At 50.7% G+C, this 57,671-nt stretch carries 46 protein-coding genes (2 of these 46 cut by a window edge); 34 read left to right on the plus strand and 12 right to left on the minus strand.

Going from position 1 to position 57,671, the window contains the following annotated elements; translation table 11 throughout:
* From DESTI_RS19170 to DESTI_RS19185, 4 genes are all read left to right on the plus strand, one after another.
* On the plus strand, positions 1-1,488 hold the 3' portion of the coding sequence (locus DESTI_RS19170) for an FAD-dependent oxidoreductase (protein WP_014811625.1). Its footprint begins 651 nt before the window's first position; the window shows 1,488 of its 2,139 coding nt (coding positions 652-2,139); its start codon lies off the left edge, out of view; it ends in the stop codon at positions 1,486-1,488.
* A gap of 134 nt (positions 1,489-1,622) precedes the next feature.
* Positions 1,623-2,783: a (Fe-S)-binding protein gene (locus DESTI_RS19175; RefSeq protein WP_014811626.1), complete on the plus strand. Its 1,161-nt coding sequence runs from the start codon at positions 1,623-1,625 to the stop codon at positions 2,781-2,783.
* Between the two features lie 719 nt (positions 2,784-3,502).
* On the plus strand, positions 3,503-3,955 hold the full coding sequence (locus DESTI_RS19180; RefSeq protein WP_014811627.1) for a hypothetical protein: 453 nt from the start codon (positions 3,503-3,505) through the stop codon (positions 3,953-3,955).
* Complete coding sequence (locus tag DESTI_RS19185; RefSeq protein WP_014811628.1) at positions 3,948-8,999, plus strand: pilus assembly protein; 5,052 nt, start codon at positions 3,948-3,950, stop codon at positions 8,997-8,999. The genes DESTI_RS19180 and DESTI_RS19185 overlap by 8 nt, the downstream gene beginning before the upstream one ends.
* A 259-nt stretch (positions 9,000-9,258) precedes the next feature.
* On the opposite strand, the gene speE is transcribed toward DESTI_RS19185, so the two are convergent.
* Together speE and DESTI_RS19195 are read right to left on the minus strand one after the other, a co-directional pair.
* Positions 9,259-10,107, minus strand: coding sequence for a polyamine aminopropyltransferase (gene speE, locus DESTI_RS19190; protein WP_014811629.1), 849 nt, complete (start codon positions 10,105-10,107; stop codon positions 9,259-9,261).
* A complete protein-coding gene (locus DESTI_RS19195) occupies positions 10,098-10,568 on the minus strand; it encodes a pyruvoyl-dependent arginine decarboxylase (RefSeq protein WP_014811630.1) in 471 nt (156 codons plus the stop codon). The genes speE and DESTI_RS19195 overlap by 10 nt, the downstream gene beginning before the upstream one ends.
* Before the next feature lie 356 nt (positions 10,569-10,924).
* On the opposite strand from DESTI_RS19195, the gene DESTI_RS30170 reads away from it, so the two are divergent.
* Complete coding sequence (locus DESTI_RS30170; protein ID WP_014811631.1) at positions 10,925-11,143, plus strand: hypothetical protein; 219 nt, start codon at positions 10,925-10,927, stop codon at positions 11,141-11,143.
* Between the two features lie 658 nt (positions 11,144-11,801).
* Here the strand turns inward: DESTI_RS30170 and DESTI_RS19205 are convergent.
* A complete protein-coding gene (locus tag DESTI_RS19205; protein WP_014811632.1) occupies positions 11,802-13,079 on the minus strand; it encodes a hypothetical protein in 1,278 nt (425 codons plus the stop codon).
* Positions 13,080-13,245: 166 nt separating this feature from the next.
* Between DESTI_RS19205 and DESTI_RS19210 the strand changes: the two genes are divergently transcribed.
* From DESTI_RS19210 to DESTI_RS19230, 5 genes are all read left to right on the plus strand, one after another.
* Complete coding sequence (locus DESTI_RS19210; RefSeq protein WP_014811633.1) at positions 13,246-14,439, plus strand: pyridoxal phosphate-dependent aminotransferase; 1,194 nt, start codon at positions 13,246-13,248, stop codon at positions 14,437-14,439.
* Positions 14,436-15,179, plus strand: a complete 744-nt coding sequence (locus DESTI_RS19215; RefSeq protein WP_014811634.1) for an RsmE family RNA methyltransferase — start codon at positions 14,436-14,438, stop codon at positions 15,177-15,179. The genes DESTI_RS19210 and DESTI_RS19215 overlap by 4 nt, the downstream gene beginning before the upstream one ends.
* Positions 15,180-15,371: 192 nt before the next feature.
* Positions 15,372-16,712, plus strand: coding sequence for a tetratricopeptide repeat protein (locus tag DESTI_RS19220; protein ID WP_014811635.1), 1,341 nt, complete (start codon positions 15,372-15,374; stop codon positions 16,710-16,712).
* A 205-nt stretch (positions 16,713-16,917) separates the two neighbouring features.
* Positions 16,918-19,107 (plus strand): serine/threonine protein kinase, encoded by a 2,190-nt coding sequence (locus DESTI_RS19225; RefSeq protein ID WP_014811636.1) that lies wholly within the window; start codon positions 16,918-16,920, stop codon positions 19,105-19,107.
* A 32-nt stretch (positions 19,108-19,139) separates the two neighbouring features.
* Positions 19,140-19,454, plus strand: coding sequence for a hypothetical protein (locus tag DESTI_RS19230; protein ID WP_157212209.1), 315 nt, complete (start codon positions 19,140-19,142; stop codon positions 19,452-19,454).
* 543 nt (positions 19,455-19,997) lie between these two features.
* Here the strand turns inward: DESTI_RS19230 and DESTI_RS19235 are convergent.
* Together DESTI_RS19235 and abc-f are read right to left on the minus strand one after the other, a co-directional pair.
* Complete coding sequence (locus DESTI_RS19235; protein WP_014811638.1) at positions 19,998-20,435, minus strand: hypothetical protein; 438 nt, start codon at positions 20,433-20,435, stop codon at positions 19,998-20,000.
* Between the two features lie 427 nt (positions 20,436-20,862).
* Positions 20,863-22,782, minus strand: a complete 1,920-nt coding sequence (gene abc-f / locus DESTI_RS19240; RefSeq protein WP_157212210.1) for a ribosomal protection-like ABC-F family protein — start codon at positions 22,780-22,782, stop codon at positions 20,863-20,865.
* Positions 22,783-23,027: 245 nt separating this feature from the next.
* Between abc-f and ttcA the strand changes: the two genes are divergently transcribed.
* From ttcA to DESTI_RS19270, 6 genes are all read left to right on the plus strand, one after another.
* Positions 23,028-23,801 carry a tRNA 2-thiocytidine(32) synthetase TtcA gene (gene ttcA / locus DESTI_RS19245; protein WP_041287342.1) on the plus strand — a complete coding sequence of 258 codons (774 nt, stop codon included), beginning with the start codon at positions 23,028-23,030 and terminating at the stop codon, positions 23,799-23,801.
* 370 nt (positions 23,802-24,171) lie between these two features.
* Positions 24,172-24,813, plus strand: coding sequence for a riboflavin synthase (locus DESTI_RS19250; RefSeq protein WP_014811641.1), 642 nt, complete (start codon positions 24,172-24,174; stop codon positions 24,811-24,813).
* 14 nt (positions 24,814-24,827) lie between these two features.
* The gene (locus DESTI_RS19255) at positions 24,828-26,039 is read left to right on the plus strand and encodes a bifunctional 3,4-dihydroxy-2-butanone-4-phosphate synthase/GTP cyclohydrolase II (RefSeq protein ID WP_014811642.1); all 1,212 of its coding nucleotides are present in this window, start codon (positions 24,828-24,830) and stop codon (positions 26,037-26,039) included.
* Positions 26,040-26,242: 203 nt separating this feature from the next.
* Positions 26,243-26,707, plus strand: a complete 465-nt coding sequence (gene ribH, locus DESTI_RS19260) for a 6,7-dimethyl-8-ribityllumazine synthase (RefSeq protein WP_014811643.1) — start codon at positions 26,243-26,245, stop codon at positions 26,705-26,707.
* Between the two features lie 27 nt (positions 26,708-26,734).
* On the plus strand, positions 26,735-27,229 hold the full coding sequence (gene nusB, locus DESTI_RS19265; protein ID WP_014811644.1) for a transcription antitermination factor NusB: 495 nt from the start codon (positions 26,735-26,737) through the stop codon (positions 27,227-27,229).
* Between the two features lie 57 nt (positions 27,230-27,286).
* The gene (locus DESTI_RS19270) at positions 27,287-28,843 is read left to right on the plus strand and encodes a hypothetical protein (protein ID WP_014811645.1); all 1,557 of its coding nucleotides are present in this window, start codon (positions 27,287-27,289) and stop codon (positions 28,841-28,843) included.
* A gap of 498 nt (positions 28,844-29,341) precedes the next feature.
* On the opposite strand, the gene mtaB is transcribed toward DESTI_RS19270, so the two are convergent.
* Positions 29,342-30,658: a tRNA (N(6)-L-threonylcarbamoyladenosine(37)-C(2))-methylthiotransferase MtaB gene (mtaB, locus tag DESTI_RS19275; RefSeq protein ID WP_014811646.1), complete on the minus strand. Its 1,317-nt coding sequence runs from the start codon at positions 30,656-30,658 to the stop codon at positions 29,342-29,344.
* Between the two features lie 89 nt (positions 30,659-30,747).
* Here mtaB and DESTI_RS19280 point away from each other — a divergent pair, with 89 nt between their 5' ends.
* The 6 genes from DESTI_RS19280 (at position 30,748) to DESTI_RS19305 (ending at position 38,349) form a co-directional block, all read left to right on the plus strand.
* On the plus strand, positions 30,748-31,251 hold the full coding sequence (locus DESTI_RS19280; RefSeq protein ID WP_014811647.1) for a hypothetical protein: 504 nt from the start codon (positions 30,748-30,750) through the stop codon (positions 31,249-31,251).
* Positions 31,252-31,264: 13 nt separating this feature from the next.
* Entirely contained in the window at positions 31,265-32,683 is a 1,419-nt protein-coding gene (gene selA, locus DESTI_RS19285) for an L-seryl-tRNA(Sec) selenium transferase (RefSeq protein WP_014811648.1), read from the plus strand.
* 716 nt (positions 32,684-33,399) lie between these two features.
* Positions 33,400-34,596, plus strand: a complete 1,197-nt coding sequence (locus tag DESTI_RS19290; protein ID WP_014811649.1) for an L-dopachrome tautomerase-related protein — start codon at positions 33,400-33,402, stop codon at positions 34,594-34,596.
* Positions 34,597-34,927: 331 nt separating this feature from the next.
* Positions 34,928-35,899 (plus strand): RluA family pseudouridine synthase, encoded by a 972-nt coding sequence (locus DESTI_RS19295; protein WP_014811651.1) that lies wholly within the window; start codon positions 34,928-34,930, stop codon positions 35,897-35,899.
* A 403-nt stretch (positions 35,900-36,302) separates the two neighbouring features.
* The gene (speB, locus tag DESTI_RS19300) at positions 36,303-37,157 is read left to right on the plus strand and encodes an agmatinase (protein WP_014811652.1); all 855 of its coding nucleotides are present in this window, start codon (positions 36,303-36,305) and stop codon (positions 37,155-37,157) included.
* A gap of 91 nt (positions 37,158-37,248) precedes the next feature.
* A complete protein-coding gene (locus DESTI_RS19305; protein ID WP_014811653.1) occupies positions 37,249-38,349 on the plus strand; it encodes a S1C family serine protease in 1,101 nt (366 codons plus the stop codon).
* 3 nt (positions 38,350-38,352) lie between these two features.
* Here the strand turns inward: DESTI_RS19305 and gmk are convergent, their stop codons facing one another.
* Positions 38,353-38,919: a guanylate kinase gene (gene gmk, locus DESTI_RS19310; protein WP_014811654.1), complete on the minus strand. Its 567-nt coding sequence runs from the start codon at positions 38,917-38,919 to the stop codon at positions 38,353-38,355.
* A gap of 196 nt (positions 38,920-39,115) precedes the next feature.
* On the opposite strand from gmk, the gene DESTI_RS19315 reads away from it, so the two are divergent.
* Together DESTI_RS19315 and DESTI_RS19320 are read left to right on the plus strand one after the other, a co-directional pair.
* Complete coding sequence (locus DESTI_RS19315) at positions 39,116-39,433, plus strand: hypothetical protein (protein ID WP_014811655.1); 318 nt, start codon at positions 39,116-39,118, stop codon at positions 39,431-39,433.
* Between the two features lie 157 nt (positions 39,434-39,590).
* Positions 39,591-40,358, plus strand: coding sequence for a 4Fe-4S binding protein (locus DESTI_RS19320; protein ID WP_014811656.1), 768 nt, complete (start codon positions 39,591-39,593; stop codon positions 40,356-40,358).
* Between the two features lie 539 nt (positions 40,359-40,897).
* On the opposite strand, the gene DESTI_RS19325 is transcribed toward DESTI_RS19320, so the two are convergent.
* Both DESTI_RS19325 and DESTI_RS19330 read right to left on the minus strand, forming a co-directional pair.
* Positions 40,898-41,080: a hypothetical protein gene (locus DESTI_RS19325; RefSeq protein WP_014811657.1), complete on the minus strand. Its 183-nt coding sequence runs from the start codon at positions 41,078-41,080 to the stop codon at positions 40,898-40,900.
* A gap of 249 nt (positions 41,081-41,329) precedes the next feature.
* Positions 41,330-42,943, minus strand: a complete 1,614-nt coding sequence (locus tag DESTI_RS19330) for an ArnT family glycosyltransferase (protein WP_157212211.1) — start codon at positions 42,941-42,943, stop codon at positions 41,330-41,332.
* Positions 42,944-43,485: 542 nt separating this feature from the next.
* Between DESTI_RS19330 and DESTI_RS19335 the strand changes: the two genes are divergently transcribed.
* The 7 genes from DESTI_RS19335 to DESTI_RS19370 all read left to right on the plus strand — a co-directional run bounded on the left by DESTI_RS19335 (position 43,486) and on the right by DESTI_RS19370 (position 51,030).
* Positions 43,486-43,683 (plus strand): hypothetical protein, encoded by a 198-nt coding sequence (locus DESTI_RS19335; RefSeq protein ID WP_014811659.1) that lies wholly within the window; start codon positions 43,486-43,488, stop codon positions 43,681-43,683.
* 138 nt (positions 43,684-43,821) lie between these two features.
* Positions 43,822-44,721 (plus strand): glycine cleavage system protein H, encoded by a 900-nt coding sequence (locus DESTI_RS19340; protein ID WP_014811660.1) that lies wholly within the window; start codon positions 43,822-43,824, stop codon positions 44,719-44,721.
* A 372-nt stretch (positions 44,722-45,093) separates the two neighbouring features.
* Complete coding sequence (locus tag DESTI_RS19345) at positions 45,094-46,416, plus strand: ATP-binding protein (RefSeq protein WP_014811661.1); 1,323 nt, start codon at positions 45,094-45,096, stop codon at positions 46,414-46,416.
* Positions 46,413-47,561, plus strand: coding sequence for a histidinol-phosphate transaminase (gene hisC / locus DESTI_RS19350; protein ID WP_014811662.1), 1,149 nt, complete (start codon positions 46,413-46,415; stop codon positions 47,559-47,561). The genes DESTI_RS19345 and hisC overlap by 4 nt, the downstream gene beginning before the upstream one ends.
* A 178-nt stretch (positions 47,562-47,739) precedes the next feature.
* The gene (locus DESTI_RS19360) at positions 47,740-48,069 is read left to right on the plus strand and encodes an STAS domain-containing protein (protein WP_014811664.1); all 330 of its coding nucleotides are present in this window, start codon (positions 47,740-47,742) and stop codon (positions 48,067-48,069) included.
* Between the two features lie 25 nt (positions 48,070-48,094).
* Positions 48,095-50,029, plus strand: coding sequence for a SpoIIE family protein phosphatase (locus DESTI_RS19365; RefSeq protein WP_014811665.1), 1,935 nt, complete (start codon positions 48,095-48,097; stop codon positions 50,027-50,029).
* Positions 50,030-50,490: 461 nt separating this feature from the next.
* Positions 50,491-51,030, plus strand: coding sequence for a (Fe-S)-binding protein (locus tag DESTI_RS19370; protein WP_014811666.1), 540 nt, complete (start codon positions 50,491-50,493; stop codon positions 51,028-51,030).
* Here the strand turns inward: DESTI_RS19370 and DESTI_RS19375 are convergent, their stop codons facing one another.
* On the minus strand, positions 51,031-52,542 hold the full coding sequence (locus DESTI_RS19375) for a serine/threonine-protein kinase (RefSeq protein WP_014811667.1): 1,512 nt from the start codon (positions 52,540-52,542) through the stop codon (positions 51,031-51,033). It lies immediately after the preceding gene.
* A 183-nt stretch (positions 52,543-52,725) separates the two neighbouring features.
* Between DESTI_RS19375 and DESTI_RS19380 the strand changes: the two genes are divergently transcribed.
* Complete coding sequence (locus DESTI_RS19380) at positions 52,726-52,914, plus strand: CooT family nickel-binding protein (protein WP_014811668.1); 189 nt, start codon at positions 52,726-52,728, stop codon at positions 52,912-52,914.
* Positions 52,915-53,036: 122 nt separating this feature from the next.
* Positions 53,037-53,552: an HNH endonuclease gene (locus DESTI_RS19385; RefSeq protein WP_014811669.1), complete on the plus strand. Its 516-nt coding sequence runs from the start codon at positions 53,037-53,039 to the stop codon at positions 53,550-53,552.
* A gap of 906 nt (positions 53,553-54,458) precedes the next feature.
* Here DESTI_RS19385 and DESTI_RS19390 read toward each other — a convergent pair.
* Positions 54,459-56,051 carry an ArnT family glycosyltransferase gene (locus DESTI_RS19390; RefSeq protein WP_014811670.1) on the minus strand — a complete coding sequence of 531 codons (1,593 nt, stop codon included), beginning with the start codon at positions 56,049-56,051 and terminating at the stop codon, positions 54,459-54,461.
* Positions 56,052-56,370: 319 nt separating this feature from the next.
* A complete protein-coding gene (locus DESTI_RS29150) occupies positions 56,371-57,138 on the minus strand; it encodes a class I SAM-dependent methyltransferase (RefSeq protein WP_014811671.1) in 768 nt (255 codons plus the stop codon).
* Between the two features lie 293 nt (positions 57,139-57,431).
* Between DESTI_RS29150 and DESTI_RS19400 the strand changes: the two genes are divergently transcribed.
* Positions 57,432-57,671: the 5' portion of a hypothetical protein gene (locus tag DESTI_RS19400; RefSeq protein WP_157212212.1), read on the plus strand. The gene runs 21 nt beyond the window's last position; only the first 240 of its 261 coding nucleotides appear in the window; it begins with the start codon at positions 57,432-57,434; its stop codon lies off the right edge, out of view.

Consider the following 57,671-nt stretch of genomic DNA (forward strand, 5'->3'; position numbering starts at 1 on the left):
AAGATCAGCGGCGCTCCCGGAATGTTCGACGTCACGCTGAGCAACGGCGCAGGCACTCAGAGAATCGGGTCAATCGTGCTGGCGGCAGGATGGAAGCCGTACGATCCTTCAAAGCTGGAGCACCTCGCATACGGCAAATTCCCGGATGTGATCACAAGCGTGCAGATGGAAGAAATGGCCAAGAACGGCAAGATCACCTGTCCGTCTGACGGTTCGGAGCCTTCGGTAGTAGCGTTTGTGCAGTGTGCCGGTTCACGCGACGAAAATCACCTTCCTTACTGCAGTGCAGTTTGCTGCAGGGTGTCACTCAAACAGGCGGAGTACGTAAAAGAGCAGAATGAAGAGAACAAAGTCATCGTTTTCTACAAAGATATGCGTACTCCCGAACAGCATGAAGAGTTCTATCGAAAGGTCCAGAAAGACGGTGTGGTATTTGTCAAGACCGACACCGCCAATATTGCCATAGCAGAAGGATCGGAACGGAAGCTCAGTATAGAAGCGACGGACGAGTTGCTGAACGAGCCTGTCATGATGGAGGCCGATCTTATCGTTTTGGCGACAGGAATGCAGCCTGCCGTATTGGACGATCCGATTCTCAATCTGGAATATCGCCAGGGTCCGGCATTACCGGATCTCAAATACGGTTTTCCGGATTCCCATTTTGTTTGCTTCCCCTATGAGACCCGCCGAACCGGCATTTATACCGCAGGCTGCGTAAGGCAGCCCATGACTGCCACCCGCTCTGCAAATGACGGCGCTGGTGCAGCTCTGAAAGCTATTCAGTGCGTAGAAATGGTGTCCCAGGGCAAAGCCGTGCATCCGAGAGCCGGGGATTTGTCCTATCCGGAGCTGTTCATTCAGCGATGTACCCAGTGCAAACGTTGCACTGAGGAATGCCCGTTCGGCATGTACAACGAAGACGTCAAAGGGACTCCTCTGCCGCATCCTACCCGATGCCGAAGATGCGGAATCTGCATGGGGTCATGTCCGGAACGCATTATCTCCTTCAACAACTACTCCGTGGATATGATCGGCTCCATGATCAAATCCATAAACGTGCCCGACGAGTACGACGAGAAACCCCGAGTGATAGGGCTCATTTGCGAGAACGACGCGTATCCTGCGCTGGACATGGTTGGAATCAACAAGCTTCAGTATCCGCCCTGGGTTCGCTTCATTCCGGTCAGGTGTCTGGGATCCGTGAACCTCGTATGGATCGCAGATGCGCTCTCGAAAGGAATTGACGGTATCGTCCTGTTCGGATGCCGATATGGTGATGATTACCAGTGCCATTTCATCCAGGGCAGTGAGCTTGCGAACACCAGAATGAGCAAAATCAAGGAAACCTTGGACCGGCTGGTGCTGGAATCCGATCGCATCAGGTTCGAGCAGATCGCCATTGATGATTACGGCAAGATACCGACTATTCTGGAAGAGTTCGCAGCCAAGCTGGAGGAACTTGGGCCGAATCCGTACAAAGGATTCTGAGCGGCAATTCGAGCGAGTAACCACGGCCGTTACGGCTTAAAAATACCGAGGCGGCGGGCTTTTGCCGGACAGAGGGAAATTAGATCCCCAGTTCCGGTCACCCCTCCGCCACGAGTTCCAATCAGGAAAACAGAATGGAAACACGAGTACCTTTTCTTGAAGTGAGCGATGCGATTGTGGCATCCGGAGCGGACACTCTGTACTGGTGCATGCAATGCGGTCTGTGCACCGGCACGTGTCCATATCGTCTTGTGCCGGGCGAGGCTTCGGAGCAGTTCAATATACGGTGGGTTCAGCGACTCGGACAGCTCGGTCTCGAAGGATTCGAATCCGAAAATTGTCTGTTCGCCTGTACCACCTGCAGGGCGTGCATGGATCGTTGCCCTCGTGGCGTTGACATTATCGGTAACGTGAGGGGCATGCGTGGTATGCTGGCCGAGGTCGGCACGATTCCGCCAAGCCTGAAGCCCATTGCAGGAAGCCTCCATTCTCAGGGGAATCCCTGGTCAGGCGATCGCGGCAAACGTATCGATTGGACGAAGGACATCGATGTCCCGACCTTTTCTGAAGGCACCGAGTATTTCCTGTCGGTATGTTGCACCTCCTGCTACGACATGCGCAGCCAGAAGATCGCCAAGTCGGTTGCCAAAGCGCTCACCGCTGCAGGGATAAGTTTCGGCATCATCGGGAACGAAGAGAGCTGCTGCGGAGAATCCATCCGTAAGATCGGCGATGAAGCGCTTTTCCAGAAGCTCGCACAGTCAAACATCGAGCTGTACAACAGCAAGGGCGTGAAGAAGATCATCGTTACTTCCCCGCATTGCCTGTACACGTTCAAGAACGAGTATCCCGAGCTTGGCGGAGAGTATGAAGTGTATCATTACACAGAAATACTTGCTCAGGCGCTTGCAGGCGGGAAGCTGAAGCTCCAGGGAGACGCAGCCGGAACCGTGGCCATGCACGATCCATGTTATCTTGGCCGTCACAGTGAAGTGTACGACCCGCCTAGGCAGTTGATCGAGGCGGTTCCCGGTGCAGAGCTGAAAGAGCTTTCCAGAAACAAGAAAGATAGCGTGTGCTGCGGCGGTGGGGGCGGCCGAGTGTGGATGGAAACCAAAGCGGGCGAACGGTTCGCGGAACTCCGTATTCAAGATGCGGTTGATTCAGGCGCGAACACTCTGGTGACCTCCTGCCCGTACTGCATCACCATGCTGGAAGATTCCTGTAATGTTATGGGCAAAACCGATCAGCTCCGCGTGATCGATCTTTCCGAACTCATAGCCGAAAAATTGTAAGTCTAATCTCTTATTGGATGCCGGGAAGTCTCTCGTTGCGGAGATTTCCCGGGTTACCATTAAAATTCTACCTTTTACGTTTGCTTCTAAACAATTTTTGTTCTTCGAATATTGTATTTAATTGGTCATACTGTACTTTTGTTCAATGTTAAAATGTGACGATCGCGCTCTCAATGCTTTGTTTCTCAATAAATGTAACCATTTACTGAAGAACCGATCAGAAAAATAGACCGGACCCGGAGCCAATTTTTTTTCTTGACATCGAATTGCACCTCACTTACTGTCCATTAAACGGTTCAGTATTGATGTCTCCCAGATTATGTCATGCGAGACATAAGCCCTTAATTGGCAATATATGCGGAGACATCTGCTGCCGGTTGTATGTGTTTGTGATTTGTTATGAGAGGCCGCCCTGGATGGGTTGCCTACCGATTCTCCTACATCAGTATTCGCGTCACGAATAAAGGGATAGTCGACCGATTTTCCCAGTAGGTCGAGTATTGCCATCAATTATGCGAGGACCGCTCTTCTGACAGCCATGCATAATTTTTGGTGCTACTTCGTGAACACATACTGTGTAGATTCAATTACGCGTTCTTAACCAAATCAAAGCTTGCTGCAATTGCCGGTGCTAGATGTAATTCGAACTGTACCAGTAACAACAATGTACTTACGTCTACAGTTCCATTCGTGCGGAGCAATCCGAGTGGAGTAAAAAAATGAACGGAATAAGGGCGCTGCAAAGCATCTCTTTTGCCCGGATCTGGGTTTTCGTTGTTCTTCTCCTTTGCGTAACTGCAAGCACGTTAACAGCAGCAACCCCGGACCGGAACAATACCCCGGACTCAGGCTACAATTCGACACAAACTCCGCAGGACTCAGCCGCAGCCTCGCTGCTCGAGGCCGCTCTGACGCTTCTGTTGAAGCACGGGTACTCTATCGAGGGCCCCGTCCAGGTGAGCAAGGTTGGACCTTCTTCCCTCACAATCTTCACAGGAAAAGCACAGAACGTGGAGATCCTTCTCGCCGAAAAAAGAGTGACAATCAAGAATTCCGAAAACAAAGACATGACTTTGAGCGAAATTAAACAATTTTCCAAAGTTTACATCTGCCGCAAAGGCGATGAAGTGGTCATTCTCGTGCTCCCGAACAAGGAGAGTAGAAATGCTTAAAGCGGCCTATCTTAGAGTGAAGCTCTTCCTGTCACTGGCGACAGCAGCATGCCTCATCATGGGAGGCGTTCAGAGCGATTCCTGGGCGAAGTATTCTTCCTGCAATGTCCCTCCGGTGGTTGGGGCTAATCCGAAGCCGAACGTCATGATTGTTATGGACTATTCCGGGAGTATGCAATTTCCCGCGTATTACGATGATGCGTACCAGAATAGTTATTATAGTAATGGTGTCGCAAACTGCTATTACGTCGACTCTGATGACGAACCTCGCGTTCTTAAGACATACGCTCCGTCGACGTCGTACTACGGACTCTTCGAATCGGATAAATATTACGTGTACGAGACCGATGCATCGGCAAGCACTGAATATTTTCGGTTGGCCAATCCTCAGCCGGTGAATCAATACGCTTTTTCTGCCGAATCCCAGGACGGTGGCTCAGGCACCATATGGTTCACAGCCGCCGGGCACAATTTTCAGGTGAACGATCTCGTCGCCTTTTACGACCTGACAAGTCACAAGAGTCTCAATGGGAATGCCTACACTGTGACCCAGGTCAGTGGTTCTCGCTTCAAAATTGCCCGACCCTGGAACGGCAAAGCTGATAAGGCAGTGGGATATGCAATCAAACGAATTTACGGGACATTGGCTCCAGGATCCACCACGGGCGTCAGCGGAAATATTCTCAATTTCGTGAACACTTCGCGAACCGATGCTGCACTCAAGGCGCTTATTGGCGGACGATCCGTATGCGACAATGACTATTGTTACTTGACGGGCCAGGGTGCACGGAGAAAATTCGGCGACACTGGAGATCTGAAGGCTGATTTTTACATAAGGCCGGCCGGAATAGTGAATACAAGCGGAGCCACGACCAATGCCGCGTATCCGGATAACTATAGTACCGGCACCTACTATAAAGATAGCGGCGATAACGACCGCGATCTCATAATGTCAATAACCGGCCAATACTCGGGATCGACGGCTGCGGGTAGCCGGTACGGGGACAGGTATTTTGAGGAATGGACATTCACGTTAACGAAGAAAACCAAAGTGATAATGAGTCTTGATGGATCGTGGCCGGGATATGATTATTTGTCCATATATTCGCAGCCTCTTTATAATAATGGAACCGGAGACACATACAGGGTTGCGTCGAATAGCGGCAATACGGCCAGGATATCCTCGACCCTGAACGCGGGCACCTATTACGTCCGTGCTTCGTACAATGACAATTCCACCAGTACCTCTTACAAGAAACCTTACACAATTAAATCCAACGTCCATTTGACTGCCTTTCAACTATCCGGATTCCAGCATCTTGGGGCGATGGGCAGCAAAATAGAAGCCATTCCATGGGCACGCGTGCGGGTGAGGCTGGAACCGGAAGGCACAATCAAAGACACCCGAAAAGGCGTTATTCAGCAGTCCTTTTCCCGGGTAAGGCTTGGATTCATGTACTACAAAGGAGTAAACGGTCACGAGGGAAAGATTCTTGTCGGGTGCGACAACGAGAGTATGGACAGACTGATCAAAGCACTCGAAGGAGTCGGGTCCGGTGACGGACTCGATTTCACCCAGGTTTATCCTTATTATGGGACGCCTACGGGAGAAGCAATGCGGGAAGCGTACGACTATTTCAGGCAGGCCAACTCGGGCGGGGAGAGCAATAGTACGTTCATTGCACCCAAAACCGCTAAGGACCCGTATTATGGAGCCGTTACAGGGTCCAATGCGATTCCGATACCCTGTAGGAAGAGTTTCGTTTTGCTCATCTCGGACGGTGAATGGAATGGATCGTTGGAACCGGTTTTCCCAACGAAACAGATGCATACTGAAGATCTTCGAACTGCTTCGGAATTCGCTGGTAAACAGAATGCCGATGTATATTCCGTGTTCGCCTTTTCGCAAAGTGTGCAGGGCTACAATTCGATGAAAACCATAGCCATGTTCGGCGGGTTCACCGACATTCCGAAAACAGCAGGATGCCCCACACCCGATCCCACGGCCGGTTATCCGTACCCGGTAACCTATGTATCAAATTACTTTGACAGTAAGACTGATTTACCGTGGCCCGTAGCGAACTGTAACCCTTCGGGAACATATAATGAATGTTACTGCAAGGAATGGGATACCGTTTGGGACAGAGATGAAGACGGTACCACAGAGCAGAAAGGATTGCCGGACAACTACTTTGAAGCGGACGACGGAAGAAAACTGGAAGAAGCTTTACTAAAGATCCTGGAAGGCGTTGCAGCAAGAACAGGGGCGGCAAGCGCAGTCGCCACCGTTTCGCAGGAAGTCCGTACCTCGGATATCATCGTACGCGGGGTTTTCGAAGCCGAAGATCCTCGAGAGGGTAGATCCGGATCCTATCTTTGGAAAGGACATCTCGAGGCATATTTTCCTTTCGCAGTTGACGACAAAGAGGTCTACGATTTTGAAATACCGGCAAACCAGGGAAAATTGTGTACCGAGATCAATTCGTTAAACTGCTGGGACGGCGGCCAGATACTTGCCTCCAATGTTCCGGTGGACTCCGCGGGCAGGAACATCTTCACGTGGGATCCTGTGGCAAAAAAACAAAAACTGTTTGACACCACAAACATCACGAAAGATGACCTCTACGGTGCTCAAAGCGGCAGCTATACGGATGCCCAAAGGCTGGCCCTGATTAACTGGGTAAGAGGGGAATCTCAGGACCTGCTACGAGATCGCGAAGGATGGAAACTGGGCGATATTGTGTATTCCACTCCCGTGATTGTAGGACCGCCTAGGCTCGGTGATGTTTCCCGGCGCGATCCGCACGTGAACAAATTTCTTCAGTACAGAGATAAACAATCAAAGCGGCCGAAAGTGGTCTACGTTGGTGGAAATGATGGAATGCTCCACGCGTTTCTCATGTCTACAACTGAGGATGGGCTCAACTGGAAGGTGAGAAGGAGTGAGGATGGGCAAATCGGAAAAGAGATTTGGGCCTACATTCCAAGCAATCTTCTGACCGAATTAAAAGAACTTGCAGCTCCGACCTACGGCTCCACAGGATGCAAACACAGAACCATGGTGGACCTCTCAGCGAGATCCTGGGAAGTGTACATGAAATCCGAGAAGTATTGCAGCGCCTCGGAAAAAGACGACAATGACCGGTGCTGGCGAACGGTAATCGTTGGCGGAGAGCGAGGCGGAGGCGATCTATACTTTGGTATAGATATCACCGATCCGTTTGATCCGCATGTGCTGTGGGAATATTCGATTCTTAAGAACCGTGTGGTTGTGGAGGCCGCAGCTTCGGGAACCGACCCAAATTGTGTCCAGCAATGTAGGAGTAATTGTCAAAACACGTGCCTTACCGAATATAACACCTGTTACGATGCTTGCCGGGACTGGGGTTGGTCCAAGAAGTACTGCCGCAATCTCTGTACTCCTGAGCAGACGACATGCCAGACCACGTGTGAAGCTGGATGTGATGCAAAATGTACACTCCCTCCAGGGGACTTCAAATGCTACGTGCCATTTCGTGACGCTTACGAGAGCATAAAACTGCTTCCCATGTCCTGGTCACAGCCCTATTTGGGACAAGTCAAAATTCCGCCTTCTGTAAAATTCTACGTGGGCGACCCAAATCCTGTCACTGGAGGTGGTCAACCTTCCAATTATGTCCAGTTCACCACCGGTACGGATAAGGATAACGACAAAAGAGCCGTAGTATTCATGGGTGGAGGAATTCACATTTTTGACAAGACATTTGCTACGGAGCCGACAACGATACCTGGACCCGGGACTCCCCCTACCCAGATTTCGATGGATCGTTTCAAACTCGCCCTCTTCTGGCCCTTCCTCCTCATGATGGACATTGAAACCGGCCAAAACCTGTTTGAGTATGTGTGGCCTGTAGTGCTGAACAAGAACATCAACAATTTCAACGTAAAGACTGCCGGATCAAATACGATTCCTTATGCAATGTCGGATCCCCTCTGCCTCGACATTTGGGATCAGGAAAATGACACTGTCGGAGATGACGGCTACATAGACCGAATATACGTCGGGGATATGAACGGTTACCTGTACGGAATAAAGTTTAATCTCGACGATCGTTTCCCGAATGCTACCACCACAAACTCGAATTTCGGGATGCAAGTGGAAATCTGGCCTACAAAGCCCATTTCGGGTGACGACCTGGGCACAGACGATTACCGATCCGGATTGCAGCCGATTACAGTATCACCGGTGGCAAGTATGGAACCAATTGACACGTCGACTATGCCGGCTCTCCGAGTAATCTTCGGAACCGGAAAGTACGACGATGTCATGGAAGCTGATTCCGACAAACAGGATACTGCGAGGATGACATTGTACAACTTGAGAGATCCTATTATAACAACAAGCGGAGGAGTGACGTACGGCCTTCCGGTCATTGATCCGACAAACTCTCATCAGGTGTACGATTCGACTCACACGACAAACTTCAGGGTGCAATTCATCCCGAGGTGCGGTTTGCCCAACAACATCGTCTCTTTCAACAACAACTGCAATTGGATGAAAAACGCAACAGATGCGGATTGCTGTCAGAGTTCGTGCAGTTCGCCGTGTTACAAGTGTATATACGATTTGAGACACCCATGCACAACTAGCATGAATAACTGTATTTTCCCGACCGACTCGGTCACCGATAAACCGGGAGAAAGAATCATCGGTAAACCGTTGCTTGCAGGCGGAACAGTGTTCTTTACAACATACACTCCGCCTCACGATGCGTGCGGGTTCACAGGTAAAGGTATACTCTACGCCTTCAACTATATGTGTGAGGCGATGGAGGGCAATCCGTTCGATACCCTGGATACGGTTGCCGTGCCCGGGCCGGGAGGTGTAGATAATCCCGCCGGCTATGTGGCGGGTGAGCCTGTTACCGGGGTTCCTAGTAGGCCGGTTCTCGATTCCAGAGGTGAGAACGTGATCGTGCAAATGAGTGACGGCACACTAAAGAGGTACAAAGTCGATCTCGGTGACAACAAGCCGCTCCAGTTCAGAGGTTGGCGCGCGAGGTAAGATCGGGCCTCTGCCCGGACCCTTCGTGGCTTCCTTTTGCCAGGGGAGTAATCTCAGGATGACTCCCCATTTTTTTGTCTCTATCTCAAGGACCAAGACAGCCGGCGTAGGAAGGGGTGACAAGCGAGAACCGCATCAGTCGAATGTTTTCGCGACAGATGCGTTTCACCTGCCCCCACTAATATCTTATTGAAGCGAGGGGCAAACGTCAGAATTGCCAGCAATCGCTCCAGTACAGCTTCGACAAGAATCCGATCCCCTAGAGAAGCTGGCGTACAAAATTCGGCAGTGCCAGAGCCGCGCGATGAACGTCCGCGTTATAGTATCGTAGATCTTTTGTCGAAACTCCCGTGTCACGAGGCAGGCTCGTCAAGATGTCTATGGATTCCGAACAGAATGTGAAGGACCACATTCCTCCCGGATATGAAGGAATCACAGTAAGATACGGATTAGCCTTGTCCTCTCCGAAAACGTTCCGCAATTTCTTCACGGACTCGGAAAATACGTCAGCCATGAAAAGGGGGCTTTCGGTCTGGAGCACCGCTGCACCCGTTTTTTTCAGGCTTCTCTTTATGTTCTCGTAGAAGGGAATCTCATACAGGGTAACCCCGGGGCCGACCGGATCGGTGGAGTCCACCAACACGAGGTCAAATTCCTCGTTGAAGCGGCTTATGAATGCCGCACCATCCTCATTGAGCACTTCCACACGCGGATCGTTCAATCCTGCTGATAACGCGGGGAAATACTCTTTGCACGAGGACACCACCAGAGGATCTATTTCACACAGAATGACTGATTCTACGGAAGGATATTTCACTATTTCGGTTACTGCTCCCGCGTCCCCTCCACCGATGATCACGACTTTTCGAGCATTGCCGATCAAGGACATCGCGGGATGAACCAGCATTTCATGATAGATGAACGTGTCCTTTTCCGTGACCATAAAGCAGCCGTTCAGAATGAGCACTCTGCCCATAATGTCGGTCTCGAAAATCTCGACCCGTTGGAATTCACTCGTCTTGTCGAACAGCTTTCGGGAGTAACGGACCGAGAATGCTGTCGCGTCATTGTAAGCTTCGGTAAACCAATTCTTTTCATTTAGGGACATAGCACCACCGCCGCGAAGACAGCACCCACGCGCTTGACTGTGTGAGTGGCCGATATGCTTTTGATCTCTCGAATTTTGAGACCGCGGATTACTTCCATTCCTTCACGGACCATTTCCCTGCAGGCCTCTTCACAAATCGTAGCATCACCGAATCGGGAGCATTCCATGATCAATCCTGCACTGGTCGGGTCCTCCGGTATGCCTACAGCAACAGACGCGGATATTACCGCTCCGGGTTCGTATGCTACCAGCTCGCCATATGCGAGGGGGACCATCGATCCTTGCAGCAACAGGTAGGGTTCGATTTCTTCCGCTGCAGGTGGAAGAATGCTGCTCAACTTGATCAGATTCGTATTGCCGACTTTGGCGTCGAGCAGAGCGGCATCAAATGCATTGAGTCCAGTGGTCGCATCTCCTGCGCCGGATGTTAGAAAGAAATGTCTGGGAAGCGGGCCGAACATTGAATAAACCTCCTGAAATAGAAACACGGGTATATATACTCATTGCCAGGCATTCTTGTACACATTCTCAAAACCCCATTGAGCAGACTACTGCCTGCATTCGAAATCATCATGGGGATAATCGGACATCACGCCGGACGCTTGTATACGCACCGCAGATCGGAATGGAATTCTGGAATTTAGATCCGGAGCATTCCCCCAGTCAACATTCCGGTGTACGGTGCGAACCGTGTAAGCGGAAGGTACAGGAAAAAAGTTGAGATCGCAATTCCTGACGTGTCAACCACAACTTTTTTTGGGGTGTAAGGCTTCAGTCTCGGGCGGTGGTTTGAGAGTATTTTGTCTGAGCAGGGAGGATGCCGTTGAGCGAAGCGAACCGCATCGTTGATGCCAGAGCGTTTGAATGTCTGTCATTGCGAGCGAAGCGAAACAATCCGCTGAAGGTGCAGGCAAGTATCAGGAGATTGTCCCACGAGACGCGGGATCGCTCCGCTTCTCGCGATGACATGTCTCCTAACGTCGCACCTCCGTGGGTAATTGAAGGAACACTTCACCAGCGCCAACCATTCAGTTAAGCATGGGGAGAGGTTTCTTCAGCCTCGAAGGGGCTGCCCAACAGTAGCCGTGGGTGCAAACCCACGGAAGCGGAACGGCATATCCTTTGTCTTCATGACCCTGAAAGGGTCCACCAATGACATTTGGGAATCATTGCCTGTTGGTCGACCCTTTCAGGGTCGTTGAACCATGCTTATGGACATCGCGCTGTCCACGGGTTGACGAAAGTGTCTCAAAATTCTCGAATGTAGAACAAATCGTGCCACTATTTCCCATCTGAGTAGGGGCAGGTCTCGTGCCTGCCCTCCCGCAATGACCGGCACGGAGGCCGATCACTACCGGGCACCCACGAGGGCGCCCCTGCAATCAGGCCGGGAAGATGATGAGAATTTCGTGCCACGATCTGGGATAAATTTCGACTTTTGAGACAGTTTCTGACACCCGTGGCTACTATTGGGCCGCCCTTCCAGGGCGCAGAATCCCTAGTGCCCGCTCGTAACTGAACGATTACTTTGGGGGTAAACCTTTAGTTATTCAGGGAAGACAGACTCTCTAGATTGTCATTGCAGGGAGTGGAGACACCGAACAAGTCTCCGAAGAGTAAAATGATAATAGGGCGCATTTCTTAGCCGGGCATGTCACCATGCTCAGGAAACGCAGCCATGTGTTTTGGGGGGACTATTTCCCGGACGCGTCTCTTTCGCACTGCTGGATGATTTCTCCCTTGATCTGTTCAAGTTCGTCTCGTATTGCCTCTCGGCTTCCGTGAATGAACATTTCTGCTTTTGCAAGGCGATCCTGCAAAACCTGAATCTTCGGGAGCATAAAGAACATTCCAAAACCAGCCAATCCTACCAAGAGAATGAGGTTGAAAATTTGAATGATCCATATCCAGACGGAGGTTCTCGCCTCGGCTCTTGGACCGGAAGAGCTGGTTCGCACAGGGGGAGGAGGTTCGGTCGACTCTCCACGGGTCTGAGTCGCTGTCGCCGGTCGACTGGTTTGTTCCACAGCGGATGAATCCACAGGAGCAGATGGTGTTTGTTGAGCAGCAGGGCGGAGGTCTGCAGCGATCTTGATGGGCACTTTGTTGACGTCTCGAACGCGGCCCCCCTGGTACACTTTAATGGTGATCTCTTTTCCATCGAGTCTCGCGTATTCGTTCGCTGTGGGTTCGGGAATCAGCACGATGAAGATGCCGGAATCCGCTGCCACATTGAACTTGTCCCAGTTTTCTCGCGGAATCTTCGTCTGTTCGGGTTTTCTGATAATCTGAAAATACAGGAGACCCTTTTCCGGAAGCTCAACGCCGAGAACCTGATCCAGACCCGAGCGGTTGTCTACATTAAGGATCTCGCCTTTCTTGAAATTATTCTCGTTGAATACGATGACACTCTTATCAATGTTAAGGGAAACATCCCTGCCTGTGCCCATATTCACGGTTCTGGACTTTTCAGCGACTGATTCGGAGGAAACGAGAGGCTGATCGTCAAGGCTCATCGAGAAAAAATCGCTCACCGGCTTGTCACCGAACAGGCTTCGAGTCGTCGTCTTATCAACGAGTTTAAAACCGGTAGATTTTATAATTGAATCCTGAAAGACCCGAGTCTCGGGATTATATAGAGGACCTGCAAAGCGGACCGGTTTGGTCGGTTGATTGTTGGAATCGATCCATTCCAGCTCGATAAGCCCCACGTTTCGAATGAGGTTCCTGTTATTGGGGTTGAGCGTAAGGCTAAACGATTTGAACCTCTCCTGGGGGTCCACTTTCTTGACAAGGACTTCCTTGTTCTTGATGGTCACCGTGACCTTCGGAACGAAATTTCCTTGAGCGTCACGCAGGCCGTATGTCTCCCCGGCGGCATACAGAGGAACCAAGAACAGACCGAAAACGGCGAGTATAATCACAAAATGGGTCTTGAGACCGTACAAATATCGGATGGGTTTTTCGCTCATTATCTCTGCAAAAAAGTGAAATCTGCCCGGAAAATAATGATTTTTCCTAGACTTGCGGTATTTTACCAGCGAAACACAGGAAAATCAATCAATAAGTTTGAAGCAACGCCAGTGTTTTAAATATAATGTGTCTCCATGCAAATCAAACCAGAGAGGGAGAGCCTCAATGAATCCGAATAACCGCCCGATTTCCGAAAGATCCGCAACCATACCGCCATTCCTTGTCATGGATGTTTTAGAACGGGCTATGGAGATGGATGGAAATATCATACATCTGGAAGTGGGAGAGCCCGATTTCGATACCCCGCCCAATATCATTGAAGCCGGAATTGCCGCACTGCGCGCCGGAAAAACACATTACACATCCAGCGTTGGAATTCCGCAGCTTCGTCAGGCAGTGGCTCATCATTACGGACGCACGTACAACGTTGAGGTCGACCCGGCAGATGTGATCGTAACGTCCGGGTCGTCGCCTGCGATATTTCTCGCACTTGCAGCGCTGCTCGATCCGGGATCCGAAATCATCCTTCCAGACCCTCACTATGCTTGTTATCCGAATTTCATCCGCTTTCTCGGAGGAGTCCCCGTCTTTGTTCCCGCTGCGCCGGAAGAGGGATTTCAGATGAAGCCGGAGGATGTTGCACGGGCAATCACGAACAAGACTCGGGCGATTCTCATCAATTCGCCCTCCAACCCGTGCGGAACTTTGATGAATCCCGACAGAATGAAGAAGCTCGCGGACCTGAACGTTCCGATACTCTCGGATGAGATTTATCACGGCCTCGTGTACGAGGACACGGAGCATTCCATACTGGAATTTACGAGGAACGCCTTTGTTGTCAACGGGTTCTCCAAATTGTACGCGATGACGGGCTGGCGTCTCGGGTACCTGATCGCCTTACCGGAGTACTTGCGGCCCATACAAAAGATGAGCCAAAACCTCTTCATAAGTGCTGCGGACTTTGTGCAATGGGCCGGAGTGGAAGCTCTGAACAATACTTCCGAGGAAATCGGAAAGATGAAAGAAATCTTCAATCAGCGAAGACTGGCCATGATTTCGCGCCTGAAAAGCATGGGATTCGACATAAAAGTGGACCCTACTGCGGCTTTTTACGTACTCGCAGATGCACGACGTTTTGCGGCAGACTCCTACACCTTCGCCTTTGAAATACTCGAGGATGCAGGAGTGGGAGTAGCTCCGGGAATAGACTTCGGCGAAAATGCAGAAGGATTCATCCGCTTCTCCTATACAAACTCATTGGAAAACATCCGGACAGGGCTGGACAGAATCGAGCTGTACCTGAAACAACGCTTCGGCCCCACAACACGGGAAAGAGTTCCCGCCGCAGGTCAACCGTGAAGATAATCAGAGTTTTTGTCTCTCCCAACGAGATTGGTGGATCAATCGTCTCTTTTTCCGAGAAGAATTCGAAGTACCTGAAAAACGTTCTCCGCATGAAAACGGGTGATGAGGTGAAGGTCTTTGACGGAACTCGGGAGTATGCGGTCAGATTGACGACACTCCATCGCAACTCCGTGAGCGGAATAATATGCGACACCCAGTGCGTCGAGTGCGATCGACCGGATATTACCCTCGCTTTCGGCTGCATCAGGCCCGGTCCTATGCAAGAAATTCTGAGGCACTGCACAGAGCTGGGAGTGTCACGTTTCGTTCCCCTCCTGACCGCCCATTGCAGCAGAAAACCTTCCGAGAAAAAAGAGCGGTGGGAATCGACCGTTTCAGGAGCTTCGGCTCAGTCCGGGAGAAGTACCGCGCCCGCTGTTACGGAACCGGTTCTTCTCAAAATATTTCTCGATTCATTGCAGGGGAACGACACGCGTCTTCTCCTGTCCACCAGTGCAGATGCCGCTCCATTCTGGAGCATTATGGATGACCCGCTGGAAAGGATTACCCTACTCACAGGACCCGAAGGTGGATTTCAACCGATGGAGGAGGATCTTGCCACACAAAAGGGCTTTCGCTCGGTGAGTTTGGGTAGTGGAATCCTCCGGGCGGAAACAGCGGCGATTGTTGCTGTTGGAGCTGTTGTGCTGAGACGCGAGTTCATGAGGAAGTCCTGCGGGCCGATCGTATCTTAATTCTCTTGAGAATTTAAATACATACATCCTGCTGATCTGTTGATTGACGCTGCCTCGCGATCATGGTAAATTTTCCCTTAGTTTTGATCCGGCCGATTCTCTCAAGAGAACGACTATAGCAAAGGTGGGAACACCCAGAGACTGTAGTCGAGCACGTACGGCCGAGCAGGAAGCTCATCATAGAGGTTGCGGATGGCGACAATCGACATGAACGACTTGAACTCAACGGAAGACTTGCCGTCTGAGGAACAAGAGAGCTTTCTTCCTGCTTTCCCTTGCCGGAAAGCGATACTCCACGCGCTCCCTGAAATGATTCCCACACCTGATCTCGGGAAAAAAGATTTTATATCATGGGTGGACTCTACCTTGGAGAACCCGGATGAAATCTGGGAGAACCAGGGATTGTTGGATAATCGTTTTTTTCATTATGTGAGCTACCTGGAAACACGAGGAACTGTCCCGGCTTTTGCCGTGGAAATCTGCACGGTGGAAGACCCTGAGACCACCGAGTTTTGCCTGCTTTTGAAACAATCGGATCTGAATGAGATTCGAAACGGCAAGAACGTCTACTGCATGGCCAAGGAATGGGAGCGGGAGAAATTTGTCCGGGAGATGAACGATCGCGCCCTTACCAAATATGACGAAGAGAGTCTGGATGAGGCTCGAGAGTTGATAGATACGGCAATTCGTTTAAGCGGAAACGGGAGCGCGTACCTGTTCAATAATCGCGGCCTTATTTCATGGAAAATGGGCAAGATAGCCCAAGCGAAGAAGGATTTTATCGAATCGATCAAACTCGATGAAGGCAACGGTGATCCGTACTTCAACATAGGTTTGATCTACTTTGACGAATCGGACTACCCGCGTGCCCTCTATTATTTGCTGAGAGCAGTGGAAATAAACCCGGTGGATAGCCAGTTTTTGACGGAATTGGCGCATCTGTACCTGGAAATGGGTCGTGAAGAAGAGGCAATGCGCCTGTTTCAGGAAGCCTTCAAAAGCAATCCCAGCGACCCGCAGGTGGATTTTCATCTCGGCTATTATTTTCTCTACAAGAAGCACGAGCCTCGATGCGCCGTGAAGCATTTTGACAATGGGCTGCAAAAAGATCCTCACGACCAGTTTGCACTTGCAGATCTGGCCGTGGCACACTGGATACTTGGGAATCATAAGAAATCGCTGAAAATTCATAAAATACTGTGCAAGCATAATAGACTGATGCCCTATGCAATGAGCCGCCTCGTCTATTTGAATATGGAAATGGGAGATTACGAGGCAGCGCTGAATTACTATCAGGAAGCCCTGAGCCAAAATGAGCCTTTTGAGCCGGAATGGTTGCATTACAACGCCGCGTTGGTGTATGCAAAGACAGGCCGCCCCAGGCAAGCTCTGGACACTTTAAATCTTGCAGTGCGAGCCGGAGGGGAAGCAGTGGTGGAAAGAGCCATGTCGGAAAAGGCGCTTCAGGATCTTAAGCGTATTCCGGATTTTAAGAAAATTATCCGGCTCACTTCCAAACGCAAGAACAGATAAGCTGTAGAGCGGCGACACCGGATTATTGACAGAGAGAGAGGCACTTAAAGGACTTGTCGATTCCTGTGACAGGCGGGGAATCCTTCATACAGTCTTTTATCGGATACCGATTTCCTGATGAGCCTCACCGCAATGTCAGGTTCTACGGAGAGTTACCGGTATCCGGCTGAGCCCCAACGAATAAAACACGAAGGACGCGCCAGCAATGGAGCGGGACTCACAGTCCCTTAGGGAAGATCTCTACCGGGTGATTCAGCACTATGCCGACTTGGCTGCACTTGCCAAGAAGGGTGAGATCAACCCTCTCGGCCAAATCGGAAAAATACTTAAAAATACAGCTCCTTATCTTCTCCTCGTCATAAAAGACTATCTTCCTCAGCTAGAACGCCACGAAATCACCTTCTATGAAATGCTGTTCCAGATAATAAGTGAGGCACAGCGATTTCCGGATCAACAGGTTCTTCTCGACAGTCGCAATGAAATCCAGAAAGCAGAACATGCGGGCCGCATTTTTCTGTACGCTGTAAAGTGGCTGGACGCGCAATCGAATCTGAGGCCCTCACTCCAAGACATCGATGTCATGGCTCAGAAGCTTCAAGGGCTGAACGACAAGTACAAGAAGCGGTATTGCTTCATCGACGAAGAAACGACGACGCTCATTCCCTGCTTTTTTCTACGAGAGGAGACCGAATCTCACGAGAACAGCCTCGGGCGCCTGGCCGATTTGGTACGTCGCGCCATTCTGGAACTGCATCATTTGATGATCGATCACGAACCGGAGCGAAAATCGTTTCTTTCCATTTTCCGGACTACCAATCATGCGCGCGAAGAAGCGGAAAACGATTTGGTGCAGCTTGCGTGGTTTCTCTTCCGTTGTGGTTTCCCTGTCAATCGCATAGCCACCGGTTACTATAAGGACGCCTTATCTAATTTCCTGAATGAAAGAATATTGATTCACCTTGCAAAGACTGCGAAAAGCCTGGATACCATCCAGGGAATTTCCAACCATTTGTGGCTCACATGCTTAATGGAATTTAGCACGTTCTTTGAAATTGCTAACGATTATGTTGATCTGAATGATGCCAAAGAAGTCAATAAGCATATTAAGATAATAAAAGGAAGGAATCGGCGTGGAGGAAACCTCCTGGAGAGAATAATCGAATTGCTCCAAATATACGCTGATCATCCCAATGGCAAGCTTCCTGCCAGCTTTCTCCTCTACCGCTATTACGCATCGTTCGGAGACTATCACGGGGATCGCAGATTAGACGACCGAACCCGTGCCCTCAAGGCAGTGGAATTGTACAAACCCCTGCTCGATCGTTCGGAAATCGAGAAAAAGGCTGCAGAAGGACTCCAGGAATCGGGTAAATGCTTCAGTTCCAAGACCCAGGACGAAATGGCAGGACTTTTCAAGTTGATTATGGATTCTCTCGAGAATCCTGCATCGATAAAAGGCAAGAAAGTCAAAGTCCTCGGTGACATATCCTCAGGTGCCATGGGTTCGGTGAGTGTCGGAATTTACCGAAATCAAATCGTAGCACTTAAGCGAGTTCGCTCACAGATCTCGTCCGCTCTGGGGGATCCGGAGGCACTCCTGGATTATGAATCCAAGATACATGCGCGGGTCCAATTGCCGGAACCGCATGCCTGCGTAGTCGATTATTACGGTCTTATCGAACAAGACAATGAAAAGATCATGGTAAACGGCTACCATCCGAACGACAATCTCACGCAACTCGTCGAAAGGAATTGGCTGGAAAAGTACAAGCCACCATTTAATGTGGAAAGCAAACTGAACCTTGCAGTCCTGGAAATCATCGTGAATCAGCTTTTGGATTGCCTGCGTTTTTTCAGACTCAAGGGGGTTGTCCATCGGGATCTGAAGACGGACAATATCTTGTACATGGTAGACGAAAATGAACGTCTGAATCGGATCAAAGTCATTGATTTCGGAGTGGCTTTGGCTATCGGACCGGGAGCAATAGAAGACCTGTTCAGAGGAAAAGTGGTTGGAACGTTTGCCTATATGGCCCCGGAGCAGGCAAAAGGCAAGAGCGTCTTTCAGTCCGATCTCTATAGTGTCGGCGCAATATTTACGGTGCTCCTAACAGGGAAACTTCCCATGGTGTTTCCCAAGACAAAGACCCGTCAGGATTTGGTGCGACAGATTCTTAGGATAGAAAAAGAGCCTCGCCCGAGACTCACCGAGTTAAATCCGTTCTTGAAGAAGAACACGACCTTGGAGCATATTGCCGCCACCGTGGAGAGCATGCTGGATCTCGATCCCATGAGAAGACCGAACCTTGAAGAAGTGCAAGAGGCATTCGACGGAGTCTTCCAGCACATAGGACAGGAAAAGCATACACTCAGCATTTATTATCATCGCGGATGATCTGCACTGTCTTCCGCGAAGTGAGCGCTCTCATGAAATTTGTACGAATATGCTGTCTCATGCTCCTACTAACGAGCGTTGTGGCGGGAACTGCTGAATTCTCGGAGGCTTCACCCGCGTGCTCGGATTTGATCGAAACCATTCGACAAGTGAATTATCGAAATCTCGGATTACAGTATCTTCTGGCGTACTACACGGAAATTGGGTCCTGCTCTATGCCGGATGGAGAAGCATACTGCTTCGAATGTGAGACCGATCTCATAAGAACTCAACTGCTCGTAATGAAACCATTCTTCGGAAATACCCTTTCCTGGACCGAAACTGCTTGCCCTTGCCCTACCCAATAGAAGAAATAAGACTAGGAAAAACACTTCCTTACGGACTTGCGGTCAAGAAAGTTCTTTCTGGAGCGGAAGCACTTCACCTGCCCTGGAGGTCAGTGCGGTAAGCATCTTGTACCATTTCGCAATTATGCGTATAAGATGGCGAAGGCTGAGGTGTTCTGAGCGGAGTGATTAGACGGCCTTGCGTCGTCCGGAGCGAAGGATACCTCAAGCCTGCCAGATTACAAAAACAAAAGCGAATCGGTATTGAATGCCAAACGGTATTATGCCCCTTGTGGGTGCCCGGTAACGACCGGCCTCCGTGCCGGTCATTCCGGGAACGGCAGGCAAGAGACCTGACCCTACAGTGGTTTCCGCAATGCCAGGACCGGGAATCTCAATTTATAGCGGAAGTTCCCTGCGATGAAGGCTGCTCTGATGGGGTCACGACAAGCGGGGCTCCATGTTTACATTCAACACGGATCAATTCGATTGAAGACAGTTGATCCAGTCCTTTCCTGTAGACTCCTCGGGATACGGCCAACAGCTTCAGGATCTTACCTCGATTTATCTCTCTTCACGGTTAATTATCGTATAAGCCTTGTTCAACTCTCTTTGCACCTTTTTCAAAGACTTATACAGTGCGTCCAAATCCTTTGATTCAGACGTTACTGCTTGAGCGAATTCCAAGCTGGTTTTCGCTAAACCAAAAGCAGCCCCATAAATCAATGGATAATTTGAACCTGCTTTTAAATGCTTAGCTTTTTCATACAGGTCATTGATTTCGGGTCCCCAATCTTTGAGCACATGAGACTTGGATTGCCTTGATGAGGGCTGAGGTTCAAGGCTTTCTATGACTGGGAGAATTGCGAGCTCTTGCTTAACCTTAGCATTCCAATCTCTTCGTCCCATAGGGATGAAAGAAAATAGCCCGGCGATTGAAAAACTGTCGCGGAATTCAAAAAATCGGAAAAATCGTGCTACTATGGCACGGTTTCGCGCCATCTGAATTCCCAGCTCATGTAGGATGAGATGAGCGAAGCGAGTCACATCGGTCGAGAAAGACCTCGACTGATGCGGTTCTCACTGGTCACAGCATCCTACGCTGGCTGTAGGGGCGGACCAGAGCGTCCGCCCCAATAAGGGCAGACGCATTGGTCTGCCCCTACCCGGATGGAGAATCGTGGCACGATTTCGTTGCTCCAAACAGTTTTGCGACAGGTTCTTGATCGCCGGGAAAGCCAATCAAACATATAGCGCAGTCCTGCGGGGACGATTGCCAGGTTGGTTGTCCTATAGGAATCAGTCGTTCCTCAGGGACTCAAAATCGCGATGAATGCTCGTCAACCGGCGATAAATCACCGGCCTATTATCAGACTGTTCCTCCGGAACAAAAAGGAATATCTTGCTGATGTTATTAAATAATCCATAGCTACCCGGCGAGGGTTTCTTTTTCGATTTCTTCGAGCTGCTGGTGCAGTTCTTCCCAGCGGGCCTCCAGACCTTTTATCTCTTTTGAAAGAGCAGGGTCTTCTTCCAAGAGGGGTCGGATCTTTTCTTTCTTTTCATAAATGGTCGGATCGGCAAGAAGCGTTTCTATTTCACGTTTTCGTGTTTCCTTTTTCTCCAGCGTCTTTTCTATGCGTTGAATCTCTTGTTTGATTGGAGCTTGCTTTCTGAACAGGGCGATTCTGGCCTGTGCGTCTCGCCTTCGCTTATCCTTTCGGGATTCCTTCTGGTCGGAATCCTCTTGCTGGATGGGATCCGGTGCAGGTTTCGGCGATTCCGGGATGAAATCCTCTTCTGCGGCCATGAGTTTTTTCTTGTATTGATAATCTTCATAGTTGCCGATGAAGTACTCGGCAGACCCCTTCTCTATTTCAAGTATTCCCGTACAAATCGCATTCATGAGTCGCCGATCGTGGGTGATCAGTATCAGCGTGCCATCGAACTTCGACAGCCCTTGTTCGAGAATTTCGCACGAAGAAATATCGAGGTGATTCGTAGGCTCGTCCATGAGCAACAGGTTCGGAGGAGAAAGCAGTATTCGGGTTAGCGCTAGTCGGCTTTTCTCCCCGCCCGAGAGCACTTTGACCTTCTTGTACACGTCATCGCCGGAAAACAGGAATGCTCCCAATAAATTCCTGACTTCCTGCTCGGTGATCCCCGGAGAGGCTGAATAGGCTTCTTCAAGAACAGTTCTCTCAGAAGTCAGTGCTTCGGACTGATGCTGCGCGAAATAACCAGGTTTGACATTGTGGCCGTATTTGACGATTCCGTCGTCATGAGAGATGACACCTGCAGCGATCTTCATGAGCGTAGATTTTCCTGCACCATTCGGGCCCACAAGGCCGATTCGATCGCCTCGTTCAATATTGATGCTGAACCCGTCGTAGACCGTCTTTTCTCCGTAGCGCTTTACCAGGTCGGATATCTCCAGGACCCTCCGGCCTGACGGAGGCGGCTGAGGAAAGGTGAACTTGAGGGTTCTTGCCTGGGCAGGGGGTTCAACGGTCTCGAGTTTTTCCAGCATTTTCACACGGCTCTGAACACGGCTTGCCGTGCGTGCCTTGACGCGATTCTGATCGATAAACTTTTGAATACGCTTTATCTTTTCCTGCTGATTTTTGTACGCGGCGACAATCACGTCTTCTTGCATAGCTCTGGTACGCTCGTACTGGTCATAATTGCCGGTATATACGGACACTTTGCCTCTATCGACTTCCACGATCCGCGTAACCAATCGGTTGAGAAATGCGCGGTCATGAGAAACCAGAACCAGGGCGCCTTTGAAATTACTGAGATATTCTTCCACCCAGAGAAGACTCTCTAAATCCAGGTGGTTGGTGGGCTCGTCGAGGAGCAGAATGTCCGGCTCTGAAAGCAGGATTTTCGCCAGAGCGACTCTCATTCTCCAACCGCCTGAAAATTCGCTCCACCGGCGGTTTACATCGGCCGGATCAAACCCCAATCCTGCCAAAACCTTATGTGCCCGGGCTTCCAGCGTATAACCTCCAAAGCTCTCGAAAGCATGCTGGAGCTTACCGTGCTCCTCAATAAGCGCATCTGCATTGCTGCTGTCTTCCGAAAGGCGGGACATCTGACGCTCGAGTTCCCTGAGGCGGTCGCGAATCTGCTTTACCTCATCGGAAACATTCATCACTTCCTGGAGAATCGGGCCGTCATTACCTTTTATAAGTTCCTGATGGAGGATTCCCATTCTGATACGTTTTTCTATGGAGACTTCGCCTTCATCCGGTAGAAGGGTGCCTTCCATCATGCCGAGAATTGTGGATTTTCCCGCACCATTGGGACCGACTATTCCCGTGCGATCGCCGCGATGAATGCTCAAGCTCACTTCCCGAAACAGGGGTTTGCCATGAAAAAATTTTGCTACATTGCTTAGGAAAATCAATACAGTAACTCCTGGAGCGCTAGGCTGTTTTTCCGACCGATTATAGCGCGTTCCGCTCTCCCTCCCAAGTCCCCCGAACTGCCATTGGTTTGTGGAAAAGACCGGAAAAGAGTATAATCCCTTCTTATGATTCAGTCTTGATGCAAAATCAAATCAACATAATACGCCTGGTTTGTTCAGGAATGATACCCAACGATCGGACCTTCAAAACATTAACGCGCCTGGTTGGAAAAGCAATAGGCGATTTCAACCTGATTGAAGATCAGGATCGAGTATTGGTGGCGCTCTCAGGGGGAAAGGATTCATGGTCCCTCCTGTACGCGTTGTCGCACTTGCAGCGCAAGGCACCTATCAAATACGAATTGGCAGCCATTACCATTCATCCCGGGCGGGATGCTTTCGACGTCACACGAATCCAAGAACAACTGGCTAGAAGCGGAATACTGTACAATGTGGTGCAAGGGCATATCATAGACATCGTCAACGAGAACCTGAGTGCGGGGACAAACCCGTGCTCGTTTTGTTCGCGGTTGCGACGCGGTATGCTTTACAGTTATGCGGCGAGAGAAGGCTGGAACAAGATCGCTCTGGGGCATCATCGTGATGATTTTGTCGAAACATTGTTACTCAATTTGTTCTTCAACGGCACGGTAAAAGGGATGAGCCCGAAGCTCCTCGCTGATGATTGCCAGAACACCGTGATACGACCCCTGGTATATGTGAAGGAAGATATGACCGGAGCATGCGCGGCTCGCCTGGGTGTTCCCATACTGGGGTGCTCCTGCACGTACCAGGGAATGAGCGGATCTCGCAGACACTGGGTCAAATCGCTGCTTCGTGAAATAGAAAAAGAAGTTCCAAGCGCCAAATCGAGCATGCTTTCGGCAATGGGGAGAGTACATCCACGGCATCTATTCCCGCTGCAAAAAAGCAATGAATGGCAGGAACTCGACTGATACCAATGTGCTTTCATAGAGGAAATATTGAGACACCTGTTATTTGCCGGTCTCGGCAAATCTCCTTCGCTACGAACAGCATCGCCTGACTTCGCTTCGGAGGCATGCCGGGACCGGATTTGCTCCCACCGGTGGCGGGATTACTTATTTGAACGCACATTGGCATGACCCGTCGTTCTGTTCACAGGATGCAATCTGAAATTGGAAATCATGTCTTTTGTACGAAATTTGGAACGGTACTGTCAGAAGTTGAGTTTTGAAACGATTTAGAGAACAGCACCCTCTGCCTCTTCCCTGGTGAGTCGCGAAAGTGTATGCTTGGAAGATTCGAATCGCCCCCATGGGCACTTTAGAGCAAGGCTTTGCCAGAATGTTTACCGGAATAATTGAAGCCATAGGAGAAGTGAAATCGATCGAACCGGGCCGAGGGTTTGTACGGATTCGTATATGCTCTAACCTCGATCTCTCCGATGTGAAAGAAGGGGATTCGATTTCCGTAAATGGCGCATGCCTCACTGCCACCAGGATCGAACCCGGTCGCAGCGAATTTTCTGCAGACGTTTCCCCCGAAACCTTGGGGGTGACTACGCTTTCTTCCCTCAAGTCCGGCGCAGTTGTGAACCTGGAAAAGGCTTTGCGTTTCGATTCTCGACTCGGAGGACACCTTGTCGCCGGCCATGTGGATTGCGTAGGAAGACTCGTGGAGAAAAAGGCTGCCGGTGAAGGATGGCTCCTGGGGTTCGAGGTAGATTCCGGAAGGTACCTGGTGCCGAAAGGCAGCGTTGCAGTGGACGGAGTGAGTTTGACCGTGAATCGGGTCCAGGACAGGCGATTCTGGGTCATGATCATTCCTCATACTTCGGGTCTCACAGGGTTGACCGACAAAAAGATCGGTGCTACCGTCAATATTGAATATGACCTTATCGGAAAATACATTGAAAAATTCATTTCAGCCCGAGGAGATTCCTCCGGCGTCAACGAGACTATACTCAAAGAACATGGTTTTATCTGAAGGAGGAGCCTTTCATGGGCGTGCTGGTCGGAACAGAAGAAGCAATTGAAGAGATAAAAAAAGGGCGGATGGTCATTCTCATCGATGATGAAGATCGTGAGAATGAGGGCGACCTCACGATGGCTGCGGAAAAAATTACCCCCGAAGCAGTCAATTTCATGACAAAATACGGGCGTGGTTTGCTTTGCCTTTCTATGACTCCTGACAAAATTGAATCTCTCGAATTACCGATGATGGTAAGTAACAATCAGTCCCGTTACGGAACGGCATTCACCATATCGATAGAAGCCACGAGAGGCGTCACAACCGGTATTTCCGCTCACGATCGTGCAGTCACTATCCTCAGCGCAGTGGACGAAGACGCCACCCCCAAAGATATTATCTCGCCGGGCCACATATTTCCTCTGAGAGCACGGCGGGGAGGCGTTCTTGTCCGAGCAGGGCAGACTGAAGGAAGCGTGGATTTGGCTCGATTGGCAGGATGCATTCCTGCAGGTGTGATCTGCGAGGTAATGAACGAGGACGGCACCATGGCACGTCTCCCTGACCTGATCACCATCGCGGAACACCACGGGATCAAGATCTGCACAATCAAGGATTTGATTCAGTATCGTATGCGCAATGAAAGGCTTGTTCGACGGGGCGCTGAGACAATTCTTCCCACCGAGGCCGGTGGCGACTTCCGCCTCATCGTGTACGAGAATGATGTTGACAAGCTCAACCACGTCGCATTGGTCAAAGGGGAAATCAATCCCGACGAAGCGGTCCTTGTGCGCGTGCATTCAGAATGCTTGACCGGCGATGTTTTCGGCTCAAGACGTTGTGATTGCGGTCCTCAGCTTGAGACTGCAATACGCATGGTGGAAGACGAGGGAAAAGGGGTCATCCTGTACATGCAGCAGGAAGGCCGAGGAATAGGGCTTCTCAACAAAATTAAGGCATATGCTCTTCAGGATCAGGGATGCGATACCGTGGAAGCCAACCTGAGGCTCGGATTCAAACCCGATCTCAGAGATTATGGCATTGGCGCTCAAATGCTTGCAGATCTAGGGGTCCGCAAAATGCGGCTCATGACCAACAACCCCACCAAAATAGTGGGGCTGGAAGGCTATGGTCTGGAAGTAGTAGAACAGGTTCCTATCTTTGTGGAACCGTGCTCTACGAATCTGCGGTACCTGAGAACCAAGAAAGAGAAAATGGGGCATCTTTACGAGCTGAAGCTCTAGTGCTCCGAGCATATATGTGTAACCCGGGAGAGAAGCAACGCTCTCCCGGCGAATTATCGTTCCTCCTTTTTCGGGAGTTCTGCTAAAGAAAATACGCCGCGTGAGGCTTGTCGGCAGCCCGGATCTCCCCTCCTGGAGAGGCTATTTCGGGCCCCCTTAAGTGATCATTGTCCTTGCCGGTTCGTTTTATGTACGGAGGTTTCATGAGCAAGACCCTGGAAGGCGGCTTTAATGCTGCCGGACTCAAGGCCGCCTTGGTGGCCAGCAGGTTTAACGATTTCATTGTATCCAGATTGATTTCCGGCGCCATGGATGCTCTGGTACGTCATGGAGCATCGGAAAACGATGTAACGATTGTTCGTGTACCCGGTGCTTTCGAGATTCCCCAGACCGTTTCCGCCGCCGTGCGATCCGGGAAGTACGATATGGTGATAGCATTGGGTGCGGTGATTCGCGGCTCAACGCCCCATTTTGATTACATAGCCGCGGAAGTCGCCAAGGGCGTTGCCCACATCTCTCTGGAAGCCGGAATCGCAGTGAGCTTCGGAGTGCTGACAACGGATACTCTCGAGCAGGCAATAGAAAGAGCCGGTTCGAAAGCGGGCAATAAGGGAGCGGAAGCTGCCATGTCTGCAATAGAAATGGCTAATCTTCTCAAACAAATATAATTGCGATCGGACTGACGTTCCTATCCAGTGCCTTCCAGACGTAAAACCAGAGAATTTGTGCTGCAAGTCTTATTCGCAGCGGATGCCAGAAACCAGGACCCCATAGAAGTCCTGGATTTCTTGGAGACCCATTTTTCATCTCACGAAGATGAAGAACTGAAGATGCATCGCGTTGCCAAGGAATTTGCCCGCGAACTGATCGGTGCGGTATCACGGGACAAAACCGTCATTGATGAACTGATCTCCAAGCTTTCTCACAATTGGAAGCTCTATCGAATCAACCGGGTGGACAGAAATATTCTGCGCATGGCGATTGCCGAGATGACAAATTTTCCTTTGATCCCCGGTCGCGTCATATTGAATGAAGCGATTGAAATCGGGAAGAAATTCGGCGCCGACAATTCTCCTGCATTCATCAACGGAATTCTCGATCGTATTCATATGCTTGAACCACGCCCCACATCTGCATCGGAATTGCAGAGATCTCTCACAGAGCTTGACCAAACTGAGTCAACAGATTAGAATCAGTATAATTAATAAGACTTGAATCTGACGGTCCGTTGCGGTACGAGAACAACGATGATCATAACACGAAAACTCGGCTTCTTATGCCCTGTTTCCCGAGCATTCCGGGCTTCAGACCATGGGTACTTCTGTTTTCTCGTCGTAATTCTCGTGCTGATGTTCGGTTGTTCCGTCGTTTTCGGAGCCCCTCCTCAAAAACCTCAACCTCAGCGGAACAATCAGGAAGAAGCAGTAGCTCCTCCGGGAACTATCGGGGATTCGGGTTATGTGGTGCCTATTCCGGAGATCAAGATGCGAAGCATCACCGGGGGGCCTCCTCGAAAGACTCCTCCTCCCGAGCTTCCGGCTGCTCCTGAATCGAGTGAACCGGCGCGTCGCGAAAAGCAGATCGAAGCCCCTGCTCCCGAGGGTCCGGTCGCTGTCCCTCCTGCCGAGAAATTAACACCGCCCAAGGAGCCTGTCACACGTGAGAAACCGGCAGAAACGGCTGCTCCTCCAAAACCGCAACCGCCTGTCGAGCAACAACGCGATCCTGTGCACATTCCTGAAAGCCCTCAATCGGCACCTGCCGGACCGGTTGAATCACCGTCAACGTCGCCGGAGACGACACGACTGCCTTTTGAACCTTCGGTTCGTCAACCTCGGGAGTCCGGCCCGGTAAAAATGCCTCGTGAGGTGCCACAGACCGAGCAACGTCAGGAAGAGAAGGAATTGGACGACGAGGCCCCGCCCATATCGACACCCCAGGCTCCTGAAGAAATCATGACAGCTCCGGCACCGAAGAAAGAGGTCTTGAAAAAGAGAACCGAACCTATTCAAGTCCCTGCACTCATGGAAAATAGGCCTGCAAAGAATCCTCTGACCACAATCCCCATTGAAAGAATGCGTGTCAAAGAAAGCGATACCGAAAGCGTCATTAGTCTGGATTCACGCAAAGAACCGGAAACTCTTCCCGATCCTGAGCCTGCCTCAACGGAGCCGGCTCACCCGGAACCCCCAACTACCAAACCGATAGAACAATTGCCGGTCAAACAGCCGGAACCTTCACCGATCAAGCAAACGGAACCACCGAAAGAAACCGTTCCCCCGTCACCAGCCGTTCAGCCCGAGGAGCAAAAGGAGATTGTTCCCACGGAGACACTCCCTCAACCTGAGGAGCCTGCCCCTGCTGTCGGCAAGGAGGAACCCATTCGTTCGCCTCTGGATTCAGATGCGGGCAATGGCCGGGAGGTAAGGGAATACCTGAAGAAGACAGCGCCGATTCTCGAGGAAGTCTCAATCCTTATGACGAGGGCTCCATCGTTGAGTCTTGCGGATTACGATCCTTCCGATCCCGGAGCCCCTCTGATTCCTCAAGAACTGCTCCTGAAAATGGACAGCATGAAAAGGGAGCTTCAAATACTTGATTCCAAGACATTTGCAATTATTCCCCCGCCACAGTACACCAAATTTCATGGGTTGATTCGTGAAGCAATCACTCGCACGCATCAGGCCTGTGATGCCGTATATGCCTACCTCAAGGAGAGTAATCCGGAGAATTTGCAGAAAATTCGAGATTCTCTGGGAAAAGCACGCGAACTCATCCAGCGCACACGCACGCCGGAGAATTGATCGCATTTATAACGGCCCTCGCAAGTTTTGGAACTATTGCCAGAATTCTAACGTTTGTCCCATGCTCCAACACAAGATACTAGTGGGGACCGGCGTCTCAGCGTCTCGAGACCGTCTCAAAAATCAAAATTTGTTCCAGATCGTGGCACGAATTTCTCATCATCTTCCCGGCCTGATTGTAGGAGCGCCCCTCGTGGGTGCCCGGTAGTGACCGGCCTCAGTGCCGGTCATTCCTGGAAGGGCAGGCACGAGACCTGCCCCTACGAGGATGGTGGATCGTGGCACGATATGTTGTGTATTCGAGAGTTTTGAGACAGTCTCTCCGTGCTGGCACATATTCAATATAATCAATGATATCGATAGAATGTGCCGGCACGGAGGCACGGCACCCACCAATATCTCTCATTTCAATCGGACACTAATTTTGGCGCGTAGAACGATTGCCAGAGCTGATGTCCGATTGAGGGTAGGAGTATTGGAGATTGCGGAGCATCCTGTTCATCCTCCGGAAACGACAGATCCTCGAACTTCAATGCCCGAGATTTCTTCGATCTTCACTCTTACAATCCCCTGGACAGCAGTACCGCTCACCTGCACGGGGATGTAATTGTCGGTTCGCATGATGAAATTACCGGTTTCCGCATCAGGAAGCGACTCAGCTACTGCAGGCCGAATAGTGCCGTCAAATCGCGCATAAAACGAGCATTTCAGATCGTTGGACAGGGAACGGAGTTCTTCGACTCTCCTCAGCGCCTCGGGTCCCGGGACACGGGGACGAAACTTGGCTGCAGGGGTGCTGGGCCGCGGTGAAAACGGAAATACATGGAGATACGAGGCACCGGATTGTTCAATGAGCGCCCTGGTCCTCGCGAAAGAAGCGTCATCTTCTCCGGGAAATCCCACCATCACGTCAAGCCCTATGCATGCGTCCGGAACACCTGCAGCAATATTTCGGAAAAGATCCAGCAGCAGCGCCGTCCGATAAGGCCGTCCCATGCGTTGCAGGATGTAATCGTCACCACTCTGTATGGGAATATGCAGGTGTTTGCATATTCTTGGATGCCGACTCATAAGCTCGAGCAATCGCGGAGTTATTTCCTGCGGTTCAAGAGAGCTCATTCTGAACCGGGTGTTCTGGCACTCGGACAGAAGATCTTCAAGCAACTGCTCTAAAGAGATTTGAGGAGTGAGATCACGGCCGTACAGCCCGAGATGTATGCCGGTGAGTACTATTTCCGCATACCCGGCCTCTTCCAGGGTAACTGCGCGTTCCTGTACCAGGAGCGGCTCCATGCTGCGGGAAGGCCCGCGTGCTGTCGGCACAATGCAATAGGTGCAATGCTGAGAACATCCGTCCTGGATTTTCAGGAAAGTCCTGGATCGGCCCCGGATGGCGGGCGACCCCAGGTCACCGAATGTGAGGCAATGTGCGGCTCCCTTTTTTACGATGGACGGTTCGGTGCCGACGATTGAATCCAGGTATTCGGAAAGATGGTCTTTTTCGTACGTTCCCAGCACGGTGGTTCTTGAACCGCGTGCCCCGGAAGCATTTACTTCTGCAAGACAACCCGTCACAACAAGGTGTGCAGTAGGAAATTCTTCAGCCAGGCGATTCACCGTGCGTCGCGATTTTCCTTCAGCTCTGGCTGTGACACAACACGTATTCACCAGGACCAGATCGGGCTCTTTCGCCTCGGAATCTACGCTGTATCCTTTTTGTTCCAGCAGAGCGGTCATAGCTGCCGCCTCGGCCTGGTTCACTTTGCACCCGAGCACGCGGACTATCGCTGTTTTATTTTTCCTGGAGTTTTCCATTTCTTCTGCGTTTTTGACATAGTAAATTATACATGCTATCAATCCGTTGAATAGCGGTCAATGGCTCTGATCGTAAGGAGGCGCTCCCCTTGAAATATCGCATATTCTTTGTTCTCTTATTGGCCGGCCTTCTGGGATGCTCTGCGGCAGCAGCTTTGGAAAGCCCGGCAGAAGAAAGTGCACTGCAGCATCCCGACCGTATCTTCGATATGAAAATACCGGAAGGATTCAGTTCGGAGGCTGTTGACGAGCCGGGAATCCTGAAATGGCGGAAAGATTCGGGCGAAATTTATCTTATTGTTGGTGATTTGTTTGGTGAATCCAGTGAGTCGCTTTTCAAAGTGCTCAAGACGGCCGCGGAGAAGAACAAATCTCTCAGCGAACACAAGGTACTGAAGATAAAAGGTGCTCGAGCTCTCATGTACAAGGAGACTATGCCCGAAGATAAATCACGCCTTACCTCATGGCACCTGATCGTGGTAACGAATAAGAAAATCGTTTACGTCGATTTCACTGCGCCCGCCGGAGAATTCAGCACATATGCCCCGGATTTCCAGGCAGCCATCAATTCATTCAAATTGAAAGCATCTTGATCCAGGTGGTCCCGTGGAAAATTCCTCTCGACACCATAAGCTGCGTCTCATTCCTTCGGTTGACAAGCTGCTCTCAGAGCCGCTGTTCGTTTTGCTTCAGAAAAAATATTCGGATGAGATGCTCAAACGTACAATCAGAATAGCGCTTGACAATCTCCGCAAGGAAGTACTTGCCGGTTCTGCCTCAGAAGAGGACTTCACTACAGAATCTCTTGCCCACAGGACTGAAGCCGTCCTGAACGCACGAATCGGCAGGCGCTTGACCACCGTAATCAATGCTACAGGAGTGGTGGTTCATACGAATCTCGGGAGATCGCCATTATCGCAGAGAGTGGCAGAAAGAATCGTGCAAGCTGCGGTTTCCTATTCGAATCTGGAGTACAACCTTGACCTTGGTCGACGCGGAGAGAGGAATTCGCACCTGCGTCAAATCATGCTTGAATTGACGGGAGCCGAATCCGTCCTTGCGGTAAACAATAATGCTGCGGCTGTATTGCTCGCATTGGACGCTCTCGCCAAAGGCCGCGAAGTAATCGTATCCCGCGGCGAATTGATCGAGATCGGCGGCTCCTTCAGAATTCCCGATGTGATGGCCAGATCCGGCGCAATTCTCAGAGAAGTGGGAACTACGAATCGCACGCATCCCAGGGATTACGAGGATGCTATCAATGAAAATACCGCTCTAATCCTGAAGGTACATACGAGCAACTACCGGATAGTGGGATTTACGAAAGAAGTTGAACTGGACGAGATGGTTGCAATAGGACGCGATCACGGTATCCCGTCCATGATAGATTTGGGTAGCGGTTGCCTGATGGACCTCTCTCCGTACGGTTTGACCGATGAACCCACTGTTCAGCAAATCCTTGCATCCGGTGTAGATGTTGTGAGCTTCTCAGGTGACAAACTTCTTGGAGGCCCCCAGGCCGGTATACTTGCCGGCCGATTTGAGTACATCGAGAAAATGCGTACAAACCCGCTCGCCCGTGCCTTGCGCATGGACAAGCTGACCCTCGCTGCTCTGGAAGCCACTCTCGAAGAATACGTCACTGCAGCAGGCCCTGCTGAGGGAATTCCTACTCTGGCCATGATCGCGAAGTCGCCTGAAGCGCTTCACCAGGCTGCCGAAGCGCTGGCACGGTCTCTTGCCGAGACTCTGGGACAGGAAGCTGTAATCAGCATAGAATCCGGTGTCGGTCGAGTGGGCGGAGGTGCTTTGCCTCTTGGCGATCTGCCCGGTCCCAGAGTGGCCATCCATCCCCGGGACATTTCCGCCGCGCGATTGGAAAAGGAGCTCAGGTCTGGAAAACCTCCCGTCATAGCACTAGTAAAGGAGGATTCTGTGCTGCTGGATCCTCGCACACTTCTCCATGACCAACACTTCCTGATTCCCGACCTCGTTCACGAGGCACTGAAGCGGGCAAGGCATTAGAAACCCGGTGCACTTTCAAAGCAGAAAGACTTGGGCAACCTCTTTGTAAATGGCTTTTTACCGTTAGCTCAATCCAAGTTGAATGTATTTTCTTGTCAACTGACACATGTGAGTTAGAAAGACAGCCGCTTGCGAGACTTCTGACTGTAACAATTGCCCAAAATTAATGTCCGATTAAGGATAGGAGTATTGGTGGGTGCCTGCATCCGTGCCGGCACATCTTCAAATATGATAAATGATACCAATCGAATGGACCGGCAGGGAGAAAGTGTCTCAAAAATTCAGAATTTATCCCAGATCGTGGCACGAAGTTTTCATGATCTTCACGGCCTGATTGTAGGGGCGCCCCTCGTGGGTGCCCGGTAGTGACCGGCCTCCGTGCCGGTCATTGCAGGAGGGCAGGCACGAGACCTGCCCCTACAAGGACGATGAATCGTGGCACGTTTTTTGTGTATTCGAGAATTTTGAGACAGTCTCGGGACGCCGGTCCCCACTGATATCTTGAATTTGAGCGTAAGGTAAGACGTCAGAATTTTTGACAATCAGTCTAAATCCTATCTGAACTGAAGAAATAGTCTGTATGCGAGAAGAAGTCTCCGCTTCTCATTCTTCGATTGCGAATCAGACTCGGCCACCGCTCTCAATCCTGGCTCTTGCACCACATCAATTTTCCGGGTTACACTTTGTAGAATAAAATTGTTAGGAGGGGAGCAGTCATGCCAACAAATTTTTTTGCGATATTCGTTCTCATGGCAATTATTTCTGTGTTCGCCTTATCAGTCTCAGCGCAATCTCAATCCATGCCAAAGGGTTGCAAAACGGAATTGAAAGATATCCCTGCCACGAAGACGGTTGGAAATCCCGAACCTGTGGCCTGCTTTTACGGACCCATGCCCACTGGGGTCACCGTTTCCCGTGAAGGCCGTATTTTCGTGAATTTTCCGCGATGGGGCGACGACGTTCGATTTACGGTTGCAGAGCTTAGAAACGGCCAGCCTATCCCGTTTCCCAACGAGGAGATCCACACACCGAACCGTGAAAAAGCGGCAGAAACCCTGCTTTCCGTCCAGAGCGTGGTTATCGATCCAAAGAATCGGTTGTGGATATTGGATACAGGACGAGTTGAATGGGCTCCTACCGTGGAACGCGGTGCAAAGCTCATTGGAGTAGATCTCCAGACAAACAAGATATTCAAAGCAATTATCTTTCCACCCACCGTGGCTTTGCCTCAAACCTATCTGAACGACGTCCGATTCGACCTGCGCAAAGGAGAAGAGGGAACCGCGTATATAACGGATTCATCCGGAGAGAATCCCGGAATCATCGTGGTAGATCTGAAAACCGGGAATAGCATGCGCAGGCTCACGAATCACGAATCGACCAAACCTCTGCCGGATTTCGTATCATTGGTGGAAGGAAGGCCTCTGATGGTTCGGCCTCCAAAGGGAACACCTCAGCCTATTCAAGTAGGAGCAGACGGCATAGCGATAAGCAGCGACGGTAAACGGCTCTACTATTGCCCTCTCTCAAGCTGGAGCCTTTACAGCGTAAGCACCGACGCTCTTGCGGAACCGAATCTGCCTGATCGGGAAGTGGAGAAAACGGTGAAGGACGAAGGTGCCAAGGTCGCGTCTGACGGCCTTGAATCCGATTCCGAAAACAACCTTTACGTCACCTCATACGATCACAATGCCATACTCCGGCGTAAACCGGACAATTCCTACGAGACCCTGGTGTTCGATCCGAGAATCCTCTGGCCCGACACCCTGTCCCTCGCTCATGACGGTTATCTCTATTTCACGGCCAATCAGCTCCATAGAATGCCGAGATTTCACGAAGGAAAAGACCTGCGGGAAAAACCATACATGCTTTTCAGAATCCGAGTTGACGCGAAGCCCGTTTTGCTGAAATAAAGATGTAATCGGGGAGACTTTTTGCAAATGGATTATGCCCTTGGCCCAGGTCCGAACTGAACGCATTGCCTTCATCAGCTGACAAATATGATCTGGCATTGCGAGCGCAGCCGCTGTAGGGGCAGATCTCGTGCCTGCCCTTCCCGGAATGACAGGCACGAAGGCCGATCTCCACCGGGCACCCACAAGGGGCGCCCCTACCAAGCTGCATTGGCCTTGATTCGCGACACAGGAACATCCGACTGCCTCCCAGCTTAAGTAAGAAAATAATCATCTGCAAAAAGGTTCTCCAAATCTTACTGCTTCGATAGCGAATCGCTATTGTGAAAATATGCCTGAATCCGTCAAACTGATTATTCCAACGGATGCCCCTTCGGACAGAGCCGATAAGGTCCTTGCTGTGTGTCTGAAGGGCACGCATTCGCGCTCGGCTCTGGCAAAATTGATCAGGCTTGGGCTGGTTCGCGTTCATGGCACTGCAGTCAAGCCATCGACCGTTCTGAACCCAGGGGACTGCGTCGAACTGCTAGCCGAAGAGATTTCCCCAAGTCCCGCGATATCCGGAATCCCGGATTTTTCGATTCTGTTCGAGGACTCCCATATTATCGTCGTGAACAAACCCCCCGGCCTGGTAGTTCATCCCGGAGCGGGACGACCCGGCAACACGCTCATGGATGCTCTCGTTGCGGACAGGCCGCAGATGCTGCAGGTGGGAGAGGAAGGTCGATGGGGAGTGGTGCACCGCCTGGATCGCGACACTTCTGGAGTGATGGTTTTGGCGAAGACGTCGCTGGCTCACGAGTCGCTTTCGGCTCAGTTCAGGGCTCATTCGGTGCACAGAATCTACCTGGCTCTCGTACGGGGTAATCCCGGGCAGGACAGCGGCAGAATAGAGGTAGCAATAGGAAGGCATCCCAAAGACCGAAAGAGAATCTCCACAGTGACAACAAAGGCTCGGCACGCCGCGACAAAGTGGCGGGTGCTCACACGTCTGGGGCCGCTGACTCTGCTGGAAGTAATGCCGGAAACCGGGAGAACGCATCAGATCAGGGTTCACCTTGCCTCGATAGGATTGCCGGTTGCCGGAGATCCTGTGTATGGCAAGATACGTAAGAAGGGCGGAATCGACGACCCGAAGCTCAAAGCTGCTCTTCGGACTCTTCACCGGCAGGCCCTCCATGCAGCGGTTCTGGGATTGAAGCATCCTGAGGACAAACAGTACGTGGAGTTCTCGTCGCCCCTGCCGGACGATATTCAAGCTATTCTGGATTTGCAGTTTTCCCATGAAGAATGTCCCGGATAGTCTTGGCATCAAATGCGAATGCAGAGTCAGGTCGGGAAGATGATGAGAAATACGTGCCAGGGTCTGAGATAGAACTCGATTTTTGAGACAGTCTCGGTTCATTTCATTCTCGATGCTCCTCTCAGCAACCTATTTGATTATAGGTCTCGCAAGACCGGATACTTATACAGATTCGCTTTTCTTTTCATAATCCGGGAGGCTGGAGTATCCTTCGCTCCGGACGACGCAAAGCCGTCTAATCACTCCGCTCAGAACACCCCAGCCTTCACTATCTTATATGCATAACTGCGAAACGGTATTACACATCGTTCGATGTAAAGTCTTGACCGGTGAGGGAATTCTCGATAAATAAGCTTCTACTTTGTCAACAAACTCCCCTCGATTCGGAGGCAATCCGCAGTACATGCATAACGTTCAGTTTCTCGCCTCATCCGCTCGGGAAGTGCTTCCGGGCCGACCTGCCATTCTCGGATGTCCGCTCGATGTGACGTCCACATATCGGAGCGGCTCGGATATTGCTCCGAATGCCATACGAAGGGCTTCAGATTCCATTGAGACCTATTCCCCTTTTCTTGACATGGATCTGGAAGATCGGCCTTTCAGCGATCTCGGGGACCTCGACATTGCCGGTCAATTACTCGATTCTTCACTCGATTTAATGGAGCAGGCGGCGTCGACTATCCACGCGAAAGGTGGACGACTATTGGCGTTGGGGGGGGAACACACGATTACACTTCCTCTTGTGAAGTCTTTGCACGCGAGCTTTCCCGATCTCGTGCTCATTCATGCTGACGCGCATTCGGACTTGAGAGACGAGTACGAGGGGCGGCCCATTAACCATGCAACAGTCATTAAGAGAATATCCGAGATAATCGGAGCCGACCGGTTAATTCAGCTCGGAATCAGATCCGGTACGCGCGAAGAATTCGCATGGATGCACGAAAACGGAACCCTGCTCACGTGGGACGCGTCAAGTGCAAAAGAGCTGGCAAAGCGTGTCGCTGGACGGCCGGTGTACTTCACCCTGGATCTCGATGTGCTCGATCCTTCTTGCTTGCATGCAACGGGAAATCCCGAACCCGGGGGATGGTTTTACAGCGATATGGAGCGCTTATTTCAGGCGCTCCGCAAAATGCGATTGATTGCCGCAGATGTGGTGGAGTTAAATCCGCAGTTGGACCCATCTCAAGTGGGCACTATAACGGCATCCAAAATCGTACGCGAGCTGTTGCTGATTCTCGGTACTACCGGGATATAAACGTGAACTCCCTCCAGAAGTGGCTGTTGACTCCCATTCATACGGCTGATAGACTCCGGATCAGCAACAGTCCGGGACATAGAAATTGAACATGATTTCATTTCTTACCCATTGGCCCGCCCGAATTTCTTTCTCTCTCCTAGCGCTGTTTCTTTGTACGATCTCTGTATGCGTTGCTCAAGAGCAGTCATCCAAGACTGTGCCGCGCGGGGGGTGCCCGGATCTCATCGAGCTCATAAAAGAATTAACGCCCGCGGTTGTGAATATTTCCATCGAACGTCACATGCTGCAGCACAGTTCGACTGAACCCCCTCCCCTGTTTCGTTCCAAGCCGGGCGCTTTAGAAGACCAGTCCAGAACGAAGGATCGATTTCAAGCGGACAGCGTAGGCAGCGGATTCTTCTGTGACACTCAGGGGCACATCGTAACCAACGCTCACGTAGTGGAAGGTGCAGGGAAAATTCTCGTTACCCTTTCCACAGGAAGAGTCACAACTGCACGACTCGTCGCAGTCCACCCCAAGGTGGATCTGGCGATGCTCAAGATTGCGTCTTCGTCTCCGCTTCAGAAAGCGAAGATCGGAGATTCGGCCGGTATTCAGGTAGGTGAATGGGTGGTTGCAGTAGGCAATCCCTTCGGATTAGGAAGAACCGTGACCGTCGGGATTGTCAGCGGAAAGGGAAGATTCCTGGGGCTCGGACCGGACGACAATTTCATCCAGACCGATGCTTCGATAAATCCCGGTAACTCAGGCGGACCGTTGTTCAATATGGCTGGAGAAGTCATAGGAGTGAACACTGCAATCATTGCTTCCGGGAAAGGAATCGGCTTTGCCATCCCATCCAATTATCTTCACGAACTTATCAAATTACCGACGAACGGCGAATTTGCCGTCCGAGGGTGGCTTGGAATTTATGTGGAGGACGTCACTCCGGAGCAGGCCAAAAAACTGGGGATGGGCACTCCCCGCGGAACATGGGTGGATGAGGTACTCACGTCCACTCCTGCCCAAAATGCAGGCCTGAAAAAAGGCGACCTCATTGTGGATGCGGACGGCAAGCAGATTAAAAACGGGAGACATCTTTCGAAGGTTATTTCCTCTTTCAAACCCGGGGATATCCTCAAGATGAAAGTCATCAGAGGGCGCCAACAACAGGCGGTCGATATCGTTCTCGGTAAATCTCCCGAATAATCCCTATTTACAGCAAGTTTGTTTCCTCAGGATGGAAGCGAGACACTGTACTGCCTCCTCCAGATCGTCATTTACCACTACATGTCTGAACATTGGGGCCAGAGCGAGTTCGCCGGTGGCATTCATCATTCTGATCCGGATCGATGCGTCGGAATCCGTGCCTCGCGCCCTCAGACGTTGTTCCAATATGGATATCTCCGGAACGGTGATAAATATCCCGATTGCCTGACCGAATTTCCGGAATACTTCCCGCGCCCCTTCCACATCTATATCGAGAATGACACTACGACCCACTTCAACGGCGTCAGTGACGAACCGTGCAGGTGTCCCATAGAGATTGCCATGCACTTCCTTCCATTCAAGGAATTCGTTGTTCTTGATCATGGATTTGAATTGTTCTCTGCTTACGAAATAGTAGTGAGTGCCATCGATCTCGCCGATTCTCGGGGGTCTGGTCGTGCACGATATGGAATATAGCATATCCGGAAATTCCGGCCGAATTCTGTTGATCAGTGTGGATTTTCCTGCCCCTGAGGGGGCGGAAATGACAAAAAGACAGCCCTTGCTCATTGTGCCCTCTTTCTCTAGTACGTACCGTTCAATCCTTCATGCCCCACGGAACATGTCGGGATTGATTGTCAAAAAATGTCGTTCCCGTCATGACATGGATCGTGTGGCAGGTCAATCGGATTTCGGCTATAATAAAAAATCCCGTAGCTCGAGCACTGCCGAGCGTACCGCATGTGTCCTGTGAGGCTGATCCCCTATGGTCAGAAAAGCATTCTGGTTCGTTCTCCTCATCATGAGTGTCTTTGCCGTTGCATATGGTGGTTTTTACCGCAAACTGCTGGTATTCGACAACCTTGAGAAATTCGACAAACTGAAAAGTGTCGGCATAACCATAAAAATACCCGGGTATGAAGAAAAGCAGGAAGAATTCAAAGTTCAGTCCCAGCTCTTTTCCGAACCTGAAGCAGTGAATGCCGCTACCTTCGAAGGACTCGGCAGGTACAAGGACGGGAGGCTCATGTCCAACTACCCGGACCTAAGAATGCTCAAGGGCCGGCGTCCGTGTCCCACATGAATTTGATCCTGAACCACAGGTCGTGTGGTTCAAAGTCCCCCTTTCAGCTACAACCCATTTGAGACTACTTGGCCAGGGGATATCCGGAATGGAAATGCCGTCATAGGCAAGAACATCGTGCACTATTGAGACAATACACGGAACGATAGGATCTGACGTGGAACGTTTAAGATTTAAAATTCAGCTCGCTTTTGCAGCTCTGTTTAATATCGGGTTATTTCAATGGCATTCGGTCTGCTTCCCTGTTCTGAATTGCCATTCTTGTCCGACCTCGATATTTGCATGCCCCATCGGCGTCATAGGCCAGTTCTCGGCCATCGGCGTTTTTCCTCTGAGCGTCATTGGAATCATTGCAGTTGCAGGCCTTGTGGCAGGACGATTCCTCTGCGGATGGGCTTGTCCTTTCGGACTCGTTCAGGATCTTCTCTATCGTGTGCCGTACGTGAAGTTCTCATTGCCTGCGTGGACCAGGTTCATAAAATACGGGGTTCTGGCACTATTGGTGATAGCGGTGCCCTATTTCCTCAGTCCGGCCTTCCCGCTCTATTTCTGCCGTCTTTGTCCTGTGGCTACCGTGGAATCAGCGGTCCCATGGGCAATCATCAATGGAACGGCCGATGTTCTCACGCTTTCGTTCCGACTTGGTTTGCTCTTCCTCATCATTGTCCTCGCAATGGGACACAAGCGATTCTTCTGCAAAGTACTTTGCCCTCTCGGAGCAAGTCTATCGCTGTTCAACAGATTCGCAGCAATATTTCCTCAACGAAACGATAAGTGCATAGACTGCAAGACCTGTAATAAGACCTGTCCCATGGAGACCAAGTCAGCGCGATTCGGAGTGTTCGACGATCGCGCAGAGGAATGTATCGCGTGCCTTGACTGTCAGAAGAAATGCCCGACAGACGCAATCCGTCTCTGGGGATAAGCTGTAATTCGCTGAATTGATGAGCCCCAAATCAGGAAGAGCTATAGTTTTTGCCAAGATAAATGACCGAAACTCAGTGCAGATATTTATCGAAGAATCCCCTAACCCCATAGGCACTAACTTATGGCGTTTTTTGGTTGTTTGTTCCGGAGGAACAACCGAAAATAGGCTGGCGATTCATCGCCGGTTAAGGTAAAAACCTAATGATTCTCGAGTCCCGGAGGGACGGCTGGTACGCAGATTCCCGGCAATAAATTACCGGGCTATTTTCTTTAGTCCCTGCGGGACAAAGAATTACAGCAAAGTCACCGCCTATGCCATCCACCCCCTTACAGAGGGGGGAATGCTGGGGATTCTGAATGCAAATTGGTCTAACAGGCGAGCAGAGAGCAATTCGCGCGCAAAATCCACGTCATCGGTGCAATTTTTGCGGGAATTGCTCCTGAACCTGTCTTGATTGTGATTCCCGATAGTGAGTGCGGGTGAGGGGCGCTCCGTCGAGGTCGAGCTCGATTAGCTCCCTCTTACGGACTGCGTGCCTAGACTCTCATGGAAAGATCTATGACGTGACCGGATGGATTGATCCAGACCATAAAACTGGAAGGCTTCTTCTTTTTTGCTATTGTTCTGATTTCATCGAGGCGTCTGATGGGAAGGTCTACGGGGGTGGTCTTAAGAAAGCGATTCAGGTCGCGGAGGTTCTTAAAGTACTGAATGGTCATGAGAGTGCTTCTCCTATAGGTACTGGTGAGCCGGCGCCCAGGTCGGCGAAAGTGGGGCAGAAGGTAATCCTTTATTTTTACCATAAAGAAATTCGTGAGACAACCCCCACGTTTCGACGCTTCACATAAATAATAGTACTTGTGAGATTATTCTGAGAAGGACATGATTCCAGTGTTATCGGTGACGAGTTCCATCCCCTTGCCGGTCCCCCCAATTCGGAGGATCTGCTACGTTGCCCGCGCAGGTGCTCATTTTCGATCGTTGCGAAAAATGACGACACGCAATTTCGATTCAAACGGTACTCTCTTGAATCTGGGATCAGCCTCAATCCTCTTTAGTGTGGGAAGACTCACTTGATTGAGAAAATCGGGAGGATTCGGCTGGGCCTGTTCTTCGGTAGAAATATAGAAGAGGGGGTTCGCCGCGTTCATGTCGGTCCACGCCTTCTCTGTATCGAATTCTATGAACCCGAGCGGTCTGTAAAAACATTCGATCCCATTCTGCATTCTCGCTTTGGCAGCACAGAAAGAAACCGAACAATTATTCAGCCAAAGGAGATCCATACCGATGTAGTTTATCCTTCCCCGAGTCTCGGAAGTGCACGTAGCCTGCACAATGTGCTCGAGTTCTCTCCTGCCCGCGGTGTCACGGTTAGGAGCCGTGACCCAAACTGTCATACTGGGATTCTGATGGATAAAGCCGAGTGCCTGGGCTTGTACGAATCCCCATTGAACTGCGAGTACCAGAGCAATGACAGGAGCAGTACGCGGAACAAACCACACGAGACGAAGGAACACGATAAAAAACGCGGAGAGTGTAGGAAGTATGTAGCGAACGTCTTCATTGACGTTGAGAGAAAAGACCGTCAACACGATGGCGGCCTGAGCCAATCCAACAAGGGTCAACAGATTGAGACGATCCAAAGCTCCAAGCTCTATCTTCCCTCTGAGAAGAGCGAGCCCGATGGAAATTGTCAATATTGCTGCAATGATTCCCAATCCTTCCGGAGTTGTCAGTGTGACGGATGCCACGGAAAGCCAATGCCACAGCTTTGCCGGAAACTGACCCTGATGCCCGTAAAAGGAAGCCACCCTTCCTGACCCGACCTCTGCCAAGAAGACGAGAAGATTCTGATAATTGTGAGCGTACCAGGAAACAGTCGCAAACGTCAGGACCAAACCCAGGAAGACAAGAAATCCTATGCGGATAAGGGTCCGGGCGGATGTGTCCGGCAACCATTTCCTTGCCCGCACGGCATCCCACAAAACGACTATTCCCGGCAGAAAACAGTACATTGGAGAAGATACCTTGGCCAGCATAGCAAGATTTGTCGCAATGAGCAGGAATGCTGCTGTCTCGATTCGGGCCATCCTTTGCGATTTAATCGCAATCCAATAAAATGAAAGGACTGTAAAAAGCTGAAATGCCTCGACAAGAAACGTATGAGTCATCCCCACAAAGAGGGGTGCTGAGGCGAATAGCAGGATCCCGCAAAGCTGTATGTCCAAGCGGTCCGGGAAGAATTCACGAGCTATCGAGTACGCGAGGAGGAGCGTTCCGACTTGAATGCTCAAGATAAGCAGTAAAAGGCCGAATTCAACAGAATGAACTGCGGCTCCCAGAGGAACGAAGAACTGACCGATCCAGGGCAGTCCTGGAGCCTTGTTGCCCGATACTCCTTTCATGACCTGCCACCACATTGACGGGGCATGTCTCAGGGAACACCAGAGGTCTGTAGATCCCCAGGCATATCCTGCACAGTCCCAACCCCAAACTGAACGATCCACGTATACCCAGTAAAGACTGGGAATCAACAAAACGATAATAATTACAAACATACTTAGCCTAAATCTGGATTCCATGTTTTCACTCACAAGTGATTGCGGAGTTGGTATTGACTTAAAGGTGTGTGCACAATGTCAAAGGACAGATTCTTTCCTGCACGCACACAATTGAACTGGCTTCCGCATTAGGTAATTCCGAAGGTTCAACAAATTGTTTGATTCTTATTTTTCACAAGTGCTTTACGCAAACAAAACCCACTTTGGAGTGCGGTTATTATTTTCCAAAAAACAGCGAATGGCAAGCGCGCACCAAACGCGCTGCCCTGATTGTTCAATCCCGCGTAAAAGGACTGTGGTGGATCGCCACAGTGGCGTGGTATTTCGCTACACTCAATTTTCATTGTTTATTCGCAAGCTTAGTCCTATCCATATCCAACCGTCTCAACTGTTGTAGTTTTCTACATCTATCAAATCACCTCACCTGTCGTCGCAACACCTTGTTTTTGCAGTTTTTATTCGCTTGGCACATCCTATGCAGTTCATATGGGCAAGACCGATCATCGAGAGATCGAAACTGAATGCTCCCGATTTTGAAGAGAATACTCAAAAGGAGGCCCGCCATGACAAGCAACCAAATCAGAAGGCTCATGGAAGTGAACGCAAAGCAGTTGAAATGCAATCATGCGCTCACAGGAGCAGCTCCGGCGAACAAGATGTGCCCGTATTGCTATCAATGCGCCACCTGTCCATACGACCAGATGCTTGAAGATACGGTTCACATCTACAGAGGCCTCACACCGGTGCCTGCCCGAGCATAGGGCCTCTCCGAAACGCACACGGCATTTCATTCATCAGATAACGTCGGGCTCTGGGACATAAGCGGTCGAAACCCAGCGGACGGTTTCGACCGCACACCTGCTTAGGGAATAACGAGGTTTTTTCGAAAGGAGTAGCCAATGGCCGTCAAAGAGAAAAAGAAGAGTGGGGTGACGGTGTTCAACCTGGCCGACAAGGAATGCGTGTGGATGCGGGCGCGAATTGTCGGCGTAAAGTACTGCGATAATGCATTCGATTGCACGAGCTGTACTTTCGACAAAGCGATGACCCGCAAAATGTCCAAAGATTCCCGGGACGCCAAGTGGAACACGAAAATGTCCAAAATGCTCGGCAGCAACGATCTGCGTTGTCGTCATGCCGCCACGGGAGGCGCTCCGCCCTCGAAGAAGTGTGCAAACAGTTATGATTGTGCACGCTGTCCGTACGATCAGATGCTGGACGATATGATCCAGACTGACCACACGCTCTTCGGACCGCCCCAGTATATGAATGCTCACGGATATCTCGTTCCCAGAGATTACTATATCCACAAGGGCCATGGCTGGGCTCGGGTCGAGTACGGCGGCAGGATCAGAATAGGCCTGGATGATTTCGGCAATCGTCTCGTGGGCAGGCTTGACGGTTTTCGGCTGCCGTCACTGGGAACGCGGTTCAAAGTCGAGGACGAATCGTTCATAGCCGAGCGCGAAGGTCACGAGGTCGGCATCCGGGCTCCCCTCACGGGAGTGGTCACGGCTGTGAATCATAAACTTCTGGACCATCCGGATTCCCCCAATGCAGATCCGTACGGCTCAGGATGGGTCATGTTGATCGATCCTATGGAGCTGAAACACGATCTGGAGGGGTTGGCATTCGGTCTGGAAAGCGTGAAATTCATCGAAGCCGAAGCAGAACGGCTACTCTCCATGATTACCGACGATCCGTCTGCTGCAGCCGCTTTGGGTGGTGAGCCGATCAAAGATGTTTACGGTGCGTTTCGAGACGTGGGATGGGATGGCCTTGTGAAGAAATTCCTGTGATCGCAGAGTAGTTCTTTCTCGAATGCCAGGCTTCTCGGACGAGGTTCGGGGAAATACCGTATACAAGGGATTTCCCCGCCCCCCTTTTTATAAAGGAGGTGGACAGGGGGATTTTTCCCACGAATACCTGAATGGATACCCCTCCGATTATCTTACTCCGTCGAAAATTCCAAAAAAACGTATCTCTTTAGGGCTTTTTTCTTGCCAGAAACGAAAGCCGTGAACTACTTTGGGCGTGAGAGGCATAGTGCATTTGACAGGTACATTTTGTGAACTGTGAGAGGACGCCCCTGGTTTGCACTTTTCTCTTTCATGTGCCTTATTCGTCTGCCAAGACGGGAATTCGGGTCTCTTTCAGAAGAGGAATCACGTGTGACATCACCAAATAAGACGGTTTTTTCCCTGACGGTTCAGGTAAATCCGGCTTTTTTGCCGGTAGTTACCGCGTTTATAGAAAAATCCTCCCGTGCTTTCGGCCTGGGAGAATCGGAAGCACTTTCCCTGACACTGGCTGCGGAAGAAATTTTTTCCTATTTGTGCTCCACAGGCCGGTTGAATGAGGCACTTTCCGTAACATGCACCGGCGGTGGTTACTATGTTCAGGAGGAGTTCCGATTCCGAGCAGAGCACTTCAACGTGAAAGCTTTCAACCTGACTGCTTCAGCCTCGCCTGACGAAGACGCGGACTGGCTGCAGACAGGTCTTCTCATAGCCTCAAGGATGGTGGACCGCTTCCAGTTCTTCCAGGAAGACGGCACGTCAAGGCTCCTGCTGCGAAAAGAAAAGTATTACCCGGAACCGGACGATTCGCCCGTTGCCTCTGCACAGCCCCTTCGGAATATCGCGATCAGGCCTCCCGATCCTGAAGAGTTAAAGGTTGCTTCTCACCTGATAGCCGGCAATTATCCGCTGCATTGGATTCCGCAAAGGTTGCGGTTTCCGGGTAAGCTCGTCGATATGGTGCAATCGGGAGATTTTGGGGCTGCCGTTGCAGCGGACACCTCGGGTCACCTGGGCGGACTTGTTGTGTGGCACATGCATGAAAACAAGCTGATCGGGCTCTATGGTCCGTATGTCTTTGACCGCACCAAGAGCTCTGACATTTCCCGGGAGCTCATAGAATCTTTTATAGGAATCGTAGCCAAATCAGGAGCAATCGGAATTCTGAATCGATATCCTACTCCGGAAATTCCCACGGAATACTTTGAGGTTTTGGGGTCTTTCACCGTACGTGCGCCCTCAGGGGATTTGGTACAGAGTGAGGCTTACTACCGCCACCTGGAAGAAGACCTTGGCATGGCTGTCTGGTCACACCCGCTTCTGGAAGGTTTTTTGAGAGAACAGTATGAAAAGCTCTTTTTTGCTCGGGATATTCAACTCATTACTAGTGAAGGCGAAACATCTTCGCCCTTTTCTGTTCTGTCCGCACACGTGGATCGGAAAGTAGGAAGGGTGACGCTCCGTCCGGTGTGGTGGGGAAACGACGCAGAAGAAAATCTTGCGGACCATGTACGTATTCTGAAACAGGAGAATATTCCGCAGATCTTCTTCGAGATGGACCTGGGAAGATCCTGGCACAGTCGATTTACTCCGGGACTGTTCAGCACCGGCTTTGAACCGCGGCTGGTACTCCCGTATGCAGGAACGGGCGATCTGGTCATGTTTCAGCTCAGAGATGACGAGGCACAAGTATGACCTGTCTGAACCTGGACCATCTTCTCCCGGATTATATCAAGCACTTTGAAGCGTACATTCCGAGCAAACCTGACCCGGAACTTATGCGCTTGTACGGTTGTTCCCGGCTCTATAGGCTTAACAATAACGAAAATCCTCTCGGTCCGCCCGAAGCCGCGCAGGAGGCAATCCGCAATTTTCCTCCCCCCAGTGCGGCCGTGTATCCCAGTGGAGATGCCTATTATCTGCGAACCAAACTGGCACAAAGATTCGGTATGGATCCGGACCAGTTCCTCGTAGGAAACGGCGCCAATGAAGTTATCAGCTTCGTGATGAAAGCCTTCTGTGAAAAAGGAGACAACATTATCACGGCTGATAAAACCTTTGCAGTGTACGAATGGATCGCGGAATTCTCCGGTTTCGAGGCCAGGCTGGTCCCGCTCAAAGACTATGCATTCGACGATCGGGCAATGCTGGATCGCATAGATGAGGGGACCAAAATCCTGTTCGTCTGCAATCCGAACAACCCCACAGGCACGTACTGGAATCGCGACAAGCTTTCCAGGTTTCTGGATGCAATAGGTGGCCGTCGCATTGTAGTCGTTGATGAAGCATATTTCGAGTTCGTGGAAGCGGAAGATTTCCCGAATGGAATGGATTATATTCGCGATCACCCGAATCTGGTGGTCTTCCGCACATTTTCAAAGATGTACGGACTGGCGGGGCTGAGGATCGGCTATCTGGCAGGATCGCTGGAGGTTGTCCAAGCCATCAGACGCACGTGTATCGTGTACTCGGTGAATGCACTCGCTCAGATCGCGGCGGCAGCGGCACTGGATCAGGACGATCACGTACTGCGAAGCCGTGCCTTGGTAAGAGAAGGCAAGCTTTATCTCAAAAGAGAACTCGCCAGGCTGGGTCTTTCATCTCAGGTGGGTGAAGGTAATTTCATTATGATAAGGCTTCCTATGAGCGACACCCTCGCGTATCGGAAACTGATGACCTACGGAGTAATGGTTCGTGCCATGACCGGGTTTCGTTTTCCCAACCACATCAGAGTGACCGTTTCTCATATGGAAGCATTGCAGGCATTCATCGAAGCTTTGGAAAAAATTTTGCCTCATCGTCCGAGACTTCTCCATTCAATACCAAAGGAAACCGGATGAACAACACCACCGGGGAAACGGAGACCCGTTCTGCTCAAGCCGAAGATGGCCAGGCGTTACGACCTGTCTATAGCAGCCTATGGCGAAGATTACTCTATCAAAATCTTCTCGCGATCCCGAGACCACCCACTCGGGCAAACAATCAGGGTGATTATTGTTCCACTGAGCGGAGAATGGAATGAACATACAGTTTGCAAATGAAGGCGATTGGATCGTTGTGGGGCTTGAGGGCAGAATGGATGCCGTCACCGCACCGGAGTTCGAGAAACGAATGCTGGAGCATATACGTCAGGGTTCGGCCAAGCTCATTCTGGATTTCAGCAAATTGGAATATATCAGCAGTGCCGGACTCCGCAGCGTACTTGTAACGGGCAGAAGTTCAAAAGCCAGGGGTGGTGACATGGCCTGTTGCGGATTGCAAGGTGTGGTCAAGCAAGTATTTGAAATTTCGGGTTTTCAGAAGATTGTGCCGATTTTCGATTGCTTGAACGATGCACTTAAGAAATAGCGGTTTTTGATCGAGGACGTAGATCATGAAAACCAGGTGGTTTTACAGCCTTGCAACCAAGACGACTGTTTTGGTGGCGTTGGGAACCTCGCTGGTTTTGGCTGCCGTACTCACGTACGGTTACAGGTCTTCACGGGACATTATCGAATATCAGGCAGGCCAGAGTCTCCTGAATCTTGCAAAATCCACCGCGGTCCGAATGGAGTTGGAACTAAGATCCGTAGCGGAAGTGGCAGGAAATCTTGCCGCAGTTCTGGAAACCGACCGACTCGACGCGGTCACCCTAGACGCACTCATCCGAAGGAACGTCCAAGACCATCCCGCTGTATTCGGGTCCGCTGTCGCTTTCGAGCCTTTCAGCTTCGTATCTGGAGTCAAAGCGTATGCCCCGTATTTTTTTCAACAGCAAAATGGCATTTCTTTCATCGATCTTGCCACTGAGTCGTACGATTATTTCCACCGCGACTGGTACTCGGTTCCGAGAGAAATCGGAAAGCCCATGTGGAGTCCTCCGTATTTTGACGAGGGTGGCGGCAACGTGGTCATGACCACGTACTCTCAGCCTTTTTTTCGGCCTCACTCCTCAGCCGAGAGACAGATCTGGGGAATAGTCACTGCTGACGTATCCGTTGAGTGGCTCACGAAGGAACTTTCAACTGTACAGGCCGGAAAAACCGGCTATTGCTTCTTGATTTCGGAGACGGGTGTTTTCCTCGCACATCCCGAGAAGAATTTTATCATGCAAGAATCGGTCTTCAGTCTTGCAGAAGAGAATAATTTACCCGGTTTGCGGGAAACCGGAAAGCGAATGCTCTCCAGTGACTCGGGATTCATCGATATGGGTGAATCAATTGACAAAAAGCAATTGTTTCTCGGATTTGCACGCTTACCCTCCACGGGATGGTCCCTGGGTGTTATCTATCCCAGAGACGAGCTCTTTTCGGAAATATCAATGCTGTACCGGACTAATGTGATGCTTGCGGTAGCCGGTCTCTTTGCGCTGTTAGCCGTAAGCGTGCTTCTTGCGAGGTCCGTGACATCTCCACTCAGGAAAATTGCCGAAGCTGCTTCGCGGGTCGCAGCCGGCGATCTGAACTACGATCTTCCGGCGACTCACGGACGAGACGAGGTCGGTGAGCTTGCACGTGCTTTCAAGAACATGACCGTGGACCTGAAGAAATATATCCAGGATCTCACGGTTACTACTGCAGCAAAAGAGAGAATAGAAAGCGAACTCGGGGTCGCTGCATCTATCCAGAAGAGTATGTTGCCGTCGAAATTTCCCGACCGCGAAGATTTCGACATCTATGCAGTCATGGACCCGGCAAAAGAGGTGGGTGGCGATTTTTACCAGTTTCTTCTGGTGGATAGCGATCGTTTGTTCGTGGCCATAGGAGACGTTTCAGGCAAAGGGGTCCCCGCTGCACTCCTCATGACGGTCGCCACATCCCTGATCCGGAGCGCCGCGGCTGAAGGACAAGCTCCGCATTCGGTCCTCGAACACTTGAACAATCATCTGGTGCCGGGAAACGACAGTTGCATGTTCGTAACGGTTTTCTGCGGGATGCTGGATCTCAAAACCGGAGCATTGACGTACGCGAATGGAGGACACGAACGACCTCTCATCGTAAGAGCAGATGGGCACATTGCCTCATTGAGCCCCCCTGGAGGGCCGGTTTTGGGCATTATGGATGGAATGGAATTCGCGGAAGAACAAATCGTTTTGGAACCGGGCGATTGTCTGATTTCATTCACAGATGGAGTCACGGAAGCAATGAATACGAACGATGAACTGTACTCACGAGACCGGCTGATAAGCTGTCTTGACGGATCAAAGGGCGTTACCGCTCATTTTGTCACAGCTAAGGTCTTGGATTCCGTTTCCACTTTTGCGACCGGTGCACCCCAAGCAGACGATATCACTGTCCTTGCGGTAAAGTTTAATGGGCGACGGCACTGAAACCGAGGAAGACTTCCTGTAACCCCGCTTTTCGCCCTCCCATAGACGTTAACTTGGTCGTCGCTTGTCTTTTGTTCTGGAGGAACAACTGATAATAGACCGGTGATTTATCGCCGGTTGACGAGCATTTATGGCGATTTTGAGTCCCGTAAGGGACGGCTGATTCTTTACAGGACAACCGACCTAGCAATCGTCCCTGCAGGACTACGAAGTATGCTTGATTGGCTTTTCCGGCGATGAATCGCCGGCCTATTTTCTTTTGTTTCTACGGGACAAAGAGCTTGAAAAGTAAATTAACACATCTGACCCCATCATTTCACAGGAAAGGCGCAAGAATGATGCGGTCATCTTCGCTCGCCGGTATTACGCTCCGATCGTCATTAGGCTGGACATTCTTTACAAAAAAGCTACCCGAATGTTACTCTGTTCGTCGTGAAAAGCCATCTCCCAACGAGGCTCCTATGCTGATCGAAACGTATAATCTCGACATCACGGTGTCCAATCACAGTGCCGAAGAATTCGAATACGAAGCCATAGCGCATCTCCCCGTGGATATAACTCAAGCGCTTCCTTATCTGAACGCCACTTTGAGGAATGGAGAATACCTTCCTCACGTTCCTGCGTTTTCATGGAAAAAAGACGATCACAAGATCGGTTTTTGGCCGGACAAAATCGCTGTGGATCATCTGGAATCACGAGAACAGGCTGAGGCAGTAGTCAGACAGCTCGTCGACATGGTCAACGATACCTGGGAACGTCGCGGTGAAATAGAGCCCGACTCTACGTCACGCGAGAATCTCCAGCCCCTGGAACTTTACCGACTACTCCCTAAGACCAATTGTAAAATATGCGGAGAAAGTTCCTGTTTCAGTTTCGCCTTGAAACTTGCCGCCGGACAGGTGCAGATCCGGCAATGCACACCGCTCCATACCGAATCCGAGCACGAGGAGAAGAAAACTCAGTTGGAAACATTGTTGGCAGCAAAACGAACGTTGCTGTGACTATTTCGCGGTACGAACATCCGGATTTTCGTCAATCGTGCCAGCCACGGGCTCGTCATCGTTTGCTGCACGATACCCCTTGCCGGTTGGATCATTCACGCCGGTCAGGGACTCTTTCTCGCTATCCTGAGCGTCTGTAGCTACAACGGTTGATTGCTCCTGAACCGGCTCCTGTTTGGCTTTCTGCCGAATAGGCGCGTACTGCTCGCTCAGGCGCTTGGTCGTGTGCTCCAGGCGCTGGATAAGCGTCTCTATGAAAACTTGATAAATCTTCAACTTCAGAGCTGGGCTGTGCCTCTCCAGCACTTTCAGGTCGAGTTTGAGCACGACACATGGCTGCCTTGCAATGACGTGCGCGGTCCTGGCGGTTTTGGTGAACGCACCCATTTCCCCGAAGCACGCGCCTTTTGTTAAATCGGTTATTTTTCTCTTGTTCTTTATTACTCTCACCGAGCCTGCCAGAAGTACAAAAAACGTTGTGTCCACATCTCCTTCGCGAACGATTACCTGTCCGGGTTCATAGCGAATGAATGTTCCGTATTGCGTGACTTCCTCGATTTCCCGGCGGTCGAACGATCGAAAGAATTCAACGGATTTCAGCAGCGCGGCTTTCTTCGCACCTTTGATATCATGAACCGTGAGCGGGTGGCCTTTCATCGCCCGGTCGATTTCTTCAGCGAATTGTTTCCCAGATCTGTACCGGAGTTCAGGCTCCTTATCCAGGGCCCGCTGGATCACCTGGTCTATTGCCGGGGGAAGTTTGGCGTTGTACCCGAGAACAGATGGCGCAGGTGAGTAGCGAATGTTGTCCATAAGCTCGTACAGGGTGCGGCCCTGAAACGGGCGTCTTCCTGTAAGCAGTTCGAAAAAGACTACCCCGAGGGAGAAGAAATCCGTTCGCTCCGTGAGCTTCAGTCCCTTAGTCTGCTCTGGAGACATATAGCTCGGAGTGCCCATCACCTGAAAATCATTCGTATTGTCACCGCGGGTCATCATGGCGATCCCGAAATCGGTCATTTTAATCCTGCGATCTCGAGTGAACATGAGATTTGCCGGTTTTATGTCGCGATGAATCACACCATGCGAATGCGCGTGATCCAACGCGAGACAAACCCGTTTCACAAGATCTGCTACGCGTTCTTGCGGGAGGAGAGTCCCCTCTTTATTGAAGGCTGTAAGATTTTCTCCTTCCAGCAATTCCATTGCTATGAAGCAGTAATCTCCGTCCTGCCCTACGTCGTACACGGTGACAATATTCGGGTGGACAAGATTGCCCGCTATCCGAGCCTCTTCGAAGAACTTATCTATTACGAATTGCAGGTCTTTTTGTTCGTATACAAGGTCGAATCGGCGGGTTTTGAGCGCCACCATGCGGCCGATAACAGGATCGCGGGCGCGAAAAACTTCGCCCATATTGCCTCGGCCGAGGCTGCCCAATATCTGATAACGACCGATATTGGGCATGGTCGGATTCTGAATGATGTTTCTGAGGGTGTCGTCCGTTTCGGTCACAGTCTGTTTCTAATGAGAATTTGGCGGTATTATATATCCGAAATCGGTCGCGCTTACAAAGCTTTTCCATTCGCACCGGCAAGAAGATTGTACGGCAAGGTCAGGACCCGTTACAATCAGAGTCTTTCAATTTTGACCCTGAACATCTATTATTTGGAAAATACTCATTTCGGATGTGACAAAATGTGTGAATCAAAAGCGTACCTCGTCAAGGACGGAGTCGAAGAACTTATTATGGAAAGTGTCGATTTCCTTAAGCCGCAGGGAGAAGAAATCCTGCTTCGCAGCATTTTTGGGGAACAGACCACTATCAAAGCCAGATTGTTAGAAATGGATTTGACGGGACACAGAATCGTGCTCGAGACCCCGTGACGAGCAGAAAAGCGTAAAAAAAGGCGCCTCTTTCTTCTTGACACCGATTCAATGGCTTTGCTAAACGTTAGCTGTGCCAAGCAGAAAATCCAGTAATATCCCGCAAAAGAGGCTTGGAACCGATGATATCCACGGAGGCAGTGATCGTACTCAATGCAGGCTATGAGTTCCTCGGCTTAGTCTCATGGCAACGCGCTATGGGACTCCTGTTCAGTGGAAAAGTTGAGGTTATCAAGGAATCCACTCGGGTTATCAGAACTGTTACCCGCACATTCAGGATTCCGGCAGTCATACGCCTGGTCAAGTTCATCCGCCAGATCTACCGGCGAGAAGTACCTTTTTCCCGTAAAAATATTCTGACCCGAGACGCGTTCGTGTGCCAGTACTGCGGTCGCGAGTTTCCCTCTGGAGACCTCACCATAGACCACATCATCCCCAAGGTGCAGGGCGGCGATAATAAATGGACCAACGTTGTCGCATGCTGCAGAGCCTGCAACATCAAGAAGGGCGGCAGAACGCCCCGGCAAGCCGGAATGCAACTTGTCCGTAAGCCCTTTAAACCCACCATTATGGAATTCATAAACCTGTACCTGGAGAGAAAATTCGGCATGGGCCTATCCGAATTGCTTGAGTTTTAAGAGCGGAATTCTCAGGTACCAGATCTCAGCGTTCATTCACAGGAATCGATGAATTTTTGCGTGCCCAGTAAGCCGGAATAATTCGTTTTTTGTTCGAAAATAAAAAACAGGGAAAGCGAAAGGCATTTTTTGGTTGACACCTTCGCCCCCTGTGATAGAAGTCGTTCCACTTCTCAACATACTTTTCCATCCCAGTGGAACGCACGCAAACGGCCATTTAGATGCCGTTTTCGTGTTTTTAGGCCCAGTGTTTTTGACTCCCCTCCCGGAATTCTCTGAAGAGGCACCGAGGAGCGGCGGAGATGGCACGTTCACCGGCGGGAATGAATTCCCATATCCAACCTCGATCAGGACTTAAACACCCACACGATTCCATTGTCAAGCAAATTATGTCTTTTTTTTTATAGTTGTGTTATTTTTCCAGAATAAGAATTAGCAAAGTTAAACCATTCTTTGAAACTTGGGCAGACAAGCCCTCAGAGCGCGTTACATGAAGGTTTAACAGTAAGAAACGGAAGACTTCCTATATTCACTATGAAAAATTCTCGATTGCAGGCAGGCAGAACAAGAATAACGCGTACGCGTTGTGAATACCAATTTGCTTTCAAAGTCAGACGAAAGATCCCCTCTACCCCCATAGGCGCTAACTTTGCTGTAATTCTTTGTCCCGCAGGGACTGAAGAAAATAGCCCGGTAATTTATTGCCGGGAATCTGTGTACCAGCCGTCCCTCCGGGACTCTAAAATCATTAGGGTTTTACCTTAACCGGCGATGAATCGCCGGCCTATTTTCAGTTGTTCCTCCGGAACAAACGACCAAAAACGCCATAAGTTAGCGCCTATGCCCTCTACTCCCCTCTATTAAAGGGGGGAATGGGGGATTTTGAAGGCAAATTGATATGAGAAGTTACTCACGCGAACGTTTTTCGGTCAGCGGCACAATGCGGAAAAGCAGATATCGTTCCGAGGATGCTTCAGGCACCTTTTCGACGCCCCATCCGAGAGAGTTCAGGCCGCGTATGACGGTGTCATGATATTTCAGATCTTTTGCATCGGAGTACAGGAAATCCGGGGCATTGGATTCCGTCACCCGTCTGAGCCGATCCAGGGTATCCAGATAAATTTCGTGATCGGGGACTCCGGACCTCACCAACGAGATTGTCTTGCACCCGGACAAGTAATGAATGATACGAGGACGGCCTGTCAGCACAATTGCATCCGGGGCATTCGCCTTGAGCCACCGCGCTGCCGAAAAGAAAGCGGAACTCCGGTCGTTCTGTGCCCCGCCTTTTTCCAGAGCATGTCTTGCTTCCCAGACTACTCCGACATTGTGGCCCAGATTCAACGCTCCAAGTACCAGAAATGCTATGACTAAAACCTTTTCCGGTGTGGGAAATCCGTGCCGGTTGCGCACCAGCTTTATCGTTTCGAAAATTCCCAGAGCAAGGAAGAGGTACAATCCGGGTAACAGGAAGATGATGTACCTGGTTCCCGCGCTGGTCAGCACAAGACCGCAGAACTGGAGAACTGTCAGCGGGACGAAAAGGCGCTCGCCCTTCCGACATGCCTGGACCATCCCGAACAGAGTCAACAAGGGTACTGGAACCTCGAGGATTCCCGTCTTCACGGAAATTCCGGTAAGTGCCAGATTGCTCTCAGGAAAATACTCCAGGACGGCAGTGGCTATCACGCGTACCTGATCGCTCCAGTGCCTTCCTGCCACAGCATTCAGGTACGTGCCTTCGGATTCCGAGATTGGAAACGAAGCCTTCCAGTATTGCCACAAAACAAACGGGATAATTGAAATAATGAGAAAAAAAAGTGTCTTAATCAGACGCTCGGTCTTTGAAAGATTTCTCCACGCACTGAAGAAGAATACGGCTGCAGCAAAAGGAATAGCTATGCCGTTTATTCGAATCAGACACGGCATTGCCATGAGCGCGCCAGAAACTGCCAACCACGCGTATGTCGGGGTATCCTTGGCTGACAAAACGCCGTGAAGAGCGATAAATGTGAACAATGCAAAAGGCACATCCGCTAGGACGAAAGTAGCGTTGTAGAGAAGCACGTAATTCAGCACAAAGACTCCTCCGACCAACACCGCAATGTCCCTGCCCGCGACCCTCGCAATCAGCAGAAACCCGAAAACCGCTGCCAGGAATCCGGTAACGGCCATTAGGGCACGATAGCTGAAGAAATCGGAACCGAACAGCCGGGCAGTTCCAGCGAGAATCAGGGGAAGACCGGGAGGCACAAAAGTGTGGGGCTCCCCATTGAAAACATACCCTTCCCCTCGAGCAATGGATTCTCCGAGTGACAGATAAAGAGCGCTGTCCGGGGTGGCATTCCATGAGCTGTTCACAATCAAGCAGAACCCGACCAGGGCCAAAACCAAAATAACCGTCAAACGCCCACGGGTGTAAAGACCCTTGAGCGATTGGGCCATTTCCGCGAAAGCCGGTTCCGACCGAACAGAATTGCTCTGATCAGAGAAGTGCATGAATTTCCTTGAATATGGCGTAACAAGAGGGACGCATATAGTGTCTGCCAAAAGTCTTGTCCGATTCAAATCCCCCAAGCCCCCTTTATGAAAGGGGGGTAAGAGGCAACATCTAAATTCCCCCCTTATTAAAGGGGGGCCAGGGGGGATTTTTCGACTCACATCCGCATTGAGCTTCGGTCATTTATCTTGGCAATGACTATAAGGAATCTTTCTGGAGAGAAATGTCCCTCGGAGTCTTACTGTCATATAGGGTCCGATTCTAGTCCGACTGAAGTTTTATTTCAAATTGAGGTAGCACGATTCCGTGCTCCCGGAATTACACTTTCTTCAGTATCCAAATGTACGTGGGACAAATGAAATAGGCCATCCGAACGAGCAATAAGGCCGCCTTTTGAGTCCAAGATCCAGGCGTCACCAGTTCCGTGGCAGAATATTTCACCGGATCTTGTATCACTTCGAGCGTGTAATCGTGACATTGAAACGCTGCGGTGAGTTTTCTCAAACCGGGCAAGGTAAGCAGATTCTCGTAGTAAATGTCGCCTTTTCCGAACATGCGGCAGTACAGGTTCGCAATCGGCTTCGGGAATACCGACAGGAGAGGCAATCCGTAATGAGGTTCGATCAAGCAGAGTCTATTATGCGCTGCAAAATAGCAGATCCCGCCTCTTTTGAGGACCCGATAAATCTCATGCATGAGCTGTGTAGAATCCGGCACGTGCTCGTAAATATGGGTACACGTCACTACGTCGAAAGATTCGGCTTCAAGGCCGGTGTCGATAGCGTCTGCCACCGTAAACCGAAGGGCGTCGCTGGAAAAATGCTCTGTGGCATGTTCCACGGCAGGCCGGTCGATATCTATCCCCAGGGTGAATTTAAAGCTTCTGCTGTACAACCGGGTCATCAGTCCCGCAGAGCACCCCATGTCAAGCAGACGCAATTCAGCCAAAGACCCGGGGCCGCCACAGTAGTCTTCCAGGACTGCCACGGTTTTCATAGCTTTTTGGTTCTGGCGTTCATCGTCGAACTGGTACTCTGCGAATCGCTCCGAAAACCCGTACTGATACACGTGTTTATTCTCAGACATGCAGCCCGTCCCTTATTTTCTGAAGAGAATCCGGGCACGCACATATCACGGGATCATTGTCGAAGCAAACGGAATTTTGCTTGGAGAAAACTTGATTTGGCTTCTGCATTGAAACGTTGACAAGAGATGGCTGTCTGAGTACTGTGAAATAGTGAGGTAGATAATTCTGCCCCAATTCGAGTACATCACGGAATTAAGCCCATTTGGACTCGTCCGGGAAGCGTACTCACAAGAAGTCCATGCTGCGCGGACATGAGTGCCGCCTACCGTGCCTGAGGGCCGAGAACATGCGCATGGACTTTTCTCGTTCAGGAGACGGGATAAAAGTTTACGAGTTTGTGACCGTAGAGCCCAGGCGCGACTTCACCATTGTCTTCAATCCAGACGAAGAATTTTCCTTGCCGGTCTTCTTGCCAGGTTCCTTCTTGACCTTTTTCGGCTTACTTGCAAGCGCGGCGTCCAGCACTTCATCAAAAGTGAAGGGGTATAACGAGATCATCTCTGGTTTAGGGCCAGGGCGCTTCTTAGATTTA

Source organism: Desulfomonile tiedjei DSM 6799 (assembly GCF_000266945.1).
Lineage (GTDB): Bacteria > Desulfobacterota > Desulfomonilia > Desulfomonilales > Desulfomonilaceae > Desulfomonile > Desulfomonile tiedjei.

Excerpts from the sequence above, each read along its gene's own strand:
- DESTI_RS19315 (WP_014811655.1), top strand. The coding sequence starts at position 39,116 with ATGGTCAGAAAAGCATTCTGGTTCGTTCTCCTCATCATGAGTGTCTTT.
- DESTI_RS19365 (WP_014811665.1), top strand. The coding sequence starts at position 48,095 with ATGAAAACCAGGTGGTTTTACAGCCTTGCAACCAAGACGACTGTTTTG.
- DESTI_RS19210 (WP_014811633.1), top strand. The coding sequence starts at position 13,246 with ATGAATCCGAATAACCGCCCGATTTCCGAAAGATCCGCAACCATACCG.
- hisC (WP_014811662.1), top strand. The coding sequence starts at position 46,413 with ATGACCTGTCTGAACCTGGACCATCTTCTCCCGGATTATATCAAGCAC.
- DESTI_RS19295 (WP_014811651.1), top strand. The coding sequence starts at position 34,928 with ATGCCTGAATCCGTCAAACTGATTATTCCAACGGATGCCCCTTCGGAC.
- DESTI_RS19250 (WP_014811641.1), top strand. The coding sequence starts at position 24,172 with ATGTTTACCGGAATAATTGAAGCCATAGGAGAAGTGAAATCGATCGAA.
- DESTI_RS19305 (WP_014811653.1), top strand. The coding sequence starts at position 37,249 with ATGATTTCATTTCTTACCCATTGGCCCGCCCGAATTTCTTTCTCTCTC.
- DESTI_RS19370 (WP_014811666.1), top strand. The coding sequence starts at position 50,491 with ATGCTGATCGAAACGTATAATCTCGACATCACGGTGTCCAATCACAGT.
- DESTI_RS19330 (WP_157212211.1), bottom strand. The coding sequence starts at position 42,943 with ATGGAATCCAGATTTAGGCTAAGTATGTTTGTAATTATTATCGTTTTG.
- DESTI_RS19255 (WP_014811642.1), top strand. The coding sequence starts at position 24,828 with ATGGGCGTGCTGGTCGGAACAGAAGAAGCAATTGAAGAGATAAAAAAA.
- DESTI_RS19195 (WP_014811630.1), bottom strand. The coding sequence starts at position 10,568 with ATGTTCGGCCCGCTTCCCAGACATTTCTTTCTAACATCCGGCGCAGGA.
- DESTI_RS19175 (WP_014811626.1), top strand. The coding sequence starts at position 1,623 with ATGGAAACACGAGTACCTTTTCTTGAAGTGAGCGATGCGATTGTGGCA.
- DESTI_RS29150 (WP_014811671.1), bottom strand. The coding sequence starts at position 57,138 with ATGTCTGAGAATAAACACGTGTATCAGTACGGGTTTTCGGAGCGATTC.
- speB (WP_014811652.1), top strand. The coding sequence starts at position 36,303 with ATGCATAACGTTCAGTTTCTCGCCTCATCCGCTCGGGAAGTGCTTCCG.
- DESTI_RS19220 (WP_014811635.1), top strand. The coding sequence starts at position 15,372 with ATGGCGACAATCGACATGAACGACTTGAACTCAACGGAAGACTTGCCG.
- DESTI_RS19335 (WP_014811659.1), top strand. The coding sequence starts at position 43,486 with ATGACAAGCAACCAAATCAGAAGGCTCATGGAAGTGAACGCAAAGCAG.
- DESTI_RS19290 (WP_014811649.1), top strand. The coding sequence starts at position 33,400 with ATGCCAACAAATTTTTTTGCGATATTCGTTCTCATGGCAATTATTTCT.
- DESTI_RS19380 (WP_014811668.1), top strand. The coding sequence starts at position 52,726 with ATGTGTGAATCAAAAGCGTACCTCGTCAAGGACGGAGTCGAAGAACTT.
- DESTI_RS19205 (WP_014811632.1), bottom strand. The coding sequence starts at position 13,079 with ATGAGCGAAAAACCCATCCGATATTTGTACGGTCTCAAGACCCATTTT.
- DESTI_RS19385 (WP_014811669.1), top strand. The coding sequence starts at position 53,037 with ATGATATCCACGGAGGCAGTGATCGTACTCAATGCAGGCTATGAGTTC.
- DESTI_RS19225 (WP_014811636.1), top strand. The coding sequence starts at position 16,918 with ATGGAGCGGGACTCACAGTCCCTTAGGGAAGATCTCTACCGGGTGATT.
- DESTI_RS19235 (WP_014811638.1), bottom strand. The coding sequence starts at position 20,435 with ATGGCGCGAAACCGTGCCATAGTAGCACGATTTTTCCGATTTTTTGAA.
- DESTI_RS19390 (WP_014811670.1), bottom strand. The coding sequence starts at position 56,051 with ATGCACTTCTCTGATCAGAGCAATTCTGTTCGGTCGGAACCGGCTTTC.
- gmk (WP_014811654.1), bottom strand. The coding sequence starts at position 38,919 with ATGAGCAAGGGCTGTCTTTTTGTCATTTCCGCCCCCTCAGGGGCAGGA.
- DESTI_RS19340 (WP_014811660.1), top strand. The coding sequence starts at position 43,822 with ATGGCCGTCAAAGAGAAAAAGAAGAGTGGGGTGACGGTGTTCAACCTG.
- DESTI_RS19180 (WP_014811627.1), top strand. The coding sequence starts at position 3,503 with ATGAACGGAATAAGGGCGCTGCAAAGCATCTCTTTTGCCCGGATCTGG.
- mtaB (WP_014811646.1), bottom strand. The coding sequence starts at position 30,658 with ATGGAAAACTCCAGGAAAAATAAAACAGCGATAGTCCGCGTGCTCGGG.
- DESTI_RS30170 (WP_014811631.1), top strand. The coding sequence starts at position 10,925 with ATGCCGTTGAGCGAAGCGAACCGCATCGTTGATGCCAGAGCGTTTGAA.
- DESTI_RS19325 (WP_014811657.1), bottom strand. The coding sequence starts at position 41,080 with ATGACCATTCAGTACTTTAAGAACCTCCGCGACCTGAATCGCTTTCTT.
- ribH (WP_014811643.1), top strand. The coding sequence starts at position 26,243 with ATGAGCAAGACCCTGGAAGGCGGCTTTAATGCTGCCGGACTCAAGGCC.
- DESTI_RS19185 (WP_014811628.1), top strand. The coding sequence starts at position 3,948 with ATGCTTAAAGCGGCCTATCTTAGAGTGAAGCTCTTCCTGTCACTGGCG.
- ttcA (WP_041287342.1), top strand. The coding sequence starts at position 23,028 with ATGATACCCAACGATCGGACCTTCAAAACATTAACGCGCCTGGTTGGA.
- speE (WP_014811629.1), bottom strand. The coding sequence starts at position 10,107 with ATGTCCCTAAATGAAAAGAATTGGTTTACCGAAGCTTACAATGACGCG.
- DESTI_RS19270 (WP_014811645.1), top strand. The coding sequence starts at position 27,287 with ATGATCATAACACGAAAACTCGGCTTCTTATGCCCTGTTTCCCGAGCA.
- DESTI_RS19230 (WP_157212209.1), top strand. The coding sequence starts at position 19,140 with ATGAAATTTGTACGAATATGCTGTCTCATGCTCCTACTAACGAGCGTT.
- DESTI_RS19360 (WP_014811664.1), top strand. The coding sequence starts at position 47,740 with ATGAACATACAGTTTGCAAATGAAGGCGATTGGATCGTTGTGGGGCTT.